The sequence below is a fragment of the Pseudoduganella sp. R-32 genome, from assembly GCF_049913245.1.
Taxonomy (GTDB): Bacteria; Pseudomonadota; Gammaproteobacteria; order Burkholderiales; family Burkholderiaceae_D; genus Rugamonas.
On sequence record NZ_CP183987.1, the window covers coordinates 5,378,494 to 5,434,766 of the forward strand.

The 56,273-nt window shown below is 62.6% G+C and carries 51 protein-coding genes (2 of these 51 only partly in view); 16 read left to right on the forward strand and 35 right to left on the reverse strand.

Features of this window, described 5'->3' with window-relative positions; translation table 11 throughout:
* A protein-coding gene (locus tag ACN9MU_RS24545) for a PepSY-associated TM helix domain-containing protein (RefSeq protein WP_426318833.1) crosses the window boundary here: on the reverse strand, nucleotides 1–393 show its 5' portion. Its footprint begins 243 nt before the window's first position; only the first 393 of its 636 coding nucleotides appear in the window; the start codon lies at nucleotides 391–393; its stop codon lies off the left edge, out of view.
* A 170-nt stretch (nucleotides 394–563) separates the two neighbouring features.
* On the opposite strand from ACN9MU_RS24545, the gene ACN9MU_RS24550 reads away from it, so the two are divergent.
* Nucleotides 564–2,822 (forward strand): catecholate siderophore receptor Fiu, encoded by a 2,259-nt coding sequence (locus tag ACN9MU_RS24550; RefSeq protein WP_426343583.1) that lies wholly within the window; start codon nucleotides 564–566, stop codon nucleotides 2,820–2,822.
* A 46-nt stretch (nucleotides 2,823–2,868) separates the two neighbouring features.
* Here ACN9MU_RS24550 and ACN9MU_RS24555 read toward each other — a convergent pair whose 3' ends face one another.
* The 7 genes from ACN9MU_RS24555 to ACN9MU_RS24585 form a co-directional block, all read right to left on the reverse strand.
* Nucleotides 2,869–3,105: a hypothetical protein gene (locus ACN9MU_RS24555; RefSeq protein WP_426163456.1), complete on the reverse strand. Its 237-nt coding sequence runs from the start codon at nucleotides 3,103–3,105 to the stop codon at nucleotides 2,869–2,871.
* Between the two features lie 25 nt (nucleotides 3,106–3,130).
* Entirely contained in the window at nucleotides 3,131–3,475 is a 345-nt protein-coding gene (locus ACN9MU_RS24560) for a KGG domain-containing protein (RefSeq protein ID WP_426163458.1), read from the reverse strand.
* A 129-nt stretch (nucleotides 3,476–3,604) separates the two neighbouring features.
* The gene (gene pdeM / locus ACN9MU_RS24565) at nucleotides 3,605–4,261 is read right to left on the reverse strand and encodes a ligase-associated DNA damage response endonuclease PdeM (protein WP_426343584.1); all 657 of its coding nucleotides are present in this window, start codon (nucleotides 4,259–4,261) and stop codon (nucleotides 3,605–3,607) included.
* Nucleotides 4,258–6,666 carry a ligase-associated DNA damage response DEXH box helicase gene (locus tag ACN9MU_RS24570; protein WP_426344904.1) on the reverse strand — a complete coding sequence of 803 codons (2,409 nt, stop codon included), beginning with the start codon at nucleotides 6,664–6,666 and terminating at the stop codon, nucleotides 4,258–4,260. The genes pdeM and ACN9MU_RS24570 overlap by 4 nt, the downstream gene beginning before the upstream one ends.
* Before the next feature lie 119 nt (nucleotides 6,667–6,785).
* Entirely contained in the window at nucleotides 6,786–8,420 is a 1,635-nt protein-coding gene (locus tag ACN9MU_RS24575) for an ATP-dependent DNA ligase (protein ID WP_426343585.1), read from the reverse strand.
* Nucleotides 8,413–9,417, reverse strand: coding sequence for a ligase-associated DNA damage response exonuclease (locus ACN9MU_RS24580; RefSeq protein WP_426343586.1), 1,005 nt, complete (start codon nucleotides 9,415–9,417; stop codon nucleotides 8,413–8,415). Before ACN9MU_RS24580 ends, ACN9MU_RS24575 begins: the two co-directional genes overlap by 8 nt.
* 2 nt (nucleotides 9,418–9,419) lie before the next feature.
* Nucleotides 9,420–10,844: a RecQ family ATP-dependent DNA helicase gene (locus ACN9MU_RS24585; RefSeq protein WP_426318838.1), complete on the reverse strand. Its 1,425-nt coding sequence runs from the start codon at nucleotides 10,842–10,844 to the stop codon at nucleotides 9,420–9,422.
* A 64-nt stretch (nucleotides 10,845–10,908) separates the two neighbouring features.
* Between ACN9MU_RS24585 and ACN9MU_RS24590 the strand changes: the two genes are divergently transcribed.
* Nucleotides 10,909–11,418 carry a GAF domain-containing protein gene (locus ACN9MU_RS24590; RefSeq protein WP_426163473.1) on the forward strand — a complete coding sequence of 170 codons (510 nt, stop codon included), beginning with the start codon at nucleotides 10,909–10,911 and terminating at the stop codon, nucleotides 11,416–11,418.
* Between the two features lie 6 nt (nucleotides 11,419–11,424).
* Here the strand turns inward: ACN9MU_RS24590 and ACN9MU_RS24595 are convergent, their stop codons facing one another.
* Both ACN9MU_RS24595 and ACN9MU_RS24600 read right to left on the reverse strand, forming a co-directional pair.
* Nucleotides 11,425–11,583, reverse strand: a complete 159-nt coding sequence (locus tag ACN9MU_RS24595) for a hypothetical protein (RefSeq protein ID WP_426343587.1) — start codon at nucleotides 11,581–11,583, stop codon at nucleotides 11,425–11,427.
* Nucleotides 11,576–12,340: a sulfite exporter TauE/SafE family protein gene (locus ACN9MU_RS24600; RefSeq protein ID WP_426163475.1), complete on the reverse strand. Its 765-nt coding sequence runs from the start codon at nucleotides 12,338–12,340 to the stop codon at nucleotides 11,576–11,578. The genes ACN9MU_RS24595 and ACN9MU_RS24600 overlap by 8 nt, the downstream gene beginning before the upstream one ends.
* 89 nt (nucleotides 12,341–12,429) lie before the next feature.
* On the opposite strand from ACN9MU_RS24600, the gene ACN9MU_RS24605 reads away from it, so the two are divergent.
* Nucleotides 12,430–13,329 carry a LysR family transcriptional regulator gene (locus ACN9MU_RS24605; RefSeq protein WP_426163478.1) on the forward strand — a complete coding sequence of 300 codons (900 nt, stop codon included), beginning with the start codon at nucleotides 12,430–12,432 and terminating at the stop codon, nucleotides 13,327–13,329.
* On the opposite strand, the gene ACN9MU_RS24610 is transcribed toward ACN9MU_RS24605, so the two are convergent.
* Both ACN9MU_RS24610 and ACN9MU_RS24615 read right to left on the reverse strand, forming a co-directional pair.
* Complete coding sequence (locus tag ACN9MU_RS24610; RefSeq protein WP_426163480.1) at nucleotides 13,318–14,154, reverse strand: HDOD domain-containing protein; 837 nt, start codon at nucleotides 14,152–14,154, stop codon at nucleotides 13,318–13,320. The genes ACN9MU_RS24605 and ACN9MU_RS24610 overlap by 12 nt on opposite strands.
* An 8-nt stretch (nucleotides 14,155–14,162) precedes the next feature.
* Nucleotides 14,163–16,184, reverse strand: a complete 2,022-nt coding sequence (locus ACN9MU_RS24615) for a methyl-accepting chemotaxis protein (protein WP_426343588.1) — start codon at nucleotides 16,182–16,184, stop codon at nucleotides 14,163–14,165.
* A gap of 222 nt (nucleotides 16,185–16,406) precedes the next feature.
* On the opposite strand from ACN9MU_RS24615, the gene ACN9MU_RS24620 reads away from it, so the two are divergent.
* Nucleotides 16,407–17,144 (forward strand): substrate-binding periplasmic protein, encoded by a 738-nt coding sequence (locus tag ACN9MU_RS24620; protein ID WP_426163485.1) that lies wholly within the window; start codon nucleotides 16,407–16,409, stop codon nucleotides 17,142–17,144.
* Here the strand turns inward: ACN9MU_RS24620 and ACN9MU_RS24625 are convergent.
* Complete coding sequence (locus tag ACN9MU_RS24625; RefSeq protein ID WP_426336249.1) at nucleotides 17,138–19,345, reverse strand: TonB-dependent receptor; 2,208 nt, start codon at nucleotides 19,343–19,345, stop codon at nucleotides 17,138–17,140. The two genes, ACN9MU_RS24620 and ACN9MU_RS24625, sit on opposite strands and share 7 nt — an antisense overlap.
* Before the next feature lie 135 nt (nucleotides 19,346–19,480).
* Here ACN9MU_RS24625 and ACN9MU_RS24630 point away from each other — a divergent pair, with 135 nt between their 5' ends.
* The 3 genes from ACN9MU_RS24630 to ACN9MU_RS24640 are packed head-to-tail and all read left to right on the forward strand — an operon-like array spanning nucleotide 19,481 to nucleotide 23,639.
* Nucleotides 19,481–22,579: a ligand-binding sensor domain-containing diguanylate cyclase gene (locus ACN9MU_RS24630; protein WP_426163490.1), complete on the forward strand. Its 3,099-nt coding sequence runs from the start codon at nucleotides 19,481–19,483 to the stop codon at nucleotides 22,577–22,579.
* A gap of 50 nt (nucleotides 22,580–22,629) precedes the next feature.
* A complete protein-coding gene (locus ACN9MU_RS24635) occupies nucleotides 22,630–23,046 on the forward strand; it encodes an ester cyclase (protein ID WP_426163492.1) in 417 nt (138 codons plus the stop codon).
* Nucleotides 23,047–23,054: 8 nt separating this feature from the next.
* Nucleotides 23,055–23,639, forward strand: a complete 585-nt coding sequence (locus ACN9MU_RS24640; protein ID WP_426163494.1) for a Crp/Fnr family transcriptional regulator — start codon at nucleotides 23,055–23,057, stop codon at nucleotides 23,637–23,639.
* 4 nt (nucleotides 23,640–23,643) lie between these two features.
* Here the strand turns inward: ACN9MU_RS24640 and ACN9MU_RS24645 are convergent, their stop codons facing one another.
* From ACN9MU_RS24645 to ACN9MU_RS24675, 7 genes are read right to left on the reverse strand one after another with little or no spacing between them, the layout of a single operon-like run.
* The gene (locus ACN9MU_RS24645; protein WP_426163496.1) at nucleotides 23,644–24,180 is read right to left on the reverse strand and encodes a hypothetical protein; all 537 of its coding nucleotides are present in this window, start codon (nucleotides 24,178–24,180) and stop codon (nucleotides 23,644–23,646) included.
* Nucleotides 24,181–24,214: 34 nt separating this feature from the next.
* The gene (locus ACN9MU_RS24650) at nucleotides 24,215–27,916 is read right to left on the reverse strand and encodes a pilus assembly protein (RefSeq protein WP_426343589.1); all 3,702 of its coding nucleotides are present in this window, start codon (nucleotides 27,914–27,916) and stop codon (nucleotides 24,215–24,217) included.
* A gap of 17 nt (nucleotides 27,917–27,933) precedes the next feature.
* Nucleotides 27,934–28,572, reverse strand: a complete 639-nt coding sequence (locus tag ACN9MU_RS24655; protein WP_426163500.1) for a pilus assembly PilX family protein — start codon at nucleotides 28,570–28,572, stop codon at nucleotides 27,934–27,936.
* Nucleotides 28,569–29,693, reverse strand: a complete 1,125-nt coding sequence (locus ACN9MU_RS24660) for a PilW family protein (RefSeq protein ID WP_426163502.1) — start codon at nucleotides 29,691–29,693, stop codon at nucleotides 28,569–28,571. The genes ACN9MU_RS24655 and ACN9MU_RS24660 overlap by 4 nt, the downstream gene beginning before the upstream one ends.
* Nucleotides 29,694–29,698: 5 nt before the next feature.
* Nucleotides 29,699–30,067 (reverse strand): type IV pilus modification PilV family protein, encoded by a 369-nt coding sequence (locus ACN9MU_RS24665; RefSeq protein WP_426163504.1) that lies wholly within the window; start codon nucleotides 30,065–30,067, stop codon nucleotides 29,699–29,701.
* An 11-nt stretch (nucleotides 30,068–30,078) separates the two neighbouring features.
* Nucleotides 30,079–30,669, reverse strand: coding sequence for a GspH/FimT family pseudopilin (locus ACN9MU_RS24670; protein ID WP_426163506.1), 591 nt, complete (start codon nucleotides 30,667–30,669; stop codon nucleotides 30,079–30,081).
* The gene (locus ACN9MU_RS24675; protein ID WP_426163508.1) at nucleotides 30,669–31,106 is read right to left on the reverse strand and encodes a type IV pilin protein; all 438 of its coding nucleotides are present in this window, start codon (nucleotides 31,104–31,106) and stop codon (nucleotides 30,669–30,671) included. Before ACN9MU_RS24675 ends, ACN9MU_RS24670 begins: the two co-directional genes overlap by 1 nt.
* 214 nt (nucleotides 31,107–31,320) lie before the next feature.
* Here ACN9MU_RS24675 and mutS point away from each other — a divergent pair, with 214 nt between their 5' ends.
* Complete coding sequence (mutS, locus tag ACN9MU_RS24680; protein WP_426163510.1) at nucleotides 31,321–33,996, forward strand: DNA mismatch repair protein MutS; 2,676 nt, start codon at nucleotides 31,321–31,323, stop codon at nucleotides 33,994–33,996.
* Nucleotides 33,993–34,943 (forward strand): hypothetical protein, encoded by a 951-nt coding sequence (locus ACN9MU_RS24685; protein WP_426163512.1) that lies wholly within the window; start codon nucleotides 33,993–33,995, stop codon nucleotides 34,941–34,943. Before mutS ends, ACN9MU_RS24685 begins: the two co-directional genes overlap by 4 nt.
* A gap of 34 nt (nucleotides 34,944–34,977) precedes the next feature.
* On the opposite strand, the gene ACN9MU_RS24690 is transcribed toward ACN9MU_RS24685, so the two are convergent.
* Complete coding sequence (locus tag ACN9MU_RS24690; RefSeq protein WP_426163514.1) at nucleotides 34,978–35,529, reverse strand: FKBP-type peptidyl-prolyl cis-trans isomerase; 552 nt, start codon at nucleotides 35,527–35,529, stop codon at nucleotides 34,978–34,980.
* A gap of 57 nt (nucleotides 35,530–35,586) precedes the next feature.
* Between ACN9MU_RS24690 and ACN9MU_RS24695 the strand changes: the two genes are divergently transcribed.
* From ACN9MU_RS24695 to ACN9MU_RS24705, 3 genes are all read left to right on the forward strand, one after another.
* Nucleotides 35,587–36,711: a JmjC domain-containing protein gene (locus tag ACN9MU_RS24695; protein ID WP_426163516.1), complete on the forward strand. Its 1,125-nt coding sequence runs from the start codon at nucleotides 35,587–35,589 to the stop codon at nucleotides 36,709–36,711.
* Between the two features lie 11 nt (nucleotides 36,712–36,722).
* Nucleotides 36,723–37,193, forward strand: coding sequence for a hypothetical protein (locus ACN9MU_RS24700; protein WP_426163518.1), 471 nt, complete (start codon nucleotides 36,723–36,725; stop codon nucleotides 37,191–37,193).
* 287 nt (nucleotides 37,194–37,480) lie between these two features.
* Entirely contained in the window at nucleotides 37,481–37,762 is a 282-nt protein-coding gene (locus ACN9MU_RS24705) for a hypothetical protein (protein ID WP_426163520.1), read from the forward strand.
* Between the two features lie 173 nt (nucleotides 37,763–37,935).
* Here ACN9MU_RS24705 and bamC read toward each other — a convergent pair whose 3' ends face one another.
* The 9 genes from bamC to ACN9MU_RS24750 form a co-directional block, all read right to left on the reverse strand.
* The gene (gene bamC, locus ACN9MU_RS24710; protein WP_426163522.1) at nucleotides 37,936–39,090 is read right to left on the reverse strand and encodes an outer membrane protein assembly factor BamC; all 1,155 of its coding nucleotides are present in this window, start codon (nucleotides 39,088–39,090) and stop codon (nucleotides 37,936–37,938) included.
* A gap of 13 nt (nucleotides 39,091–39,103) precedes the next feature.
* A complete protein-coding gene (gene dapA / locus ACN9MU_RS24715; protein WP_057261202.1) occupies nucleotides 39,104–39,982 on the reverse strand; it encodes a 4-hydroxy-tetrahydrodipicolinate synthase in 879 nt (292 codons plus the stop codon).
* Nucleotides 39,983–40,056: 74 nt separating this feature from the next.
* Complete coding sequence (locus tag ACN9MU_RS24720) at nucleotides 40,057–40,614, reverse strand: class I SAM-dependent methyltransferase (RefSeq protein WP_426336256.1); 558 nt, start codon at nucleotides 40,612–40,614, stop codon at nucleotides 40,057–40,059.
* Nucleotides 40,607–41,809 carry a tryptophan--tRNA ligase gene (locus ACN9MU_RS24725; protein ID WP_426163528.1) on the reverse strand — a complete coding sequence of 401 codons (1,203 nt, stop codon included), beginning with the start codon at nucleotides 41,807–41,809 and terminating at the stop codon, nucleotides 40,607–40,609. The genes ACN9MU_RS24720 and ACN9MU_RS24725 overlap by 8 nt, the downstream gene beginning before the upstream one ends.
* 4 nt (nucleotides 41,810–41,813) lie before the next feature.
* Nucleotides 41,814–42,479: a site-2 protease family protein gene (locus tag ACN9MU_RS24730; protein WP_426163530.1), complete on the reverse strand. Its 666-nt coding sequence runs from the start codon at nucleotides 42,477–42,479 to the stop codon at nucleotides 41,814–41,816.
* 75 nt (nucleotides 42,480–42,554) lie between these two features.
* Nucleotides 42,555–43,178 (reverse strand): L-threonylcarbamoyladenylate synthase, encoded by a 624-nt coding sequence (locus ACN9MU_RS24735; RefSeq protein ID WP_426163532.1) that lies wholly within the window; start codon nucleotides 43,176–43,178, stop codon nucleotides 42,555–42,557.
* A 3-nt stretch (nucleotides 43,179–43,181) separates the two neighbouring features.
* Nucleotides 43,182–44,051 (reverse strand): protease HtpX, encoded by an 870-nt coding sequence (gene htpX, locus ACN9MU_RS24740; protein WP_426163534.1) that lies wholly within the window; start codon nucleotides 44,049–44,051, stop codon nucleotides 43,182–43,184.
* A 72-nt stretch (nucleotides 44,052–44,123) separates the two neighbouring features.
* Nucleotides 44,124–44,957, reverse strand: a complete 834-nt coding sequence (locus ACN9MU_RS24745) for a 3',5'-nucleoside bisphosphate phosphatase (RefSeq protein ID WP_426163536.1) — start codon at nucleotides 44,955–44,957, stop codon at nucleotides 44,124–44,126.
* Nucleotides 44,958–44,999: 42 nt separating this feature from the next.
* Nucleotides 45,000–45,875 (reverse strand): alpha/beta fold hydrolase, encoded by an 876-nt coding sequence (locus ACN9MU_RS24750; RefSeq protein WP_426343590.1) that lies wholly within the window; start codon nucleotides 45,873–45,875, stop codon nucleotides 45,000–45,002.
* Between the two features lie 98 nt (nucleotides 45,876–45,973).
* On the opposite strand from ACN9MU_RS24750, the gene ACN9MU_RS24755 reads away from it, so the two are divergent.
* Together ACN9MU_RS24755 and hslO are read left to right on the forward strand one after the other, a co-directional pair.
* Complete coding sequence (locus ACN9MU_RS24755; protein WP_426163540.1) at nucleotides 45,974–46,498, forward strand: gamma carbonic anhydrase family protein; 525 nt, start codon at nucleotides 45,974–45,976, stop codon at nucleotides 46,496–46,498.
* Nucleotides 46,499–46,503: 5 nt separating this feature from the next.
* Entirely contained in the window at nucleotides 46,504–47,451 is a 948-nt protein-coding gene (gene hslO, locus ACN9MU_RS24760; protein WP_426163542.1) for an Hsp33 family molecular chaperone HslO, read from the forward strand.
* Nucleotides 47,452–47,537: 86 nt separating this feature from the next.
* On the opposite strand, the gene ACN9MU_RS24765 is transcribed toward hslO, so the two are convergent.
* Both ACN9MU_RS24765 and ACN9MU_RS24770 read right to left on the reverse strand, forming a co-directional pair.
* On the reverse strand, nucleotides 47,538–48,656 hold the full coding sequence (locus ACN9MU_RS24765) for a hemin-degrading factor (RefSeq protein WP_426163544.1): 1,119 nt from the start codon (nucleotides 48,654–48,656) through the stop codon (nucleotides 47,538–47,540).
* Nucleotides 48,657–48,669: 13 nt separating this feature from the next.
* Nucleotides 48,670–50,904 carry a TonB-dependent receptor domain-containing protein gene (locus ACN9MU_RS24770; protein WP_426318902.1) on the reverse strand — a complete coding sequence of 745 codons (2,235 nt, stop codon included), beginning with the start codon at nucleotides 50,902–50,904 and terminating at the stop codon, nucleotides 48,670–48,672.
* Nucleotides 50,905–51,058: 154 nt separating this feature from the next.
* Between ACN9MU_RS24770 and ACN9MU_RS24775 the strand changes: the two genes are divergently transcribed.
* Both ACN9MU_RS24775 and ACN9MU_RS24780 read left to right on the forward strand, forming a co-directional pair.
* On the forward strand, nucleotides 51,059–52,876 hold the full coding sequence (locus ACN9MU_RS24775) for a DUF885 domain-containing protein (RefSeq protein ID WP_426318903.1): 1,818 nt from the start codon (nucleotides 51,059–51,061) through the stop codon (nucleotides 52,874–52,876).
* Between the two features lie 161 nt (nucleotides 52,877–53,037).
* Complete coding sequence (locus ACN9MU_RS24780) at nucleotides 53,038–53,400, forward strand: DUF695 domain-containing protein (protein WP_426172287.1); 363 nt, start codon at nucleotides 53,038–53,040, stop codon at nucleotides 53,398–53,400.
* 623 nt (nucleotides 53,401–54,023) lie between these two features.
* On the opposite strand, the gene ftsB is transcribed toward ACN9MU_RS24780, so the two are convergent.
* The 3 genes from ftsB to kdsA form a co-directional block, all read right to left on the reverse strand.
* On the reverse strand, nucleotides 54,024–54,332 hold the full coding sequence (gene ftsB, locus ACN9MU_RS24785; RefSeq protein ID WP_426163550.1) for a cell division protein FtsB: 309 nt from the start codon (nucleotides 54,330–54,332) through the stop codon (nucleotides 54,024–54,026).
* A 48-nt stretch (nucleotides 54,333–54,380) separates the two neighbouring features.
* Nucleotides 54,381–55,664 carry a phosphopyruvate hydratase gene (gene eno, locus ACN9MU_RS24790; protein WP_426163552.1) on the reverse strand — a complete coding sequence of 428 codons (1,284 nt, stop codon included), beginning with the start codon at nucleotides 55,662–55,664 and terminating at the stop codon, nucleotides 54,381–54,383.
* A 221-nt stretch (nucleotides 55,665–55,885) separates the two neighbouring features.
* Nucleotides 55,886–56,273 carry the 3' portion of a 3-deoxy-8-phosphooctulonate synthase gene (gene kdsA, locus ACN9MU_RS24795; RefSeq protein WP_426163554.1) on the reverse strand. The gene runs 467 nt beyond the window's last position, so the window shows 388 of its 855 coding nt (coding positions 468–855); its start codon lies beyond the right edge, outside the window; the stop codon is at nucleotides 55,886–55,888.

Here is a 56,273-nt window from a genome sequence, read left to right on the forward strand (position 1 = left end):
GCCATCCTCCAGGCCGATGCGCACCCAGGCATCGCCGCCCGCCTTCGGCATCGGCAGGTACACCTCGTCGGCCGACCATTCGGCCTCGCGCCCGCCGGCCTTGATCGACCACGTTTCGCGCAGCCAGCGCTCGCCCGCTTCCGGCAACGGCGCTTTTTCGCCGTCGTGCTTTTCGGCGAAGGCATGCAGTTCGCCGACCAGGGAGTCTGGCGCCGTGGCCTGCTTGCGCACCACAGACGGCTTGGCCTCGATCTGGCTGGCGTGATTCAGGGTGATGCCGGTGATCGCAAACAGGAACATGCCGAGCAGGCACATGGCCGAACTGACCCAATGCCATTCGTGCAGGAGCTTGAGCCAAACTGCGCGCTTGGCCTGGATTTCTGGACTGCCCAAGTTGTTACTTTCCATAAGTGAATACCGGATGATAATGCACCGGGCTTGCCAATGCAATTGAGAATCGTTATCATTTACATTGCTTTACATACCCGCTATCGCCAGCCACCTCCAGTTTGACGGATGCAGCCAGCCGCCAAACATCAACTGCATCAAATCTGGAGAGAATTTTGACCATCCGTAGCCGCAAGCACACGCTGGCCGCCCAGCCGCTGCTGAACCAATCCCTGCTCGCCATGGCCGCCATCGGCCTGCCCCTGTCCGTCCAGGCCCAGGCACAAGAAAAGACCATGGCCGAAGTCAAGGTCGAAGCCGCCGCCGACGTCGCCTACAAGGCCGACCGCGCGTCTTCGCCGAAACTGACTGCCCCGCTGGTGGACACCCCGCAAACCATTACCGTCATCAAGAAGGAATTGCTGCAGGAGCAAGGCGCTGCGTCCGTAATGGAAGCCCTCCAGAACACGCCGGGCATCACCCTGCAACTGGGCGAAAACGGCAACACCAGTGCCGGCGATACCTTCCAGATGCGCGGCTTCTCGGCCCAGTCCTCGATCTTCGTCGACGGCATCCGCGACCTGGGCGCCGTCTCGCGCGACGCCTTCAACCTGGAACAGGTGGAAGTGGTGAAGGGCCCGGCCGGCGCCGACATCGGCCGCGGTGCGGCCGCCGGCTATATCAACCTGGTCTCCAAGACGCCGGTACGCGAGGATGCCGTTTCCGGCACCGTCGCCTTCACCCAGGGCGGCGTCAAGCGCCTGACCGCCGACGTGCAGCGCGCCTTCGGCAGCAGCGGCGCCTTCCGCCTGAACCTGATGGGTTCCGACGGCTCGCAAAAAGGCAGCCGCGCACTGGACCGTGAAAGCCACGGCATCGCGCCTTCCGTCGCCTGGGGCCTGGGCACGCCAACCCGCCTCTACCTGTACTCGCAGCACATCCGCCAGGACAACGTACCTGACGGCGCGATCCCGAGCGTGGGCATGGCCGGCTTCTACAATGGCACCTATCCATGGCTGGCGAAAGCGCAGCGCGTCGACCGCAACAACTGGTATGGCCTGGATGGCGACTATGAGGATGTGAAGGCCGACATGGTTACCGCCAAAATCGAACACGACCTGGCGCCGAAGACCAAGCTGACCAACACCACCCGCTATGGCAAATCCAAAATGGACCGCATCCTGAGCGGCGTGAACGCCGTCACGGCGCTGGATCCGACCAACCCGGCCAGCTGGACCGTCGCACGCACGCGCCAGAGCGTGCTGCAGGAAAACCGTATCCTGGCCAACACCACCAACATCGTGTCGGAGTTCGATGCCTTCGGCGTGCAGCACACCATCTCGACCGGTCTCGAGTTGCTGAACGAAGAACAGTTCACCCCGACCCGCGTCGGCCTCGGCACCGCCAGCGCTGCCAACCTGTACAACCCGAACCCGAAAGATCCGCTGAACGGCTTCGCTCCTTATCTGAACGGCGCGTTCAGCAAAGGCGAAACCACCACCGTCGGCGCCTACCTGTTCGACACCATCAAGCTGAACGAACAATGGCTGGTGAACGCAGGCCTGCGCTACGAGCGCTACGACACGGAGACCAATAGCGCCACCGTGACCGCGCCAAGCACCGTGCCGGTCGCCGCCCACCTGGAAAAGTCCGGCAACCTGAGCAGCTATAAGACCGGCCTGGTCTACAAGCCAACGGCCGATGGCAGCATCTACCTGGCCTATGCCAACTCGAAGACCCCGCCGGGCAGCGCCAACCTTTCGCTGGCGGCCCAGGGCACGAACGCCAACATCAACAGCGCTGCCCTGAAGCCGCAAACCACGACCAACGTGGAACTGGGTACCAAGTGGGACGTGATCCAGAAGCAGCTGGCCCTGACCGCCGCCCTCTACCGCACCACCAACAAGGATGAAATCCCGGTCAAGATCGATGAAGTGACCAACACCTGGGGCCAGTTGGGCAAGCGCCAGGTGCAAGGCGTGGAGCTGGGCGCCGTCGGCCAGGTTACCAAGGCCTGGAGCGTGATCGCCGGCGTCGCTTTCATGGACACCGAGATCAAGGAAAGCAATACCGGCGCCGGCAACAATGGCCTGGGCGCGGCAACTCGCTGGTCGCCGAAAAAGACCGCTACCCTGTGGACCAACTACAAGCTGAACGACAAGCTGAGCTTGGGCGGCGGCGCGCGCTACACCGGTACCCAGTACCGCCTGGTCGATCCGACCGGCGACGCGGCCAAGACCAATATGCCGTCGATGCCATCCTACACCGTAGTCGATGCCATGGCGGCCTACCAGCTGTCGAAGAACGTGTCGCTGCAGCTGAACGTGTACAACGTGTTCGACAAGTTCTACCTCTCCAGCCTGAACAACGGCGGCTCACGCTTTGTGATCGGTGCCCCGCGTATTGCCAAGGCGACCGCATCCTTCCAGTTCTAAGGATCGCGGCAAAAAGAAAGGCGGGCTCGCAGCCCGCCTTTTTTATTCAAACGCCGGAACTTGCATCCGGCCCTGGCGCACCGCCTTCGGTGCCCAATCCACTGCCGCCCTGCCGCGAACCGCTTTCCGTAGCACTTTGCCGGTTACCCGGCAAAGGTCGGTCGGCGCGGCGGATCTGCCCCTCCGGAACCTCGGCGTTGGCAATTTCCGGATGCTCTGTATCGACCAGCACAAAGTTTTGCTGGTTCTCCGTGTCCTTACTGGGTTTGTCAGGCCTTCCCATGCTGGCCTCCTTACTTCAATGAAACTTAGTACTTATCGCCACCCTGCTTGTTGCCCTGGTAGTCCTGCTGGTAGTCTTTGCTGAACTCCTGCTGGCCCTGGCTGGGTTGCTGCTCGGTACGGCTGGCGTTGCCACGCGAACCGCTCTGGCGGTTGCCATCGTTCTTGTGGCTCATGCTGCCGGCACGGCGTGCTTCCTCGGAAGTGAATTCGTGTGCCGTGCCCTTCTGGTGGGCTGCGCGGCCGCCTTCGGAAGCAATTTCCCTCTGGCGTTGTGGGTCCATGGAGGCAAAGCCACGTGCACTTTGCTTGCTGCCGGAAGGACTGTCCTGCCGGTTGCCGCGTTTGTCGCCTGGATTGTTCGAAGCCATGATTCGTCCCCCTGCTTGGTTCGGTGGAAAAGACCCCCGCCCCTTACCGTAGGCGCGGGAGAACTCATGTTAGTGCAAGCACTGTACAGGTAATATAGGACGTTCAGCGCGACAAATGTAGGATATCGCCTACCTTTTTTCTATTGGGAAAACCGCATCATCGGCCACAACATACACCCTGTCCGTGGTTTCCGGAATCAAAGAGTGCCCGCCAGTAAAGGCGCCAAAGGCCGGCAAGATGGCGCGCGTAGTGCCAAGCAGAAAGCAAGGCAAGCGCAACGACTCGCGCGCGGTGCGTAGGTGAAACACGGGATGCACGTGGCCAGCAACGGCATAGCCTTCGCAAGCCACATCGGGATGGTGGCACAGGGCGAACGGGCCGCAGGCATACGGCTCGTCGGCCATCGTTACGTCGAGCAGCGTGGATGGATCGCCCGCGTGCCAGTCATGGTTGCCGCGCACCAGCAGCAGCGCCAGATCGCGATGCCGGCTGCGCCAATCTAGCATGGCCTGCAATGTTGCCGGCGCCTGCGCGGCCCTCGCGTGCAGGAAGTCGCCGAGAAAAACGATGCGTTGCGTGTCATGCGTCGTTAGCAAGGTTTCGAGCACGGCAAGGTTTTCGCTTGTCGTCCCGCGCGGCACCGGTACGCCCAGCGCGCGGAAGCTGGCCGCTTTGCCGAAATGGACGTCCGCCACCATCAAGGTTTTCGCAGCCGGCCAGTACAGTGCCTTTTGCGGCAACAGCAGCACGCGCTCGCCTGCCAGTTCGGTTGCGACGGAATTCATGGACCGGCGGCCTTTTCCAGCTCACGCAGCATGCGGGCGACGCGATCGGACAGCCTTTCGGTCGTCAGCTTCTCGCGGAAGCGTTCCACCATCAACGCGAAGCCGAACGGCGTGGCGCGGCGCACTTCATGGAAGCTGGGCCGGCGCCGCTGCAAGTCCTGCAGCGTGGCACGCAAGCGCCCCAGTTCAAGCTCTTGCTCGAGCACTTCGCGCTGGGCCTGCGTCAGCAGCAGGTTGTTGGCGTCGTGCTTGCAAAAGACTTCAAAGAACAAGGACGAAGAGGCCTGCAATTGGCGATTGCTTTTCGGCTGGCCCGGAAAGCCCTGGAAGATCAATCCGGCGATGCGCGCAATCTCGCGGAACCGCCGCTGCGACAACTCGCTGGCATTCAGGCTGGCCAACACATCTTCCAGCAAGTTCTCCGTCGTGAAGGCGCCGCCCTCGTCCAGTGCCTCGCGCCACGGCAGCGCCTCCGGCGCCAGCAATTCAAAACCGTAATCGTTGACGGCGATCGAAAACGTCGCGGGCCGCGCGCGGGCAATGCGATACGCCAGCAACGACGCCAGGCCGATGTGCACCGAGCGCCCGGCGAAGGGATAGACGAACAGATGGTGTCCCTCCCTGCTTTCCATCGCCTCGATCACGGTAGTATCCGGTGTTGGGAGCGCCGACCAGCGCTGCTGGATATCGAGCAGCGGCTTGATGGCCTGCATTTCCGGTCCCGCGTAGCAGCCCTCCGTGGCACGCCGCAACTGCTCTAGCGCGGCGTGCGCCAGCTCGGACGACAATGGCATCTTGCCGCCCTGCCAGCGCGGAACAGCCCCCTTGGCGCCCGTAGCGCGCCGCACGAAGGCCGTCATTTCATGCATGCGCACGAATTCGAGAATGCGGCCGCCGAACAGGAAGTGGTCGCCTTTGGCCAGGCGTGCTATGAAGCCTTCCTCCACGCTGCCAAGCGCGGAGCCGTTCATGTACTTCACCTGCACCGTCGCTTCAGAAACGATGGTGCCGATGCCCATCCGATGGCGGCGCGCGATGGCTGCATCGGGCACGCGGTAAATGCCCTCCTCGTCCGCCAGCACACGGCGGTATTCGGGATAGGCGGACAGGCTTTGCCCGCCGCGCGCCACGAAGTCCAGGGCCCATTGCCATTCCTCCTGGCTTAGCGCGCGATAAGACCATGCCGTTCGCACTTCGGCCATAAGTTCCTCACTGCGGAAGCCGCCGCCCAGCGCCACCGTCACGAGGTGCTGGACCAGCACATCCAGCGGCTTTTCCGGCGGCGGCCGGGGTTCCACCCGGCGTTCGCGCACCGCCTCGATGGCGCCTGCCGCCTCCAGCAGTTCCAGGCTATGCGTCGGCACCAGCGTCGCGCGCGAAGTGCGGCCTGGCGCGTGCCCCGAGCGTCCTGCGCGCTGCAGCAGGCGCGCGATGCCTTTGGCACTGCCGATCTGCAGTACCCGCTCCACCGGCAGGAAGTCGACGCCAAGGTCGAGGCTCGACGTGCAGACCACGGCTTTGAGCTTGCCCTGCTTGAGGCCCTGCTCTACCCATTCGCGCACTTCCTTGTCGAGCGAACCATGATGCAGGGCCAGGACGCCCGCCCACTCGGGTCTCGCATCGAGCAGGTTCTGGTACCACAATTCGGCCTGGGAGCGTGTGTTGCAGAACACCAGCGTGCTGGCGTGTTGCGCGATCTCGTTGGCGACCGGTTTCAGCATCTGCAAGCCCAGGTGGCCGGCCCAGGGAAAGCGCGATGGATGGTCGGGCACCAGGGTATCGACCAGAACCTCCTTGCGCAGGTGGCCTTCGACGATTGCGCCATGCGGCGCCAGCACGTCGCGCGCCTGCTGCAGGTTGCCAAGGGTGGCCGACAGGCCCCACACCACCAAGCCAGGCTGCCAGCTGCGCAACCGCGCCAGCGCAAGCTGGGCTTGCACGCCGCGCTTGTTGCCCATCAACTCATGCCATTCGTCGACCACCAGCATGTCCAGTTGCGCAAACAGTTCGCTCGCCTCCGGGCGGCTAAGCAGGACGCTGAGGCTTTCCGGCGTCGTGACCAGCGCATGCGGCAGGAGGCGCGCTTGCCTGGCTCGGGTTCCACTGTCGGTGTCGCCGGTGCGCGATTCGATTTGCCAGGCGGGCAACAAGTCGGCGGCGGAGGTCTGCAGCGCGCGCAGGGTGTCTGCCGCAAGCGCCCGCATCGGCGTGACCCAGAGCAGGCGCAAGCCGGGCTTGCGACTGGCCCTCGCGCGCTGCAAAGCCGCCAGCCAGACGGCCAGCGTCTTGCCGGAGCCGGTCGTGGCATGCAGCAGGCCGGACTCGCCGCGCCGTGCCGCATCCCATACCTCGCGCTGGAAGGGAAAGACCGACCAGCCGCGCGTTGCAAACCATTCCTCCACCATCTCACGCGAAGGGCCTGCCGGTGAGCCGGAGGCAGGCAGCCGTGCAGGTTGCGGCGCCTCGCCGGGTGGCACTGGCGGCTGGCGGCGCGGCAAGGGACGCGGACGGGGGACGGCGGGACTCATGGCGGCGCCTGCACCAGCAAGCCGCGCAAAGTGTCGAGCGTATCGGCATCCTCGACGGCCTTGTCGTCGCGCCGCCGCAGGATGCGCGGGAAACGCACCGCAATGCCAGACTTGTGGCGCGGCGACAACGCAATGCCTTCGAACCCGATCTCGAACACCATGGTCGGCCGCACGCTGCGCACCGGCCCGAAGCGCTCGACGGTCGTGCGGCGCACCGCGTTATCCACCTGCGCGATTTCGGCATCGGTCAGGCCGGAGTAGGCCTTGGCAAATGGCACCAGCTTGCGCTCGCCCTCCCCGTCGCTGTCCCATACCGCAAACGTATAGTCGGTGTACAGCGAAGCGCGCCGGCCATGTCCGGCCTGTGCATAGACCAGTACCGCATCAACGCTGAAAGGGTCGATCTTCCACTTCCACCAGGTGCCCACGTCCTTGGTGCGGCCGACGCCATACTGAGCATCCTTCGCTTTCAGCATCATGCCTTCCACGCCCCGTGCCCGCGATTCCATGCGGACCTGCGCCAGTTGCCCCCAGTCCTCCGCCAGCACCAGCGGCGACAGGCGCAGCTGCGGCTGCGCTACCTGCGCCACCAACTGCTCCAGCAAGGCGCGCCGCTCGTGCTGCGGCAACTGGCGAACGTCGACGCCGTCGAGCTCCAGCAAATCATACGCCACCAGTACTGCCGGAAGTTCGGACAGCAGCTTCGCGCTGACCAGCTTGCGACCGATGCGCTTCTGCAGCGCTGCGAAAGGCGCCGGCGCATCGCCTTGCGGCCAGACAAGGATTTCGCCATCGATCACCGTGCCCTGCGGCAGGTGCAGGGACGCCAGTTCAGGGAAGCGTTCGGTGATCAGGTCCTCGCCGCGCGACCACAGGAAATTCAGTCCTGCGCGTGACACAAGCTGCGCCCGCATGCCGTCGTATTTCCACTCGACCTGCCAGGCCGCCAGGTCGCCCAGCGTAGCGGGATCGGCCTGCAAGGCATGAGCCAGGAAAAATGGGTAGGGCTGCCCGCCGCGCTCCGCATGCTCGGTCGCAGACGGCGCCGCAATCAACTGCAGGAAGCCTTGCGCCGTCGGCCGCACCCTGCCATCGGTCCAGCCCATGAGCCGCTGCGCCACCAGCTTGCTGTCCACCGCTGCGATGGCGCTGAGCGCACGGGTGACCAGCAGGCGCGACACGCCAACACGGAAACCGCCGCCGATCAGTTTCACCAGCAGGAACCGTTCGCGGGTCTCCAGTTCGTCCCAATACCGGAACAGGGCGGCCCGCACCTCGTCCGGCGCAGCGCCGCGCAAAGGCGCGATGCGCTGCTCGATCCACTCCGCCAGGCCGACCTCGCTCTCCTGGCTTGGCGCCGGCAGGATGTGGGCGATCGTCTCTGCCAGGTCGCCGACCGCGTTGTAGCACTCATCAAACAGCCATTCATCCAGTCCCGCATACTCCGTCGCATACTGGCGCAGCAACTTGACCGGGACCGCCTGCCGCGGCTTGCCGCCGGCCAGGAAATACACGGCCCACGCCGCATTCTCCGGTGCTGCCTTGCTGAAATAGGCTTGCAGCGCTTCCAGCTTGCGCTTGGTGGACGTGGTTTCATCCAGTTCCGCATACAGGCGGGCAAACTCACGCATCGCCCGCCTCCCCTGCCTCCTCGTCGCCGTATTCGGTATCGAAGCCCTTGGCGTCATAGCCGTTCTGGCACAGCCAGCGCACCATGACCGGAATCGAGCCATGCGTGACGATCACCCGTTGCGCCCCGGTGGCGCGAATGGCTTGCATCAAGCCCGGCCAGTCGGCATGGTCGGACAACACGAAACCGCGGTCTACCGCCCGTCGCCGGCGCGCGCCGCGCAATTGCATCCAGCCGCTGGCAAAGGCATCGCTGAAATCACCGAAGCGGCGTATCCACGGCGACCCGGCAGCCGATGGCGGCGCCAGTACGAGCGCCTGGCGCAGCGCTGCCTTGTCCACATCGCCCACCATCACCGTCGGCGGCAGCGCAACGCCGCCCTCCCGATATATCCGGTTCAAGGGCTCCACCGCTCCGTGGCAGACGATAGGACCAATCGAAGGATCGAGCCCGCTCAGGATGCGCTGCGCCTTGCCAAACGCGTAGCACAGCATGACGCTGCATCGCCCTTCTTGCGCATTGCGGCGCCACCAGGCATTCATGTCGTCGAAAATCGCCTGCTGCGCCTGCCAGCGGTAGATTGGCAGGCCGAAAGTGGACTCCGTGATGAAGCAGTGGCAGCGCACCGGTTCGAACGCCGCACAGGTGGCATCGGGCTCCACCTTGTAGTCGCCCGAGGCAACCCATACCTCGCCTTGGTATTCCATGCGCACTTGCGCCGAGCCGAGCACATGCCCGGCCGGGTGCAGCGAGATGCGCACGCCAAGGTGCTCCAGCGCCTCGCCATATTCGAGACCCTGGACGTTTACCTGGCCCAGGCGAGCGCGCAAGATGCCGATGCCCGGCGCGGCGCACAGGTAGTGCGCGTGACCGGGACGTGCATGGTCGCCATGGCCATGCGTGATCACGGCGCGTTCCACAGGGCGCCAGGGGTCGATATAGAAGCCGCCCGGCACGCAATACAGCCCCTCTTTGCGCACGACTACCATGTCGGCCATCGCTACCCTCCTGAGTCGATTGTCGGCGGCGACCTGCAGTTATCGCAAGTACCGCAGCGCTCTATGCCGGCTGACTCATCGCCGAAATAAACGAGCAGGAGCTTCCAGCGGCAGAAGCCGCTCTGCGCGTAAGACACCATCTGCGCCAGCGCCTCGCGGTCGTGCTCCTGCTTCTCGCGATAGCGTTCCGCCAGGCGCTCGAGGTCGACCGGGCGCGGCGCACCGCCTGCCGCCCGGTATTGCAGCTTGCGATCCTGTTTCAGCCAGCCGCCTTCCTTCAACAGCTTGAGCGCGACCTGGCTGCGCTTGTCGCGCGGCCACTCGCCACCTGAAGCAGCATCATACGCCGCGCGCAGCAAGGCCGCGTCGGGATAGCTGCGCGCAAGGAAGAACTGCTGCACGCGCTTGTCCTCGTGGAAGTACAGCAAGGTGCATTCGGCTGACTCGCGGTCGCGCCCTGCCCGCCCCGCCTCCTGGTAGTATGCTTCCAGGCTGGCCGGCACCTGCAGGTGGATCACGAAGCGGATGTCGGACTTGTCGATGCCCATGCCAAAGGCATTGGTCGCCACCATGACGCGGCGCGCGCCGGACATGAACATTTCCTGGTTCTGGTGGCGTTCGGCGGCATTCAGTTTGCCGTGATAGAGCGTTACGCTTTCGCCGGCTTCCTCCAGCGCGGCCAGCATGTCTTGCGCGGCCTTGATGGTAGCGGCATACACAATGCCGCTACCCGGCGTTTCGCGCACCAGGCGCAACGCCTCGGCCGCCCGCTCATCGGCATTGGTCACCTGGCGCACGGCCAGGTGCAGGTTGGGCCGGTAGATGCCGGTGTTCACAATGCGCATTTCCGGCGCGCCAAGCTGGCGCCGAATATCGTCTACCACTTCGTCGGTGGCAGTGGCGGTCAGCGCCAGCACCGGCGGCCGTCCCAGCGCATCGAGAGCCGCACCGATATCGAGGTAAGCCGGCCGGAAATCATGGCCCCAGCGCGAGATGCAGTGGGCTTCATCGACCACCACCAGGCCAATGTCGGCCTTGTGCAGCAGCGACATGAACTCCGGCGTCGCCAACCGCTCCGGCGTGCAGAACACAATGCGCTCCTCGTTGTTGCGCAAGCCTTGCAATGCTTCCTGCTGCTCGTCAGCCGGCACTTTGCTGTTGAGCTGCGCGGCCTCGATGCCGATATCATCGAGCTTCTCGGCCTGGTCCTTCATCAGGGAAATCAGCGGCGAGACGACCACTGTGCTGCCTTTCAGGATCGAGGCGGGGATCTGGTAGCACAGCGACTTGCCGCTGCCGGTCGGCATGATGGCAAGCGTGTCATGCCCCGCCAGCACGCTGTCGATCACTTGTCGCTGGCCAGCGCGCAAACGGTCAACGCCGAACACGTCGCGCAGCAGGGTGCGGATTTGATGATGAGTAGCCATGGCCGCAACTTAGCGCGATTGCTGGTAAGATGTCGGCGTCCTAAGTAACATACCGAGCGGCAAAATGTCTTTCTCCCTTAGCGAAACCACCTACAGCACTGACACTCCCGAAGCCAAACGCGCCATGTACGAAGACTTGCGCGCGCAACTGGGCGGACTGGTGCACGGCGAACATGACTGGATCGCCAACACTGCCAATGCCAGCTCGCTGGTGTTCAACACCATGCCGGGCTTGAACTGGGCGGGTTTCTATTTCATGCAGGGTCCGGATGAACTGGTGCTCGGCCCGTTCCAGGGCAAGCCAGCCTGCATCCGCATCAGGAAGGGCCGTGGCGTATGCGGCAGCACTGTCGAAAAGCGCGCCACCAGCGTAGTGGAAGACGTGCATGCCTTCCCGGGCCATATCGCCTGCGATGCTGCCTCGCGCTCCGAGCTGGTGGTGCCGATCTTCGGCAAGGACGGCGAAGTGATCGGCGTGTTCGACCTCGACAGCCCTCTGCCGGGCCGCTTTGACGCTGTCGACGCTGAAGGCATTGAATCGCTGGTCCGCATCCTCGAACAAAGCCGCGCCTGATCCATCTCAAGAACCGTGGCGGCGCGCTTTGCATCGAAGCTGCCGTTCACGGTTGACGAGCTCTCGATTTCGATGTTGAGCCTTGGGCAAGCATGTGGCCAGTTTTACGCCAATGCTGGCCAGTACACCCAGCGTTCCAATCGTTTCCAGCAATGCGTCAAGCATGGTTGCCTCCCAGGCAGGCCTTCACAAAGAACATCAAGGTGATGCAGAACGTGGTGAGCAGCGTGAATGCGCGGATTACCTCAGCTGGTGCGCGGCGCCCGGCGCGAGCGCCGCCATAGCCGCCGATGACCGCGCCGGCCAGCATGGCCAGCGTGAGCGGCCAATGCACTGCATGTGCAAACATGAATGCAGCCACCGCCACGCCATTGGCTGCGCTGACCAGCAGCGTGCGCGGCGCATTCAACTCCTTCAGGTCGCGCTTGTCGATCAGGCCCCACATGGCCATCATCATGATCCCGACCGCGCCGCCAAAATAACCGCCGTACACGCCGAGGGCGAACTGCAGCGCCAGCACCGCAGGCGCGCCCACCTGCCAGCGCGCTCGCAGTGCCGCACCAAGGCGCCGCCCGAACGCCAGCGCAATCGACGCCAACAGCAGGAGCCATGGCAGCACAAAGGTAAATGCCGCTGATGAAGTCCGCAACAGCAGCAGGGCTCCGGCCAAGCCGCCGCACAGCGTTGTCGCCAGCATCAGTCGCAGTGGGACGCCGCCGACCGGCTGCAAGCCGTCGCGGTAGGCCCAGGCGCTGGCCAGCCCGCCCGGGAACAAGGCTACCGTGCTGGAAGCATTCGCCTGAACCGGTGGCACGCCAGCGGCGATCAGTGCCGGCAGGCTGACAAATGAGCCTCCGCCCGCCAGCGCGTTCATCGCTCCAGCCAGCATCCCCGCGGAAAAAGTCAGAATCATCGAATCCATGCCGCCGATGTTAGACGGCCGGCCCGCTGCCCGCAATCTGGCAATTCCGGTGCTACACTTCGGAAATTCCGAATGCTGGAGACTTGGCAATGCGCTTCGACCTGACCGATATGCGGCTCTTCCTCACTGTCGTGGAATGCGGCAGCCTGACCCAGGGTGCACGCAGCATGCACCTGGCGCTGGCCTCGGTCAGCGAGCGCATCGCCGGCATGGAGGCGGCGCTGGGCGCGCCGCTGCTCGAGCGCAACCGCCGCGGCGTGCGGGCCACGGCGGCGGGCGAAGCATTCGAGCGCCATGCACGTTCCATCCTGGGCCAGGTCGAACAGATGCGCGGCGACCTGCGCACCTACGCCACTGGCCTGAAGGGCCGTATCAGGGTGCTGTCGAACTCCGCCGCCATGGCTGCTTTCCTGCCGCCGCACCTGTGCCGCTTCCTGGCCACGCACCGCGACCTCTCGATCGACTTGCTGGAGCGGCCCAGCGCCGAGATCGTCCAGTCCATGGTGGACCGGCGCGCCGACCTTGGCATCGTGGCAGACATCACCGACTTCGGCCCGCTGCAGACCCACCTGATCGCCAGCGACCAGTTGGTCGTCGTCACCCACCGCCGTCACCGGGTGGCGCGGCAAGGCGATGCGACCTTTGCCGACATCCTTGGCGAAGCGATCGTCGGCATCGCGGACACCGCGCTGGAAACCCACCTGGCGGAGCGCGCTTCGCGCCTGGGGCGCCAGCTCGACTACCGCATCCAGCTGCGCAATATCGAGCACGTGGCGCTGCACGTCGAAGCGGGTATCGGCATCTCGATCATGTCCAGCGCGCTGGCCCGGCAAATCCGGCGCGACCTTGCCGTGGTGCGCCTCTCCGAACCATGGGCCACGCGCCGGCTCTTTCTCTGCGCGCGGGATTTTTCAGCCTTGACGCCGCACGCCGGCCTGCTGGCCAAACAGTTGCTGGAGGATGCGCCGCCGGGCGCTTCAGGCCAGTAGCGCCACGCCCATCGAGCGCGCTTCGGCAGCGGCAACGTCAAGGAGCTCGGCAAGGTCGGGGAAGCTTTCCAGGCATTGCACGATGTCGGAGCGCCGCACCAGGTAATCGTCCTGCGGCGCAGGCAGCGGCGACAGCACGGGGCACAGGTGACGCGCCAGCAGCAGGGTATCGCGCAGGCCGGCGGGCGGCAGGCTGATGGCGCCATCGCGCAGCGAAATGATGGCGGCGCCGACTGCCTCCGGCACCTGCAGCTTGCGCAGCACTTCGCGCGCCACGATTTCCTGCACCGGTCCCAGGCGGTGCCCCATGTCATCCAGCAAGCCGGGAACCTGGTCTGCTTGGGACAGCAGGAAGAAATTACCGGCCTCATGCACAATGCCGGCGAACAGTGCCGTGTCGGGATCGGTGCTGGTGATATGGCGCGCCACCTGGTATGCGATGGCCGCCACGTGCGCGGAATACTTCCACAATTGCTCGGCGCGTTCGCGCAACTGCGGGTCGCGGATGCGGGCGCCGAACTGGCGCACCACCATGGCAGCGGCCAGCGAGTACAGGTTGCGGTAGCCAAGTCGCATCACGGCAGCGCGCGCACTGGTGATGGGCGGCGCGCCATGGCGCCGGAACACCGCGGCATTGGCCAGGGCGACAGCGCGCGTCGCCAGCACCGGTTCGCCCAGCACTTTGCGCGCTATCTCATCGTCGTGGCAATCAGGATCAGCCAAGGCAAGCTGCAATGCCAGTGCGGCATTGACGCTGGTGGGGAATACCAGTTCCCCACGCTGCACTTCCGAAATAATGGTGGCTAAGTCCCTGAGCTTTTCCATGCAAGAAATTATACCGAGGCCGCCCGCAACGCGCGCACATTGCTCGGCATGCGGCGCGAAGCAGCCGCCTTGCGCACCACCGGTGCGGCCGCATCTTCATTCCCCAGCGTGAAGATGCTGATCGATTTCACCAGCATCTGCGCCTGCTCCTGCAGGCTGGCCGACGCGGCTGCGGTCTGTTCCACCAGCGCCGCGTTTTGCTGCGTGGTGTCGTCCATCTGCGTCACGGCCATATTGATTTGCTCGATACCATTGCCCTGTTCGGCCGATGCGGTAGCGATCTCCTGCATGATGGCGGTAATGCTCTGCACGCTCTTCAGCACCTCCTGCATTGCCAGGCCGGCTTCGCCGACCAGGCGGTTGCCGGTCTCGACCCGGTCCACGCTGTGGTTGATCAAATCCTTGATTTCCTTGGCCGCCGAGGCCGAACGCTGCGCCAGGTTGCGCACCTCGGAAGCCACTACCGCAAAGCCGCGCCCCTGCTCGCCGGCGCGCGCCGCTTCCACCGCGGCGTTCAGGGCAAGGATATTGGTCTGGAAAGCGATGCCATCAATCACGCCAATGATGTCCACGATCTTGCGCGAGCTGTCATTGATTTCGCCCATGGTCTGCACCACTTGCGACACCACTTCGCCGCCCTTGCCGGCCACGCCGGCCGCGCTGTGCACCAACTGGTTGGCCTGGCGCGCGTTATCGGCATTTTGCTTGACGGTGGAAGTCAGTTCTTCCATTGAAGATGCGGTTTCTTCCAAGTTGGAGGCCTGCGATTCCAGCCGCGACGACACATCGGCATTGCCGGTGGCGATATCGCGGCTGGCCGCATTGATCTGGTCGACACTGGCGCGCACATCGGACACGATGCCGCGCAAGCTCTCGCTCATGGACTTGAGGGAACGCAGCAACTGCCCTACTTCATTGGGCGGACCAACATCGATGTCGTTATCGAGCTTGCCTTTCGCCACTTCGTCCGCCACCGCAATGGCATTTTGCAGCGGCACCGTCACCGAGCGGGCGATCAGCATGCAGATCCAGGCAGCCAGGGAAAACAACAGCACCATCGATACAACCATGATCCAGCGCTGCTCGGTGAAGCCCTTGATTTTCTGTGACAGCATGACGTCGATCTCTTTCGCAGCAACTTCGTTGACGGCAAACTGCATATCAATTGCCGCCGTGGTCTTGGCCACCCACTCTTCGCCGGAATAGGTCAGCGGATCGGCTTTCACGATCTGCTCCGTGCCCAGGTCGACGATCTTGCGTGCTGCATCGCCCGCCTCGCGCAACTGCGCCCCAAGCTTGGCCTCAATGGCAGGATTTGCGGCGGCGGCCTTGCCGAAGGCCGTCAGGGTCTGGTCCAGGCGATCGGTCACGCGCGACATGATGGCTGCCTGCTGCATGCGGTCCTCGGGCGTGGCTTCCTTTTTCGCCAGCAGGCCGGCGCCCTTGGCGCGCGTCTTGCCGGTTTCTTCGGTCAGCCATGGCAACTGGTAGAACATCGACTGGATGAGCTGGTAAGTATCCTTGTCGGGATCGAGGCTCAGGCCGTACGCGTCGCCAATCAGCTCGTTCACCTTGAGCAGCTTGGGCACCAGGCCGGTATGGCCCGCATAGCTTTGCGGCACGGTGATCTTGCCCTCAGCTACATTGTTGCGCAGCGTCTCCCACTCCTGCTTGGCGGCAGCGAAGGCGTCGATGATGGCTTTGTCGCCCAGCTTTGCCGCCGCCTTCTCCAGCCGGCCATACGCCGCGTCCGCCTCAGCCTGTTTGGCGCGGCGCTTTTCCGCCACGCTGGTCACGCCGCCCAGCACCAATGCCGACAGGCCGCGATGCTGCTGCGTGTACTGCACAACCTTCAGTCCATCCACCACGATCGGCAAGCCTTCATGCTCACCTTCATATGCAGCGAGAACCTTGCCAGCCTCGCTCATGTAGAGGAATGCAGGAATGATAGCCAGCAGTGCAGCAATCAGGCCGAGGATCATGAACTTGTGGCTCAGCTTGAGCTGGCCGAGAAGAGAGGTAGGATTCATGGCAGTTTCCCAAAGAAAAGTTCAGTAAAAGGTGCGTTACAGCACCGCGATACCTCTTGCTTTGATCATATGCCGATTTATGGCCCCACGTTACAATTCGTGAGAATTAACGACAAAAATCTCTTTCTCCATCACCATTTGTGTTGCAGGCGCGCGAAACAATTGCCATTGAAGAATTTAACTTTCATGATGCAAGTGCAAGCGCTTTGTTATAGTGCCCTTATGAAATTTATTACGCCGCTGTTGACGCTGATTGTTACGCTGCTCTTGCCAGTCGCGCAGGCAGAAACCGTCACCGTCTACACCAGCGCTAACTTTGCCCCGCTCGTCATCGATGGCACCCGAGGTATCTATTACGAAGCAATCGACTACCTGAACAAACAGGCCACGGACGGCACCAGCTACCGGCTGGCCTACCTGCCGCGCAAGCGCTTGCAGATGCGGCTGGAAGACGGCACGCTGGACGGCATCGTTATTGGCATGATGCCCCAATGGTTCGATGACGTCGCACAGAAGAAATACCTGTGGACCACGGCTTTCGCCATCGACCATTTCGTGCTGGTGTCGCGCATCGACCATCCGGTGCAGATGGATGCCGGGCAAGGGCTGGCCGGCAAATCGATTGGCTTGACGCTGGGCTACGTCTACCCGGGCATTGAGGAATGGATCCAGCGCCACGGCTTGCTGCGCCAGGATGCCATCAGCGAGGAAATCAACCTGGAGAAGCTGCGCCGCGGCCGCATTGATTGCGTGGCCGTTTCGGAATCGGCGGCGCGCTATTTCGTACGGCTGCATGGCTTGCACGGCAGCCTGACTTTCGTGGATTTGCCGGGCCGCGCGACGGAGCGCCGCTTCCTTGTGCCGCTGGGACGCAATGACCTGTTCGACAAGGTTGCTCCCATCGTCAAGCGCATGCGCGAAGATCCGCAATGGCTGCGCATGACGTCGAAGTATCAGTAAGTGAATTTCACCTGCACGCCGTAGCTGCGCGGTTCGTTGACGACACCGGTGAAGTTGTTGAAGTCGATGGCTGCCACCGCCACGAGCCTGTTCGCCGCGTTGCGTACGAAAGCCGCTACCTCGAAGCGTTCGCCCCTGTCCCGGTAGCCAAGCCGCAGCCCGCCGTCCAGCAGCGGGCGCGCCTTGTACTCCACCGCCTCGTACAGGAAGAAATTGTATTTGCCGCGATAGGCCCAGTCGGCATACGCGAACAATTCACCGTTGCGCCAGGGCCGGCTGTAGCGCAGCGTGGCATTGGCGATCCAGCGCGGTGAACGCGGCAGCGGATTGCCGTCGATGAAGACGTTGTTGGGCGCCGTACCGCGCGGATCGAGCACCGTGCAGCCATTGCCGCAGGGGAGCACGAACAGGCCGGCATCGCGGATCCTGGTGGCGTTGTAGCTGGCGCCCACACTGGCTGTCCATTCGCTGTTGGGACGCATCAGCCATTCGACTTCGGCGCCCTGCCCGCGCACCCTGGCCGCGTTGACCAGGCGGTTCTGGTTGACGACGCCGCTGCCGGCCGTAAGCTGCATGTCGTCGATCGTGTAGCGGAACACGGCCAGGCCGAGGCGCGCGCGGCGCTGCATGAGATCCTGCTTCCAGCCCGCTTCCCAACTGCGGGCTTGCTCGGCGCGCGCGACGGACAGGCTGTTGCCGAACAGGATGCGGCCCTGGATCGACGGTGCGCGGTAGCCGGTCGCAAGGCGCGCGTACACATGGCTGTCCGGCGACAGGGCCTGGGTGGCGCCGAGATCCCAGCTGAAGTCGTTGCCGCGCGGAGCGGCTTCCAGCCTGGCGATCGGCGACGCGCCGGGCGCCGCTTGCGGGCGCGCGGCGACGAAGTCCTTGCGGTCCTTGGTGTAGCGCAGGCCGGCGCGCAGCAGCAGGCCCGGGCGCGCGCGCCACGACACGGCGCCGAAGGCGGCCAGCGAACGGCTGTCCTGCTCCTGCCAGGCGTAGGCGTTCTGGCGATTGCCGTTGAAGGTGTCGAAGCTGAAGCTGTCGACCCTGATCTTCTCGCTGAAGCCGTACACGCCGGCCAGCCAGCTCCATACCTGCGCCGGATCGGACTCGAGCCGGACCTCCTGCGTCAACTGCCTGTGCTTCGGCAACGCGTCGGCGGTCTCGGACGGGAAAGGAATGCGGCCCGGTCCCATGGGAGGATGCGCCAGCGAGCCAAAGCCGGCGTCGACGTCGGCACGGCTGTAGAAGCGCGCCCGCTCCCAGCCCGAGATGGCATGCAGGGAAAGGCCGTCGAACTGCCAGCGCAGGCGCAGGCTGGCACCGTTGGTTTTCAGGGACTGATGGTTCATGCCGTCGGTCGGCAGGCTGGCGTAATCAAAGCCCGGCGCCAGTGCGTTGCTGCCCTTTTGCAGGATATTGGCGCGGAACAGCGTGGCACGTCCTCCCATGCGGCGCCCGTGCCCGTTCAACAGCGCGCTGAAGGCGGAGTTCGGCTGGTACAGCAGCTGTACCCGCGCGGCATTGTCATGATAGCCCTCGAATTCCGTGGTGGCTGCGTTGGGGCGGTCGTTGAAGACACGGTTGCCGCGGTGCTGGCTAAGCAGCGACACGCGCAGCGCCAGCGTTTCGCCCAGCGGCGTATTGAATGCGCCATCCAGGTTGCGCATCTCGTCACTGCCGTAAGCGGCATTGGCGTAGCCTTCGGTCCTGAAGGCAGGCCGCACCGAATCGAACTTCACCACGCCAGCCGGCGCATTGCGCCCGAACAGGCTGCCCTGCGGCCCGCGCAGCAGTTCCACTTGCTGCAGGTCGAACAGGGGGAAGGACTTGAGCAGCGGATTCTCCTGCACGACGTCGTCGTACACGATGCCGACCGGTTGCGCGGCGTTCAGGTCGAAGTCGGTATTGCCCAGGCCGCGCAGGTAGAAACGCGGGAACGATCGGCCAAAGTCGGATTCGATGTGCAGGCTGGGCATGCGCGATGCCAGGTAGCGCAAGTCGCGGCCGCTGGCGGCCAGCACGTCGAGCGCTTCTCCGCCAAGGACCGACACGTTGAACGGGACTTCCTGCAGCGGCTCGGCGCGGCGTTGCGCCGTGACGTAGACGCTGGGCAGCGCGCCATCCTGCGCCTGCTGCGCCAAGGCCGGCGGCAACGCCGCCAGGCCAGCCACACCGATCGCCCACCATGCGCGCATGCTGCCTCCCGTGTGGCTTCATGCTAGCAGAGATAGCTGATCATGGCATAATGATAGTTTCAATTTGACCATCTCCTGGCAATGCGTGCGCTGCTGCGGTCCTCTCTGTTCGCCTGCCTGCTGGCTGCAGGCACTATGGCATCGGCGCAACAACGGCCGGGTGTAGTCTCGTTCCAGCGCGTCGCCATGCCGGACCAGGTGCCGGCCCACCTCAGCACCGTGATGGCGCAGGACGCCCAGGGCATGCTGTGGATCGGCACCCAGGACGGTCTGGTGCGCTACGACGGCTACGGCTACAAGGTATTCCGCCCGCACCCCGGCGATCCCGCATCAATCGGCGGCAGCTACATCCGCGCCTTGCACGCTGCGCGCGATGGAAGGCTGTGGATCGGCACCATCAGCGGCGGCCTGTCGGTGTTCGATCCGCGCACCGAACGCTTTACCCAGTACCGGCACGACCCGCAACGCAAGGACAGCCTGGCCAACGATCGCGTGGAAGGCATCGCGGAACTGGCCGGCGGCGTGCTCTGGCTGGCCACCGACAACGGCTTGTCGGTCCTTGATCCCGCCAGCGGCCGCTTCACTCAATACCGCCACGTGGAGGGCGACAGCAACAGCCTGGCCAACAACCAGCTGCGCTCCGTCCTGCTGGACCGCGAAGGCCGCCTGTGGGTGGCCAGCGACGCCGGCTTGCAGCGCTGGCTGGGCGACGACCGCTTCTCGGCGCCGGTCGGCCCGGCCAATGCGATCCGCCTGTTCCAGGACGGCCGTGGCCGCATCTGGATCGGCAGCTCGCGCCAGGGCGCCGCCGTGTACGATCCTGCCAGCGGCCAGTTGCATGCACTGGCAGGGCTGAGCCACTTCTGGATCTATAGCATTGCCGAACCGCTGCCGGGCGAAATCTGGCTCGGCACTTTCGGCAAAGGCATCGACGTGATCGACGGCGCCAGCCTGGCCGTGGTCGACCGCTTGCAATACGACAGCACCAGCACGTCCAGCATCGGCAACGATCGCATTGGCGCGCTGCTGGTCGACCGTTCCGGCCTGGCCTGGGCCGGCACCTGGGGCGGCGGCATTGCGCACCACGATCCCGCCAGCCGCGCCTTCCTCAAGCTGCGGCACAGCCCATCCAACCCGCTGGGCCCGAGCCACCCGGCCATCGTGCGCGCGCTGGAAGCGGCCGACGGCAGGCTGTGGCTCGGCACCAATGGTAATGGCGTCGACGTGCTCGATGCCAACGGCCGGCTGGCGGCAGGCTTCCGCCCCGACGCCAGCCGCGGCGACGCGCTGTCAGACGGCGCCATTTCCTGCCTGGCCCAGGGGCCCGATGGCAGCATGTGGGTGGCGACACTGGATGGCACGCTGCACCGCCAGCGCCCCGGCCAGCAAGGCTTCCAGCGCTTCGGCAGCGCGCATGGCTTGCCGGGCGGCCCGATCCGCACCATGGTTTTTGGCGCCGACGGCGCGCTGTGGGCCGGCGCCCAGCAAGGCCTGGCACGCATCGGCAAGGACGGTGCCGTGAGCGCCTGGCGCCACCAGCCCGACGATCCAGGCAGCCTGTCCGGGCGCGAAGTCGAAGCGCTCGCCTTCACGCCGGACGGAACGCTGTGGATCGGTACCAATGACGGCCTGAATGCATTCGACACCAGGAGCGGCAAGGCGCGCCGCATTGTGCGCGATCCGGCGCGCGCCGACAGCCTGCCCGACAACTGGGTGCCGGACCTGATGGTCGACAAGGACGGCCAGCTCTGGCTGGCCACCCAGTCCGGCGCTGCCATCCTGCGCTCCTTCGACGGCCAGGCCGCGCACTTCGACGTGCTGTCAACGCGCCTGAAACTGCCGCCCCACCCGCCCGAGTCGCTGCTGCAGGACGCGCAAGGCCAGGTGTGGCTGGGCAGCCGCGTGCGCATCGACCCGCTGACCTGGCGCTGGCGCAGCTTCGACCGCGCCGACGGCAATGAATTCCGCACCTTGTATTACGCCAGCCGCGCGCGCATGCGCAACGGCGACCTGCTGTTTGGTTCGCCGGAAGGCTTGCTGCGCGTGCGCCCGCATATGCTGCGGCGCTGGGAATACCAGCCTGCCGTGAGCGCGACCGCACTGACCATCGACGGCGTCGAGCAGCCCGGCGCCGGCGTGCTCGCCGAGCGCACGCTGTCGCCCAGCCAGCGCGACCTGCGCCTGGAGTTTGCCGCGCCCGACTTCAGCGCGCCGGAACAGCAGCAATACCGCTACCGCCTGGACGGCTACGACGCCGGCTGGGTCAATGTCGATGCGCGCCAGCGCGTGGCCGCCTATTCCCACCTGCCGCCGGGCGACTACCAGCTACGGGTCCAGGCCAGCAACCGCGCCGGCCACTGGAGCCCGCAGGAATGGGCGCTCAAGCTGCACGTGCAGCCGGCCTTCTACCAGACGTGGTGGTTCCGTACTTCCATGTGGGTGCTGGGCGCACTGGGCGTGGCCTTCCTGTTCCGCCTGCGGCTGCACACCTTGCGCCGCCGCGGCGAACGCCTGGAGCGCCTGGTGGCCGAGCGTACCGCCGCCCTGGAAGCGGCTTCGCGCCGGCTGGAGCAAGCCAGCCTGACCGACCCGCTGACCGGACTGCACAACCGGCGCTACCTGGAACAGACCATCCAGGCCGACTTCGACCTGGCGGCGCGCCGCCATCGCAGCCTGCCGCCCGAGCCGCATGCCGACCTGGTGCTGTTCATGCTCGACCTCGACCACTTCAAGCGCGTCAACGACCAGCACGGCCATGCCGCCGGCGACGCCGTGCTGCAGCAGACGGCCAGGCTGCTGCGCGACTGCATGCGCAGCTCCGACCACATCGTGCGCTGGGGCGGCGAGGAGTTCCTGCTGGTGGCGCGCTTCATCGACCGCAACGACGCCACCGCGCTGGCGGAAAAGATCCGCTTGGCCATCGCCGCCCACGAATTCCTGATTCCCGGCGGCCAGGTGCTGCGCAAGACCGTCTCGATCGGCTTTGCCACCTTCCCCGGCATGCCGGGCCGCCCCAGCGCGCTGACGCCGGAATCGCTGCAGCGCCTGGCCGATGCCGCCCTGTACGCCGCCAAGCATACCTGGCGCGACGCCTGGGTCGGGGTGCAGGCGCGCAGCGGGGAAGCCGGCCTGTCGCGCTTCCTGGCCGACCCGAGCAGCGCGGTGGAAGCCGGCGACGTGACGCTGCTGGTGCCGCAGCAGCGCGGCCGCGTGGTGGGCATTAACCCGGGTTAATTACGCGCGGACCACGCCTCGCTAAGCTGTCCTCTTTCAAGGAGGAAGACATGTCATTGCAAGCGAACGCGCGGCTGATCGAACGCTATTTCGAAGAAGTCTGGAACCAGGGCAAAGTCGAGGTGCTCGACGAACTGCTGACCAGCGACTACCGCAACCACAGTCCGGGCCTGCCCGATCCGCAACCCGGGCCGGCGGGCCTCAAGCCCATTGTGCTGATGATGCGCAGCGGGATTCCCGACCTGCATTACGCCATCGTAGACCTGGTGGTCGCAGCAGACCGCGTAGCGGCCTACGTCCACATGACCGGCACGCACACCGGCAGCTTGTTCGGCATCGAACCGACTGGCAAATCGATCGACGTGCGGCAGATGCAGATCGAATGGATCAGGGATGGACGCATCTGCCAGCACTGGCGCATCACCGAAGACTTGAAGATGATGCGCCAGCTCGGCGTCATTCTATAATCGCCTGCATGGAACATTTGACGCTGGTGCGCGCATTGCGCCGACTGGAACAGGCTGCCGGCCTGCAGTTGCCCGAGGTGGAGCAACTGGCCGCCTCCGTGCAGCTGCTGCAACTGCGCGAGCGCGAGTTCGCGTTCCACGAAGGCGATGCCTGCCCGCGCCTGTTCGCTGTGCGCACCGGCCTGCTCAAGCAGTTCTACACCACGGCCGACGGCAAGGAGTGGATCAAGAGTTTCACGGTGGAAGACGAGCTGTTTGCCTGTCCGATTGGATTCCAGCCGGGCGGGCGAACCAGCTTTGGCGCGGCGGCGCTGGAGGCCAGCGTGCTGGAGGTCATCGACTGGCGCCTGCTGGACGACCTGGGTGGGCGCCACCTGGCATGGCAGAAAGCGATCCGTTTCGGCTTCCAGGCTTTGACTCAGCTGAAAATGGTGCGCGAGCGCGACCTGTTGATGTACTCTCCGGAACAGATGTACCAGCACTTGCTGGAAAGGCGCGCCGGGCTGGTGCAGCGCGTGCCGCAGAAGGAATTGGCCGCTTATCTCGGCGTGACGCCCGTGGGCCTGAACCGGATTGCGCGCCGGCTCGAATGAAGGTTTAGAAACCCACTTCGCCGACCACCCGCAAGTCCATTTGCACTTCGCTGTGCACGGCGATGCGCCCGATATGGGCTGGATGGAAAAGCACTTGCTGCAACGCCGCCAGCATCGCTGCTTTCTCTTCCTCATTGGCGTCGCTGTGAACCAGATGTACACGTATCACATCGCCCATGTCGTTGATCCAGAAGCGCACCGTGATGTTGCCGCTGGCAGCCCCCGGCAACACCAGCCAGCGACGCCTGGCCAGGCCACTGGCCACGGAAGGCTGCTCGGTCAATTCATCCTGGAGGAAATAGCGCGGCGTAAACGCCGGTTCCGCCGACGGTTCGGCCTGCGCCAGGGGCGCGGCTGGCGCGGCCGGAGCCGGCGCTGGTCGTTGCACCGCCCCACTGCCACGAGCCGGCGCCAATGCCGGCGCCGGCAGCAAGGTAAGCACCAGCATGGGGGAGGCAGGCTGCGGCGCGGATTCACCAGGCGTGCCCTGCCTGCCCACGCTGGCCAGGACAGCCAGGTGGGCCAGGACAGTCAGCAGCAAGGCCAAAGCATTCGCCCTGCCTGCCGCCCGGGTATTACTTGACCAGTTCACGCCACTGCAGTCGCCTGGTGACAGGGTCGCCATTGTTTGAGTCACCGTCGCCGCCCCCGCTGTGCGACGGGGTATTCAATGGAATCGACTTCGGACGCTTGCCGTCGGCAGTAATGGCGAAGACCACCGCCTTGTCGTTCGACAGCCTGCTGAGGGTCGTGCCGACCACAGGCGACACCAGCCTGGTGCCGACGGGCACATCGCGTTTGGCACCCGCGGTGCTGAACTGGTACAACCAGCTGTAACCACCAGGCTGGCAAGCCGACGCTGTTGGCACCACGCTCGGCACAAGGAAAATGCCGTCAAACACATGCGGGTCGATGGCAACGCGCTCGCCCTTGCTTGGCAATTCAAGGTACCAGCCCTTGTCCTTGTCCCAGTCAACCGCTTTATCCGTGGTGCCCTTGCGGGTATCCGCGCCTTGATCCATGGTCTGAACGGCCAGCGATTCCAGCTTGATTGGGCCGTCCGTCACCACATCCTTGACGGCGGCAACGATTTGCGTAGGCATGCTCCCCTCGGGAACCACCAGGTCGGAGGCGCCCAGGAAGCGCCCTGTGCCGAAATACACGATGATGGTGCCGTCGCCGCGACGGGTCAGGTCCGGTGCAGCCGTGATCGGCCGGGTGTTACCCAGTTCCATCACCTTGGTGGCGGTGCGCTGCTTCAGGTTGAAACGCCACAGATTGCCCTGCAGGTCACCACCGTAAGCCCTGTCTTCCGTGTTGTCCGTGTAGAAGTCCTTTACAGCGGCAATATTGATGCGCGCCAGCCCGCTTGGGTTCAGCCTATCACCGGCGCCGGTGGAGATATCCACGACATTCTTCGGATCGGCCAGGTCAAGGATGAACACGTGGCCCTGTCCATCGCCGTCATACTTGCCGTTTTCCGCGATGTTGTTGTAGCCGGAGGTCAGCACCGCCACCCATTTGCCTTCGAGCTTGGTCACTTGCGCAGGGCCAAAGCTGTACCCCAGGTTAGGGTTGTCGTCAGCCGTGTAGGTCCACAATACTTTCGGCGGCTGCTTGGGGTTGGTGATGTCAAGCGCATAGTAACCGCGGCCGCCCTTGCCCATCGCGCCGATCAGGATAGTCATCCACTCCTTGCCGATCTTGACGTCGGACACGATGATCGCGCCGTCCAGGTAGTAGCGGTGGCGATCGGCGTAATCCTTGTTGGCCAGCTGCCACAGGTCCGGCAGCACCATCGGCGGAATGTAAGCCCAGCGCTCTTCACCGGTTTTTGCATCAAAGGCGTGCAGCATGCCATCGTTGGCGGCAGCGTAGACGATGGCGTCCCGGTCCGTTTTCGTGTACGCGGCGTAGCCCTCGTCCAGGAAGCCGAACGGCGGATTCTTGACGTAGATTGGCTGCGAATGGATGAAGTCGCCAAGCACCTTGTCGCGCTCGCGGTACAGGCGCATGCCATCCTTGTCCAATGGATCCTGGCCGCGCAGGAAGTTCACCAGGGTCGTTTCATCAGCCGCTTCGACTTGCTTGCTGGTCCAATTCTTAAATTGGCTCAGCGACCGCTGCACCGACTTCGAGAAGAACGCCAACTGGCTCTTATCCAAGTTTGCGGCCTTGAATGGCACCAGCCTGTTGCTGGCGTCCGAGGTCCAGATGGTACGGCTGTCGCTGCCGTCCGACGCGAACCTGCTACGCAGCAGCGTCCCAGCCTGCCACTTCGGGTCGCCGGTAATTTCGCCGGTCTGGACGTTGATCGCATAGGCGCTCAGCTCGCCATCCCAGAGCTGGGTTCGATAATTCGCCAGATAGATGAAATTATCGCCTTCGACCGGGTTCAGGTTACTGGTCGCCGCGGCTGCGCCGCTGCCGTCCGACTGGCCGATACTGCCCAAGGCCTGGTGCAGGCTTTCCTGCAAGGTGGTCGGGTCCTTGGCACTGAAATAGCTTCCACGGCCGCTGACGGCGGCATGCCATAAGTCGTCGATCGCGGTCGGGTCGTTAGGCAATGGTGCTGGCCATTCCTTGGTGCCCCCTTGCAGGATCTTATAGTAGTCGCCCGTCTTTGCAGTCTTGTAGTCCTTGCTGTAAGCCAGCGTACCATCCACGCCCAGGCCAAGGGTAAAGGTGGTCATGTGCTGGTGGTTGGCGACATCGTTGATGTTCTTGTTGCCGCCGGCGCTGGGGACGATGTTCTCCATGTCCGGACGCAGGTCGTTGTTGTAGTAGTAAAACGCAATGTCAGCCAACGACACCTGGTCACCTGGGTTGTTCCTGGTACCGTCACCGGCTTTGTATGGCGCGTATGACGGCCGCGGCGCTTTTTTGATGTCGCCGTCCTGGTCCTTCAACAGCGTGCTCTTTGGGTCGTCAGTGTAGAGCGCCTGATTCCCGTTCCAGTAGCCGTCCGTTGCCAGGATGACGAAGTTGCGTTGGCAAGCAGCCTCGATCGGGTCATTTTTCCCATCCGGGAACGCGTCGTTCTTGCCAAACTTGTACAGACGGCCGACCTCGTTCAGGGCGTTACGCAATGGCGTGCTGGTATTGGGGTAGAGCTTGTACAGTTCGTCAAAGAAGGTCTGCTTGTGCACACCCTCAAAAGGCGCGATCGGCACTGCAATGGTCTTGTTATCGATCGTCATCATCCCAAGGCGCGTATGGAAATAGCTTGGGTCGGTCTTGTCTTCCGCCATCGACTTGGGATTTCCCCGTACGTCCTTGAATGCCAGGCCAATGGCCGTCTTGGTCATCTGGGTCCGGGTCCGGTACCAGGCATACCACGTCGCGAAATTGGTCATCTCGTTATCGTAGCTGCAGCTGACGCCGGGGCAATCGGTGCGCGTGGGCGCTTTCGGGTAGCTGCTACGGGTCGGAACAATGTCGACCCGTTCCCATTTGCCGAACACAACGGTCTTGTAAGTGTTGTCACGCAGGTCCGCACAATTTGTGGCGGAATTATCCGTGCACCATTTGACGGTCACATTGTAGTAATAGGGCGCGCCCTTCACTTCCTTCGCAACCGAGTAATCTCCGGTCGGATAGGCGTAGCTGGTCCCCTCGACTGCACGCTTGCAGTCCTTTTCCTTGGACGACGAATCAGGGCACCAGACACGATCGGGATAGCTGGCTTTCACGCTGCCGTACGTCTGCAAATTGACGGTCTCGTTAGGCCCCTGCGACTTGCAATCGATGGTTCGCCCTGTATAGGGATTGGTGACCCCGCAAGGGTACTCTCTATACAGCGGTTCCGAATACGTCTTATCGATATCCTGGATGCCATAGCCGTCGCTCGGGATGTTCGACCATGGCGCCAAGTATTCAGTCCGGTGCTCAGTGGTCGCATCGGCCAGGCGTTTGCCGTCGGCCGTGGTCGGCCAGTCATAACGCACCGCCGGGTTGTAGTAGACCTTGTTGAAAGCGCTGGCCGCAAAAGGCGGATCACCGTCATGGCAGATCACTGCCAGGCTGCCATTGGAGTAACGGCAAAACGTCAGGTAGCTGCCGTTCGACTGCACGCGCACATAGTCGGGCATGTAGCTCCACAGCATGCTGCCCGAGTTGTCCAGGTCGAGCATGATGTTAGGCAAGAGCTGCACGGTGGTGGAGTTTGCCAACGGCTTGTCTGCCAGGTCGGTGCTGGCAGCACGCGACAAGGCGGCGCCCAGCACGCTGCCGGTGAACAGTGCCGCCAGCATCAATTGTTTAAAGAGTGGCCTCATTGATAGGTCTCGCATACTCATTGTGAAATAATTGCCTGCACGAAGCTGACGTTGGAACGCGGCCCGGCAACCCGCACCGTGATCCGGTACAGTCCAAACGGTGACGAACGACCGTTGCTGCTGTTGCCTGGCGATGTCTGGTAAGTCAGCATCGGAAGCAGAATGCCAACGCTGTCGTCAGTCGGCCCCCCTGCCGTATCGCGAGGCGTGCTGGCGCAAATGGCCGGATCCAGCACACCAGCCGTTTGACACATGCGGTGGATCACGTAGGACACCTGGTTGCCGGCCGAGTCGACCGGCAGTTTCTTGACGAGCGTGGCTTTGCTCCAGTCGAGGTCATCGTCTGCGTCCACCGTGTTATTACCTGTCAGGTCCAGGTCGTCCTGGCTGCTGGCCGAATAACCCTCGCTGTCATGGTCCTCGTTAAGTAACTTGGGGTTGCCATGCAGCCAAGCAATGGCCGCCTCCACGCCGGCGTCGGCGCTGATGGACGCACTCTGCTTGAACGCCAGGTTGCCGGCAACCAGGGACGAGCCATCGACCGAGCGCATCATGGCCAGCCCGGCCAGGGTCATGGCCACCAGCACGATGAGCGCCATGATCAGGGCCACCCCCTCCTGCTGGCGGCGCCACGCGGAAATGACTACGGATTTCATATTTTCCCCCAGATCACGTTACGCAGCGGGATGACCGTTTCAAACACGCGATAACGGTAGCAACCCCAGTCGCTTGGATATTTATCAGTTTTGAATGCGGCCCAGCTGGACGACAAGGCGGTGGTCGCTGTGCAACCTTTGTCGGCGCTCTTGGGCCGCTCATACTGGACACCACGCGTGACCATGGCAACGCGGATCGCCTTGATGCGCTGCCAGTCGGTCCAGGAAGGTTCCTTCCATGGCGAGGAGGCGGCGCTGACCCAGGTGTCAATCGTCTGGCTGCCCGCCGGGGCGACGCCATACTCAGCCTGCATGTCCACCACTTCGGACATGACCAGCTCATTCGTGACGGCCGGCGCTTGCGAGTTATCGCTGCGTTCCAGCTGCTTGGTGGCAGTATTGACCGAGTAGGTCTTGCGGAAAATCGGGTGGCCATTGGCCGGCTTGAAACAAGTGACGCTCGCGCCTGCGGGATATTTCGGCCAGGCATTCGCTCCGCTTTCGAAATACGATGCCGGCGGATTGTAGCTTCCGCCAGCGCCAGAATTATGCTGCAGCTTCGAGGCTTGGGCCTGGACCTCGGTGATCTTCATGATGGTGCAGTTGCCTGCCTGCGATACCAGCGCAAGGTCGCCATCCTGGCAGACAGCGGCATTGCCCACGTCCAGTTCTGCCGACGGCTGCGGCATCGCCCTGCGTATCGTAGTGCTGCCGGATGGCTGATAAGAGGACTGGCTTGGATCGGCAAAATACTGGACCGAAATGCTGTCCGGCCCATCGCCGCCATCCTTGATCAATGCCGGCGCAAAATTCACATCGGTCAGCGCGCCTTCCTTGCCGCCGCAGTCCGCGCTTTTGTCGCAATAGGCAAAGATGTTGCTGCAGCCGACGTAGGATTTGGGGCTGGCGGTCATGCCCCAGCCAGCCATCTTGGTATCGCGCTCCAGCATGTACAGCGCAATCGCGCCATTGGCCTGGGCGTCGCCGCCGCTGGTGGTGGTGCGCTTGCGCGCTTCGTTATTGGTGAAGGCCTGGGCCACGATCAAGGTGCCCAACATGCCGACGACGAGACCCACCATGATCTCGACCATCGTAAAGCCTCTCTGGGAGCTCTGCATCATTTTCCTCATCCGTTGATCTGCGCCACCGCCTGGTAGCTGTGGGCCTTGGATTCGCCAGGACTTTTCCAGCTGATGGTGACGGTCACCTGCCTGCCGTTGAGCGCCACCGTACGCTTGCCCGCTGGCAGGGTTGTCACCGGCACGTCAGTTCCCACGTAGGCGGTCCAGTCGTCGGGATGCACCCACATCTCGCCCAATATCTGGTTGGCAGCAAAGCTGGCCTCCAGGCGGTACTTGGAGTCGGTAACCTGGCGCGTCGCCGAGGCTTGCATCCAGAGGAAGGCAAGAATGCCGAACGAGAAAACCAGGATGGCCGCCAACGCTTCAAGCAATACGATGCCATCCTGGCGGCCAGGTGTTAAATTGCGAATCATGGGATTACTCCTTAAGTACAGCCCTGGGGGGTGCCATTCAGTTTGCTGTCCGGATCGCACATGCGAACCTGGCCGCCGGAGCCAACCGTCACCACATAGCGGCGCGCGTAACTGGCCTTGGCGTTGGTAACGTCAATGCGGCTGATTTCGGTGCCTGCGGCAGCGCTAACCCGTCCGAAACTGTCGAACGTGACCACGGCGGTCTTGTCGAGGCCGGCGCCGGCAGCCAGCACACCGGCAAAGGTGTCAGGCTTGAGCGGTCGCGGAAGGGCATCGGTGGTGACGCCAACCCGTGCGTTGCCGCCGCCTTCTTCCGGCGCGCGTTTCTGGATCTCCGCCGGACAGAGGTTGGCGTTCACGCAGCCAACCGTCCAGGCCACCTTGCCATCCGCGTCGGTCAGGCTGAAGCGCACCTGCGTGCTGCGCCGCAGGGCTTCGGTGCGCGCCAGTTGCAAACCGTTCAGCACGGATTCCGCGGCAGTCCGGTTTTGCGCATCCTGGATCATGCGGGAAAAACTCGGCATTGCGAGCGCCAGCAGGATGCCGAGCACGCTGATGGCCACCAACAACTCGATCAGGGTCACGCCATTTTGCTTACGCATCAGCAGCGCCCGCCCTTGGCGGTTACCCAGCACGAGTCGGAACCAGTCCATCCGGTCGGCGCCGTCGTCTTCTTGGCATTAGCCTCGTTCAGCTCATAGGTAAAACCGGCCATCGGCCCCTTGCCTGTGGCCTTCAATTGATAGCTCATGCCGTCGGCAGCGATGGTGCAGGTAAAGGTGAAATCAGGGCTCGTCGGCGGTGCCGCTGCTGCCCCATCGGCGCAGGCGCCGGCGTAGGTACGGGTGTCCTGGAAGAACTGTTCCAGTCTGATGCGCATGTCCGACAAGCCATTGGTGGCCTGCGGAATGTGGCCGCGAATGATATAGTCTTTATAAGATGGCAACGCCACGGCCGCGAGGATGGCGATGATGGCCATCGTGATGAGGGCTTCGATCAGGGTAAAACCGCTGTTGCGATTATTGAATACACGTTTCACAAGGATTCCTTAAGCAGCAGAACATATCTTGCCGAAAAATAATTTGACGGAAGTTTAACTGCATTTGGGCAAGAAGTCCCGCACAATACGTTGCCAGAATGCATCATTAGAGCGGTTTATCTATGAAACCGGGCGGCTGTCGCACACCCGCCCCGTGGGGTAAAATGCAACGTTTTACCGCGCCCGGCGCGACGCCCGAACGAAATTCCGAAAAATGACCACCCTGCCCTCAGAAATCAATCCTGACGCCGTCAAGAACAGCCCGGCCGAAAAAGTCACGCCAATGATGCAGCAGTACCTGCGCATCAAGGCCGATTACCCGAACATGCTGGTGTTCTACCGCATGGGCGATTTTTACGAGCTGTTCTTCGACGATGCCGAGAAGGCGTCGCGCGTGCTGGGCATTACGCTGACGGCGCGCGGCACCCAGAACGGCGTGCCGATCAAGATGGCGGGCGTGCCTTTCCATTCGCTGGATGGCTACCTGGCCAAGCTGGTCAAGGTCGGCGAGTCCTGTGCGATCGCGGAGCAGATCGGCGACCCGGCACTGGCCAAGGGCCCGGTCGAGCGCAAGGTGGTGCGCGTGGTCACGCCGGGCACCCTGACCGATTCGGACCTGCTGCCGGAAAAGTCGGAGCGCCCACTGCTGGCCATGACCATGATCAGCAACCGCAAGGTGGTCACTTGCGGCCTGGCCTGGCTGTCGCTGGCCTCCGGTGCGCTGCGCCTGATGGAATTCTCCGGCGACCAGCGCAGCGTCAACACGCGCCTGGGACAGGAGCTGGAGCGCATCGCGCCGGCTGAAATCCTGCGCGGCGACGACGCCGACATGTTCGACGACATCGCGATCTGCCACGTCAACAACGTGCCGGCCTGGCACTTCGACGTGGTGCACGGCCACAAGGCCCTGCTCGACCAGCTGGCTGTCGCCACCCTGACCGGCTTTGGCGCCGAAGGCCTGGGCGCGGCATTCGGTGCAGCCGGCGCCCTGCTGCGCTATGCGCAATCGACCCAGGGCCGCGGCCTGCAGCACGTCAAGAGCCTTTCCTGCGAAACGGAAAACGAATACATCGGCCTGGACGCCGCAACGCGCCGCAACCTGGAGCTGACGGAAACCATTCGCGGCCAGGAATCGCCTACCCTGTTCTCGCTGCTGGACCACTGCCGCACCGCCATGGGTTCGCGCCTGCTGCGCCACTGGCTGCACCATGCGAAGCGCGACCAGGCCGTGGCGCGCGCGCGCCACGACGCCATCGCAGCCCTGATGCAGCACGACACCACAGGCTCGCTGGCCTACCACCTGGCGCAGGTGCCGGATATCGAACGCATCACCACCCGCGTGGCCCTGCTGTCGGCACGCCCGCGCGACCTGTCGGCCCTGCGCGACGGCCTGCAGCAACTGCCGAAACTGCAGCACGCCATGCTGCGCGCCCTGGGCCACGACAATGCGCAAGGCCTGCTGGCCAAGCTGCACTTCGGCTTGAATGAACCGAAGGAATGCGTGGACCTGCTGGTGCGCGCCATCATGCCGGAACCGGCCACCATGGTGCGCGACGGCGGCGTGATCGCGCGCGGCTACGATGCGGAGCTGGACGAACTGCGCGGCCTGTCCGAAAACGCCGGCCAGTTCCTGGTCGACCTGGAAACCCGCGAACGCGAACGCACCGGCATCGCCAACCTGCGCGTCGAATACAACCGCGTGCACGGCTTCTACATCGAAGTCACCAACGGCCAGGCAGACAAGGTGCCGGAAGACTACCGCCGCCGCCAGACCCTGAAGAACTGCGAGCGTTACATCACGCCGGAACTGAAGGCCTTTGAAGACAAAGCCCTGTCGGCACAGGACCGCGCCCTGGCGCGCGAGAAGATGCTGTACGACGAGCTGCTGGCCGCCCTGGCCCCGTTCATCGGCCCGCTGCAGTCCATCGCCCAGGCCCTGGCCCAGGTCGACACCTTGTGTGCACTGGCCGAACACGCGCTGCGCAACAACTGGTGCGCACCGAACCTGGTGGCCGAGCCGTGCATCCATATCGTGGAAGGCCGCCACCCGGTGGTGGAAAACCAGATCGAGCGCTTCATAGCCAACGACTGCAAATTCATGGCCGACCGCCGCCTGCTGCTGATCACCGGCCCGAACATGGGCGGTAAATCGACCTTCATGCGCCAGGTCGCCCTGATTACCCTTCTGGCCTACGTGGGCAGCTATGTGCCGGCCGCCAGCGCCACCATCGGCCCGATCGACCGCGTGTTCACCCGTATCGGCGCGACCGACGACCTGGCCGGCGGCCGTTCCACCTTCATGGTGGAGATGACGGAAGCAGCGACCATCCTGAACGGCGCCACCGAGCATTCGCTGGTGCTGATGGACGAAATCGGCCGCGGCACCTCGACCTTCGACGGCCTGGCGCTGGCGTGGGCGATTGCGCGCCACCTGATCGAAAGCAGCCGCAGCTTCACCCTGTTCGCGACCCACTACTTCGAACTGACCCAGTTGCCGGAAGCGCATCCGACCGCCGCCAACGTCCACCTGTCTGCCGTGGAGCACAAGGATTCCATCGTCTTCCTGCACGCGGTGCAGAACGGCCCGGCCTCGCAAAGCTACGGCTTGCAGGTGGCGCAGCTGGCCGGCGTGCCGCAGCCGGTGATCAAGGCCGCCCGCAAGCACCTGGCGCGCCTGGAAGCGCAAGCGCTGGACGCCACGCCGCAACTCGACCTGTTCGCCGCGCCGGTGGCCGATGCTAACGACGACGCGGCGCCCGCGGCTGCTCCTGCGGCCGATCCACGTGCCGAGGAACTGCTGGCAGCGCTGGACGACATCGATCCGGACGCCATGACTCCGCGCGAAGCGCTGGACCGCCTGTACCAGCTCAAGCGCCTGGCGCAGGCATGAAACGGCGGCTCGTCCTAAGTTCGCTGGCCGGTGGGGCCGCGCTGGCCGCCGCCATGCTTGCCATGCCTGCGGCGATGGCACGCAACGACAAGGCCGCGCCACGCAAAGGCGAATTCTCGTTCGCCCTGCTCGGCCACAACTTCCCCAAGGGCGAAGGCGACGCCGAGTTCCGCCGCATGCTGGCGGAAGCAAGCCGCAACGAGCCCGCATTCCTGATTGCCACTGGCCTCAAGTCCGCCAGTGAGCCCTGTTCCGACAGCCTGTACCAGGAGCGCCGCGACCTGATGAGCAGCGCCGAGCGCCCCTTGGTGTTGCTGCCGGCAGGCAGCGACTGGACCGAGTGCCGCAATTCGAATGGCAAGTCGAACGCCATCGAACGCCTCAACCGCATTCGCGAACTGTTCTTCCGCGAGCCCGAAGCACTCGGCAAGGGCAAGCTGCCGCTGAACCGCCAGTCCAGCATCGCCAAGTTCCGCGACTACGCCGAAAACACGTATTGGGAGTACGAGAACGTCCTGTTCGTCACCCTCAACGTGCCGGCCAGGAACAACCACTACCTGGTCGAAGCGGGCCGCAACAGCGAATATGAAGACCGCATGGTGGCCAACCGCGGCTGGCTGCACCGCGCCTTCCTGCACGCCAAGCGCAAGAATATCGCCGGCATCGTGCTGGTGATGGATGGCGACATCGGCGCCCATGTGGAACAAGGTTTTTTTGAACGGCTGGCGCAAAAGCGCGACGGCTTTACCGAAATCCGCCGCATCGTGCGCTCGCAGGCCGACAAATATCCGGGGCAGTTGCTGCTGGTGGATAACCGCAAGCAGGACAAGGCCGCCCCGGCAATCGAATGGAACAAGAACGTCGGCCATCTCGCGTTGGGTGCCGAATGGGTCACGCTGCGCGTGATACCGGGCAGTGCGGCGCTGTTCGTCCTGGGCAGCGAGTGACGTAAAAAAGCCCCGCTGTGCGGGGCTTGGGACCTTAGTGGATCGGGTGGCTGCGGAAGTGATCGCCTTCCTCGCCATCGTCGCCTTCATCGTCGCCGTCGTGGTGGTGATGGCCATGCGGGCCATGCACGTGCTCGTGGGCGATTTCTTCTTCGGTGGCGGCGCGCACGTCGATCACTTTCAGCTCGAAGCGCAGGGCCATGCCGGCCAGCGGATGGTTGCCGTCCAGGACCACTTTATCTTCGGCGATTTCAGTCACGGTGAAAATCATTGCGTCATCGTCTTCGCCGCCTTCAGGCAGGCCTTCGAACTGCATGCCGATTTCCAGCGGCTCCGGCAGGCGCGCACGCTCTTCCACTTTCAGCAGGTTCGGATCGTAATCGCCAAAGGCGTCTTCCGGTTCAATCTGGATCGTGGTGGCGTAGCCGTTTTCCTTGCCGTCCAGTTCTTCTTCGATTTTCGGCAGGGTGTTCTCGTAGCCACCGTGCAGGTAGACCATAGGCTGGCGACCGTCTTCGATCAGATTGTTCTGTGCGTCGGACAGTTTGTACTCCACCGTCACAACGGTATTCTTGGCGATCTTCATTGAGCTTCCTTTCATATCTAAGCTGGAAGGATTATACCGCTTGCTATAATCGGCCCCATGAAAAAACTGACACTCCTGGGCGACATCACGCCCGAACAATTCCTGCGCGATTACTGGCACAAGAAGCCGCTGCTGATCCGCCAGGCCATTCCCGGCTTCAAACCCCTGCTGCCTTTCGACAAGCTGGCTGAACTGGCCACCAAGGACTACGTGGAAAGCCGCCTGGTCACCAAGAAAGACGGTAGCTGGGACATGCAGCACGGCCCCCTGAAAGAACTGCCTTCGCGCAAAGAACGCGCATGGACCATGCTGGTACAGGGCGTCAACCTGCAGGACGACCAGGCGGATGCGCTGCTGCGCCAGTTCCGCTTCCTGCCCGATGCGCGCCTGGACGACCTGATGGTGAGCTTCGCCACCGATGGCGGCGGCGTCGGCCCCCACTTCGATTCCTACGACGTGTTCCTGCTGCAGGCCGAAGGCCAGCGCCGCTGGAAGATCAGCGCGCAGAAGGACCTGACCCTGGTCGAAGGCCTGCCGCTGAAGATCCTGAAGAAATTCAAGGCCACCGAGGAATTCGTTCTGGAACCGGGCGACATGCTCTACCTGCCGCCGCACTACGCCCACGATGGCGAAGCAATCGGCGACTGCCAGACCTATTCGATCGGGTTCCGCTCCCCGTCCTACCAGGAACTGGGCGAAGCCTTCCTGCAATTCATGGCCGACTCCATCGACCTGCCGGGCCGTTATGCGGACCCGGACCTGGAGCCGACCAGCAAACCTGCTGAAATCCCGAAAGCCATGCTGGGCAAACTGGCCGACGAATTGAACAAGGTCAGCTTCACCGAAGACGATTTCGCCATTTTCCTCGGCGAGTACCTGTCCGAACCAAAGCATAACGTCTTCTTCCAGCCCCTTGAAAAGCCGCTAACTGCCGGCAAATTCCAGCAATCAGCTGAGAAAAAAGGCGTTTCCCTCTCGCGCAAGACGCAAATGCTTTATCGCGGCAAGAATGTCTTCATCAACGGCGAGTCCTTTGCCATGAACAAGTCCGACAAGGCGACGCTGGAAACCCTGGCCAATACCCGCGGCCTGGACGGCGCAGCAGTGGCCGCAGCTTCCGAAGACGTGCTGGAAGCGCTCTTCGCCTGGTACACCGACGGCTGGCTGGAACTGAACAAATAATCGGAGATAGCATGGAGAAGCAGCTTTTTGACAATCGTACCCAATTCCAGTCCCTGCTACTGGACTGCATCTCCCGAGGCCGCCTGACGCTGCAGATGTTCGACCCGGACTATGCCTGGTGGCAGCTGGGCCATTCGAAGACTGACGCCCTGCTGCGCCACTTCCTGCAGCACAAAGGCCGCATCCAGCTGGTCGCCCACAGCAATGGCCATCTGGAGCGCAATGAACCGCGCTTCCTGAAGCTGCTGGAAGATTACAGCCACCAGATTGAATGCCGCCTGACCAGCCGCAGCATCAGCACCCTGACCGATTCCTTCTGCGTGGCGGACGGCGTGCACATCGTGCGCCGCTTCCATTGCGACCACTTCCGTGGCGAAGCGGATTTTGATGCTCCATCGTCAACCCAAACCAGTTTGGAGCGTTATGAAGCTATCTGGGCCGAAACCCAGCCGGGCCTGAGACCAGGAACGACTGGATTGTAAGCCGGAAAAATGTAAAATGCTGCGGTTCGAGGTATGACGGTAATCGCTGCAGTTGCCAGCAGATCGGCGCGGGAAAAAAATATTGCGCTTTCGCAAAATAGTTGTGTAAACCGCCCGATTTGCTATTGCGACGCAGCAGAAAACGCTATAATATCCGGTGTGTTTCCGTGTCTGGTCGACCTTTTTCTGAAGGTTGGAAGGGCCGACGAAACGCCGTACGAGCGATAATTACCGGTAATTATTCATCGCAACATTGTTTAATTTTTGTTGTTATTTAAGGAAAACAAATGAAAAAATCCCTGCTGATCGCCTCCCTGCTGGCTGTTGCCCTGGCTGCTTGCTCCAAGAAAGAAGAAGCTCCTGCTGCTCCAGTAGCAACCCCAGAAGCAGCTGCTCCAGCAGCCGCTCCTGCAGCTCCAGCAGCTGACGCAGCTGCTCCTGCTGCTGCTCCAGCCGCTGACGCTGCTGCTGCTGCCGCTTCCGCTGCTACCGACGCTGCTGCTGCTGCTTCCGCAGCTGCTTCGGCTGCTTCGGCTGCTGCTTCCGCTGCTTCCGCTGCTGCTAAGTAATTCCTGCGCAGGGAAAAAAACCAGCCTTCGGGCTGGTTTTTTTTCGCCTATAGTTTTATGAAAGTCGGGGTCAGGTCTGGCAATCGGACATTAATGTCCGATTGCCAGACCTGACCCCGACTTTTAATAAAAAAGCCGGCTTGCGCCGGCTTTTGATTTATTGGCTTCCACCCTTATTTCAGCTGCTCTTGCAGCAGGGTCAGGATTTTCTGCCCGACCGGCGAAGCTTCTGGCTTGTTCTGGTTATTCCACACCGAAACCTGGGTGGTGTTGACCGAATCCGAACGCACCGAGATGCGATAGCGCTGCGCTTCCTTCTCTTTATCCGATGCGCCGAAGCTGAACAGCTTGCTGAACCAGCCGCGGGTATCGGTGGCATCGTTCACGAAGCGCACGAAGTACACACCCTGCACGCGGTCGCGGTCTTCCACGGTGAAGCCGGCACGGTCCAGCGCCAGGCCCACGCGGCGCCAGGTACGCTCGAAGCCTTCGTCGGTCTTGATGAAGGCATCGGCGCCCTCGCCCACCAGCACGGCGTGCTGCGCCTGGACTGCCGCATTGTCGACCGAAGTACGCGCGGTCGCCTCGTCGGTCGTGCCACCCAGCTTGGTCATCAGCTTGGCCAGGAAGATCGCTTCCAGGTTCGGGTCGCTATTGCGGTTGGTCCACATGGTCGACTCGTTCTGCGCGCCGGTCACGACTTCCTTGGTGCCACGATGGCTGATGTAGATCTCGGTTCCGCCGGCTGGATTGCGCTCCAGGCGGGTGCGGTACTTGTCGCGCTCGCCGCTCGAGTACAGGCCGTCGAAGACCTTGCCGATCGTGCTGCGGATGAAGTCCTGCGGGATCTTGGCGCGGTTTTCATTCCATTCGGTTTCCATCACGCCGGCAGTGGCATCATCCACCGCCAAGGTGAAGCCCGACTCTTCCCAGAACGTTTTCAGCTGCGGCCACAGGGCTTCGGGGGTCTGCTGCACCACCAGCCAGCGCTGGTTGCCGGAACGCTCGACGCGCACGGCGCTGTTGCCGGTGCTCGCCACTTCGTTGCTGCTTGCCGCTGCGCCTGGGGTGGTTCCGCGCGCAGCCTGGTAGCCGGAAGCAGTCGCCACGCCGCGGTCATTGCTTGGCAGCGAATAGCGGTTGTCCTTCGACAGCTGGGTCAGGTCCGGCGGCACGTCCAGCGTGCTGGCCTTCTTGGCCGATTTGTAATCTACCTTGGTTTCGCCGACAACGGACTGCACCATGCCGCAACCGGTCAGGCTCAGCATCAGGGCGCCAACGACGAGCCCGCGCTGCGGGGTCTGGGAAACGATCTTGCGAATAGTCATGTGAAAAAGAAGATTAGTTCAGCACACCGGATTCACGCAGGGCAGCGCGGACGGTCTCGTGATACTGCTCTGCCAGCGACACCAGCGGCAGGCGGATACCCTTCGGCATCTTGCCCATTTCCGCCAGCGCCCACTTGACCGGCACCGGGTTCGGTTCGATGAACAGGTGCTGATGCAGCGGGAGCAGTTGGTTGTTGATGGCAGTTGCCTTGGCGGCATCGCCAGCCATCGCGGCTTCGCACAGCTCGTGCATCTGGCGCGGCGCCACATTGGCCGTCACCGAGATATTACCCTTGCCGCCGGCCATCATCAGGGCGATGGCGGTCGGATCGTCGCCGGAATACACAGCGAAATCGGCCGGCGCGCGGCGCAGCAGGTCGTAGCCGCGGGCGATATTGCCGGTCGCGTCCTTGACGCCGATGATGTTCTTGATCTTGGCCAGGCGCAGGATGGTGTCATTGCTCATGTCGGCAACGGTGCGGCCCGGTACGTTGTACAGGATCACCGGCAGGTCCACCGCTTCAGCGATGGCCTTGAAGTGCTGGTACATGCCTTCCTGGGTTGGGCGGTTGTAGTAAGGAACCACTTGCAGCGAGGCGTCGGCGCCGGCGTTCTTGGCGAAACGGGTCAGCTCGATGGCTTCCGCGGTGGAATTGCCGCCGGAACCGGCGATCACCGGGATACGGCCGCCAACGCGCTCCACGGCAGCCTTGATCAGCTCGCAATGCTCGGCCACGCTGACAGTGGCGGATTCGCCGGTGGTGCCGACGATGACAATGGCGTCCGTGCCTTCGGCGATATGCCAGTCGATCAGCGCGTTCAGGCCTGGATAGTCGAGGCTGCCGTCCGCGTGCATCGGGGTTACGATTGCTACAATGCTACCCTTAATCATAGGAAACCAATTGCAATAAGAATTAAAACGACGATTGTAGAGCATACCCTGCACCCGTGGTGCATTTTGGTCGCTCAAAATGACGGCAACAGCGCCGCCTCCCTTGGAAACTCCCCTTTCACGGCACAAATCCTCTGCACCATGGCCGGTTTCGGAGTATTAACGACGCCATCTTCGAATGCGATGACACGCAAACCATGCATTCTAGCCAATTCCAACAATTCTCCCGGCTGTAACAAAAAGGCCGGGTTTGATGGTTTGCCGAAGGCCGCATTGCCATCGGCGAAAGTCTCGTAAATCAGCATGCCGTTCGGCGCCAGGCTGCCCAGCATATCGGCCAAAAGCGGACGGTGCAGGTAGTTGGTAACGACGATGCCGGCAAAGCGCGCCGGCCCGAAGGGCCAGCAGGCGCCCTCTTCTTCCAGGTCGATCTGGCTGGTGACGATGCCGGCGCCGGCCGCGGCAGCCAGCGCCGCCCCGTCGCGATCCACCGCCACCACGGCGTGGCCAAGCGCAGCCAGGTGGCGCGAGTGGCGCCCGTTGCCGCAAGCCAGGTCCAATACCTCGCCATTGGGCACCAGCGGCGCAAATCGTTCCACCCAAGCTGAAGGTGGGGTTAAAACATCAGCCATAACTCAATCCCATTGCTTCGCGCACATCGCGCATCGTTTCCTGCGCCAACTTGCGCGCTGCTTCATTGCCGTCCGCCACGATGGCGCGCACCAGGGACGGGTCGTCCAGGTAAGGCTGCGCACGCTCGTGCATCGGCTCCTGCTCCTTGACGATGGCATCGATGACCGGCTGCTTGCATTCGATACAGCCGATACCGGCCGATTTGCAACCCTTCTGCACCCATTCCTGGGTCGGGCCGTCCGAATACACCACGTGGAATTGCCACACCGGGCAACGCTCCGGCTCGCCCGCATCGGTGCGGCGCACGCGCGCAGGGTCGGTTGGCATGGTGCGGATCTTCTTCGTCACCGATTCCTTGTCCTCACGCAGAGCGATCGCGTTACCGTAGCTCTTGGACATCTTGCGGCCGTCCAGGCCCGGCAGGCGGCTGGCCTCAGTCAGCTTCGCTTGCGGCTCAACCAGGATCAGCTTGCGCGCGCCTTCGAGATAGCCGAACAGGCGCTCGCGGTCGATCATCGACAGGTTTTGCGCATCATCCAGCATGGCTTTCGCCTGTTCCAGTGCGGCGTCGTCACCCTCTTGCTGATAGGCGGTGCGCAATTCGTTGTACAGCTTGGCACGCTTGCTGCCCAGCTTCTTGACCGCGTCCTGCGCCTTTTCCTCGAAGCCCTTCTCTTTGCCGTACAGGTGGTTAAAGCGGCGCGCGATCTCGCGCATCATTTCGACGTGCGGCACCTGGTCGTCGCCAACCGGCACTTCGCTGGCGCGGTAGATCAGCACGTCGGCAGCCTGCAGCAGCGGGTAACCGAGGAAGCCATAGGTTTGCAAGTCCTTGTTGGCCAGGTTGTCGATCTGGTCCTTGTAAGTTGGCACGCGCTCCAGCCAGCCGAGCGGCGTGGCCATCGACAGCAGCAGGTGCAGCTCGGCGTGCTCCGGGATTTTCGACTGGATGAACAGCGTGGCCTGGGTGGGGTCGATACCGGCGGCGAGCCAGTCCACCAGCATGTCCCAGGTGGATTTTTCGATGATGGACGGGTCGTCGTAATGCGTGGTCAGCGCGTGCCAGTCGGCCACGAAGAACAGGCAAGGCTGCTCGGACTGCATCCTGATCCAGTTCTTCAGCGCGCCATGGTAGTGGCCAAGGTGCATGCTGCCCGTCGGGCGCATGCCGGAAACGACGCGGTCGGGGTACATGGTGTCAGCTCAGGAATGGTCGGAACGGCAGTTCGATCAAGGTCATCACAATTCCCACCAGTGCTCCTACCATAGCGCGGAATGGGCCGGTGTTCAGCAGGAGGATAATGCCGATGAAAATGATCGGTCCCAAGCGCTCGATGCTGGCGAATTTATACGCCAGGTCGCGTGGAAGCAGCGAAGTCACGATTCGGCCGCCATCAAGCGGTGGTATCGGGATCAGGTTAAAGGCGCACATAACTGAGTTCGCAATAACACCAGCCTTGCACACTTCAATCGGAAAACGCTCGGTTACGCCCAAATTGATCATCAACACGAGCAACAGCATCCAACCGAGACCCATTGCAAAATTAGCTGCAGGCCCTGCAGCGGCTACAAAGCCCATTTGCTTCTTCGGATTGCGCAGGCGATTGAAGTCGACCGGGACCGGCTTGGCGTATCCGAATGCCATATTCAGCGGCGACAGCAAAAGAAGAACCGGCAAAATGATAGTGCCGAACAAGTCAATATGACGCATCGGATTTGGTGTCAGACGGCCCAGCTTTTCGGCAGTGTTATCGCCAAAGTAGCGGGCCACATAACCGTGCGCAGCTTCGTGTAGAGAAATCGCAAATAGGACAGGGATCGCGTAGACCGCAATGTTGCGGATAACCTGGTCAAAATCGTTCATAACTGGGATTCTATCAGAGGGCTTCGACCGCTCCGCCAGCCACCTGCACTGGGGGCGAATTGAGGAATGAAGGGTTCAAAGTCCGAGGGCGGCGCAGTCGCCGCAGCCGCGCCGGATCAGTTCTGGCTCATCGCCAGTCAGGTCCACCACGGTGGTCGGCTCGAAGCTGCAGGCGCCACCGTCAATCACCAGTTCGACCTGCTTGCCAAGCCGCTCCAGCACCATATCCGGGTCGGTGAGCGGTTCGTCGTCATCCGGCAGGATCAGTGTGGTGCCCAGCAGCGGTTGCCCCAATTCTTCCATCAGCATTTCGGTGATGGTGTTTTTCGGCACCCGCAAGCCGATGGTCTTGCGCGAGGGGTGCGACAGGCGGCGCGGCACTTCGCGCGTCGCTTCCAGGATGAAGGTGTACGGGCCGGGCGTCACTGCCTTCATCAGGCGGAATTGTTTGTTGTCGACCCGGGCGTAGGTGCTGATCTCGCTCAGGTCGCGGCATAACAGGGTCAGGTGGTGCTTCTCGTCGATGCCGCGGATGCGGCGCAGCTTTTCCACCGCCGCCTTATCGTCCAGGTGACACACCAGCGCATAGCAGGAATCGGTCGGCAGGGCGACAATGCCCCCGCCGTGGATGATTTGCGCCGCTTGCTTGATCAGGCGCAGTTGCGGATTGTCTGGGTGTACCTGGAAGAATTGGGTCATGTTTTAGCGCAGCTGTTGCAGGGCTGCGATGCGTTCTTCAATCGGAGGATGGCTGGAGAACAGCGCCGCCCAGCCACTCGGCGAGGTGATGCCCGATGCCGCCATCCCTTGCGGCAGTTCGCCCGGATGTACGCCGCCCAGGCGCGCCAATGCATGCTGCATCGGCACCGTGGAACCCAGCAAACGCGCTGAACCGGCATCAGCACGGAATTCACGCTGGCGCGAGAACCAGGCAACAATCATCGAGGCGACCAGGCCAAACAGCAGCTCGCACACGAAGACGGTGACCATATAGCCAATCCCCGGGCCGCGGCGCTCTTCATCCTTGTTCAGCATGCCGTCCACCACCGAGCCGACGATACGTGCGAGGAACACCACGAAGGTATTCACCACGCCCTGGATCAGGGTGAGCGTCACCATGTCGCCATTCGCGATGTGCGCCACCTCGTGGCCCAGCACAGCCTCGACTTCTTCCTTGTTCATCGACTGCAGCAAGCCGGTGGAAACCGCCACCAGCGCGTCATTCTTGAAAGCGCCCGTGGCAAAGGCATTGGCGTCGCCTTCATACACGGCCACTTCCGGGCGGCCGATCCCAGCCTTGTCCGCCAGGGCATGTACGGTAGTGACCAGCCACTGCTCAGTGGAATCCTGCGGCTGCTCGATGACACGCGCGCCGGTCGACCATTTGGCCATGGGCTTGGACATCAGCAGCGAAATGATCGAGCCGGTGAAGCCAACCACCACGGAAAACGCGAGCAAGCCGCCCATGCTGGTGCCGGAGCCAGGGCGTCCGATGCCCAGCAGCGACAAGACAATCGACAGTACTACGACAACCGCAAGGTTGGTGGCAATAAAAAGGATGATGCGTTTCATAGAGTGGGCCTCCGGACAACTTTACCGAACGTTAATCTATGGTCAGCAGTAGGGATTTACAAGCCCCCGAGTTCAGAACCAGTCGTGCCACACCGGCGTCACATTGCCAGGCAGCGGCGGCAGCAAGCGAAAATCTACCCGTGCCTCGCCTGGCGCATGGAAATCGGTCCCGCGCGAAGCCAAAAAGCCATAGCTATTGGCCAGGTTGGCATATTTCGGATATTGGTCCGGCGTATGCGAGCCGGTGACGACCTCGATCGCCGTCCCGCCAAGCTGCTTGAACTCATCGAACAGGATACCTTCCTGCATCGGCGTAAATTTATAGCGCCCCGGATGCGCAATCACCGCGATCCCGCCCGCGCCCAGGATCCAGCCCACTGCATCCTGCAGCGTTGCCCAGCGATGTTCAACATACCCCGGCTTGCCCGGCGACAGGTACTTGCGGAACACTTCCGACACCGACGAACAAACGCCCTGCTCCACCAGGAAGCGGGCGAAGTGCGTGCGCGACATCAAGGCCGGGTTATCGACGTAAGTCAGCGCGCCTTCATAGGCGCCAGGAATGCCCGCCAGCTCAAGCTGACGCCCGATCTCGCGGCCGCGATTGTCGCGTCCCGAGCGGGTCTCTTCCAGCCCCTTCACCAGCGCGGGGTTGTTTTCATCGATTTGCAGGCCGACGATATGCACCGTCTCACTGGCCCAGGTAATGGAAATTTCCACTCCCGTCACGAAGCGCATCCCGTAAAGCTGCGCGGCTGCGCGAGCAGCAGCGACACCGCCCACTTCATCATGGTCTGTCAGGGCCCAGACATTCACGCCCGCCTTATGGGCATGCTCGGCCACTGCCGCAGGGGGCAGCACACCGTCGGACACGTTCGAATGGCAATGGAGGTCTACGTTCAGCATACTGGTTGCAATGTTGCGAAGGTTTCATTGTACGCTGAAAGCTCAGGCCAGGAATTCCTCCAGCATTTCCGCCAGCATTTCCGGCTGGTCGTGATGCAGCATATGGCCGGCATCGGGCATCATTTTCGGCGTCACCCGCGCCAGGTGGCCCAGACGGCGGTCGATTTCGGCGCGCGCCTCGTCCATGGGGCCCATCCACAGCCACATATTGGTGTCTTCCGCCTCCACCCACAGTACCGGCGCCGTGATTTTCTTCCAGCAGGCCAGCACTTCTTCAACGCGGTACAGCGAAGGGCCGGGGCGCTTGTGCACCGGGTCGCCCAGGATTTCCCAGCGGCCGTCGGCATTCTGGGCCGACCAGTGGCTGGCCAGGAAAGCGGCACGTTCGTCCGACAGGCGCGGGTTGGTTTTTTGCAGGCGAGCCGCCACGGCCGCCTGCGAGTCGTAGGTGCGCATTTCAGGCTCCACCAGCAGTTCATCGAGCCATTTGCGCATGCGCGACGGCGCCTGCTCCGGCACGGTCGCTTTCAGGCCGAAGCCTTCCAGGTTGACCAGGCGGCGGATGCGTTCCGGGCGCACACCCGCGTACAAACTGACAACATTGCCGCCCATGCTGTGGCCCAGCAGGTTGACTTCCCCCTCCGGCTGGTAATGACGCAGGATGGCATCCAGGTCAGCCACATAGTCGGGGAACCAGTAGGTATCCGTGCCATTGCGTTCGGTCAGGCCAAAACCGCGCCAGTCCGGCGCGATCACATGCCAGTCGCCCTTCAGGCAGTCGACCACGAACTGGAAGCTGGCGCCCACATCCATCCAGCCATGCACCATGAAGACCTTGGGCGCACCTTCTCGCCCCCAGTGCAGCACGTGGGTACGCTTGCCGCGCACGTCGATAAAGTCGGAACGGGATGGAATCATGGTGCCTGCCTCGAAATGGGTGAAACAGAATAATAGCACGACCGTTCTAAAATCTGCTTGGCGTACAATAGCGCCACTTCCCTCCTACCGGACCATCCATGACAATTTACCAGCTTGGCGAACATGCGCCAGAGATTGATGCTTCCGCTTTCGTGGCGGAGAATGCGACCTTGATCGGCAAGGTGACCTTGCACGCGAACAGCTCCGTCTGGTTCGGCGCAACCATCCGCGGCGATAACGAGCGCATCACAATCGGTGAAAACAGTAATGTGCAGGAAGGTACGGTGATGCACACCGACATGGGCTACCCGCTCACGGTGGGCAAGGATGTGACCATCGGCCACCAGGCCATGCTGCATGGCTGCACCATCGGCGACGGATCGCTGATCGGCATCCAGGCGGTAATACTGAACGGCGCAAGGATCGGCAAGGGTTGCCTGGTCGGCGCCGGCGCCCTGGTCACCGAGGGCAAGGAATTTCCCGACAACTCGCTGATCGTGGGCGCTCCCGCCAAGGTGGTGCGCCAGCTGACAGAGGAAGACGTGGCGCGCCTGATCGGCAGCGCCGACAGCTATGTCAAACGTGGCCAGCTGTTCAAGTCGCAACTGAAAAAGATTGGATAAAAACAATGACGAACACCCCCGATACCCTGCAGAAGTTTGTTTTTGAAGACGCCGCCGTGCGCGGTGAGCTGGTCGATATCTCCGCCACCTGGCGCGAAATCGTCGCCCGCCACCACTACCCGGTCGCGGTCAAGCGCCTGCTGGGGCAAATGGTGTCGGCGGCCGCCCTGCTGTCGGCCAACCTCAAGTTCAACGGCTCGCTGATCATGCAACTGCACGGCGATGGCCCGGTACGCCTGCTGGTGGTGGAATGCGATTCCGACCTGCGCATGCGCGCCACCGCCAAGATGAATGCCGAATTCGCGATTGCGGAAGATGCCGGCCTGCAGGCGCTGGTTAATGCCCAGGGCCACGGCCGCTTCGTGATCACACTGGACCCAGCCGAGAAAGTGCCAGGCCAGCAGCCATACCAGGGCATCGTGCCGCTGGACGGCGACGACGTGGCAACCGTGATCGAACATTACATGCTGCGTTCCGAGCAGCTCGACACCAAGCTGTGGCTGGCGGCCGACGACCAGGTTTCGCGCGGCCTGCTGCTGCAAAAGCTGCCGCTGCATGGCGGCAAAGCCGAAGCCACCGCGCACGCCGCCGAAGTATCTCAGGAAACCTGGAACCGCGTGGTGATGCTGGGCGACACGCTGAAGGAAGCGGAGATGCTGGAGCACGGCATCGATGTACTGCAGAAGCGCCTGTTCTGGGAAGAGACCCTGCGCGTGTTCGAGCCGTTGCATCCGCAATTCCACTGCTCCTGCACCCGTGAAAAGGTCGGCAATATGCTGAAGATGCTGGGCCAGCAGGAAGTGGAAGACGCCCTGTCCGAGCAAGGCAAGCTGGGTATCAACTGCGACTTCTGCGGCAAGCACTACGAGTACGACGCCGTCGACTGCGCCCAGCTCTTCGTCACCGACGCCCCCGCCGAAGCCCTGATCCACGGCTCGGAAGCCAAGCACTAAACCGGTGAAGCGGTGTCTGACCCGCAGGGTCAGACACCAGGCCCGTGGCCGCCGCGTTCCAGTGTCTGCCCCCGCGGGTCGGACACTTAGAGCGCCCGCGTCAAATCCACCCACGCTTGCGGCTGCGGCTTGGCGCGCTCGCGAACCCCGAAGAACGTCACCACCAGCTCCCCGTCCTTGTCGAAGAACTCGACCGACGTCACGCCCGCCCGCTGCACCACGTACCCGCTCTTGAGCGCAGTCTCGCGAATGTGCAGGTTGAACTCCGGATCGAGCACGTTATACCAGTCACCGCTCGCAGCTGTCTTGCTGATCTTGCCGCTGTAAATCTGTGTCGCCGCGCCATTCCCCAGGAAAGCCATGATCGGCAGCTGCTGCTTCGCTGATTCGTCCAGCAGCTTGCGTAAAGCCTGCGGGCCAATCTTCTGAGCCAAGCCTTCCGGCGCCAGTCGCAATGCCTGCTCACGGCTCATTTTGAACTCGCTGACGATGCGGTTGAACTGGTGAACATCGGTCATTTCCTTCCATGCGAGCTGGAATTCCTTCACGTCTACCGCGCTATCAGCCAATTCCGCCGCCTTCGGCGCAGCAGCAACAATCTTCAGCTCCCCCGTCTGCTGCGGATGCCTGAAGTCCGCCACAATCTTGTCGAACACCGCCACGCCGGCCTCGCTCTTTACGTAGACCTTGTGCGCCGCATTGCCCTGCGCATCAAAGAACTGCAGGCTGCGGCTGGTCGTACCATCGCGCCCCGGCTGCACCACCGCGAATGCATGCTTCCAGTTCGCGAAATGGAAGCGCATGTCGATCTCACCGCCCAGGTAGCCGCCGGCCACTGCGCGGAAGCGCTCCTTGTCGCTGAACGATTCCGGCTTGGCCTTGGTCGCGACGCCGGTGCGTTCCAGCACGCCGTTCTCATTGCGGGTCAGAGCCAGAACGGTGCCAAGGTCCAGCGCGCGGATCATGATGTCGTTCACCGCGTGGTCCGCATCCGACAGTCGCGTCACGGTCTTGCCGATGCCAGTCGCCAGCAGCTCCGCTTCGGAAGTCCCCAGCGTGCGCGCCGCGTCGCGGATCTGCAGCTTGGGCTGCTCGGCACGCAGCGTGGTCCAGCGATCGGCCAGTGACGCCGCGCTTACAGTCCCGGCAGCAATTGCGATGAGGCCGGTCAACACCAGCAGAGCGTATATCTTCTTCGTCTTCATGTTCTTCTCCTTATCAGTACATCAGTTTGAAATTGACGGCTACGTGACGGCCAGGGCGCGCCTGTCGTTCGATCTCGGCCTGCGTGGCTGCCGTGGTGCCGGCAGCCAGCGTGCGTACGGCTGCGTAGTCCCAGTACTTCTTGTCGCCCAGGTTGTAGATGCCGGCGTTTAGTTCCGCATGTTTGCCAAGCTTCCAGTAGCCGGCCAGGTCGACCACCGTTGCAGCAGGGACAGCGAAATAAGCTGCCGGCTGCGACTGCGCTGCGGCCACCTCGGTCTCCGCCTGCTTGCCACGCGTGTGGAAGGCCGTCAGCGACGCGCCGCCGCGCTTCTGCGGGTCATCCCATGCCAGACTGGCCGTGGTTTTGTAGGGCTGGATCGAGTTCATGCCGGCCTTCTTGCCGGTGCGCTGGTTCTCCAGCGAGCCGCGCGATGCGCCGGACGCCAGCGAGGCGCTGAAGCCTTGCAGCGCGGGCGTCAGCTTGCCGAGCTCCGCGACCGCAGAGAGCTCGCCACCCCAACTGCGCGCATTGCCGATATTCTCCGGCCGGAACAGGCCAAAAGTGATGGTCGGGAAATTGATCGGATCGGCCGGCTGGGCCACGTACTCGATGAAGTCCTTGTAGCGGTTGTAAAAAGTCGATGCGCTCACGGTCAGCCAGCCTGCCGCCCGGCCGCGCATGCCAAGTTCGAAGGCATTGCTGCTTTCCTTGCCCAGGTTCGGGTTGCCCAGTGTCGCGTAGCCATTGCCGGCACCGGTGTAGCTGAACGAGTCATAGGTGCCGGTGCGTTCCGCGGCGGTCGGCATGCGATAGCCACGCGTGAATTTGCCGTACACGTCGAAGTCAGGCGTCACCGCTACCGTCAGGCCGAGGCTCGGCGACAGGTAGCTGTCGCTGTCCTCCTTGATCTCCTTCGCCGCACCCGGTACTGCGATCACATAGCTCTGAAGGTTCTTCGGCTCGAGCTTGCGGTATTCCGCGCGCAAGCCCGGCGTCAGTGTGGCACGCAGGCCACCCAGGGGGAACACGTATTCGCCGCGCACGAAGGCCGACAGCTTCAAGGTGTCCATGTCCGCCATGCGGTTCTTGTTGGTGACCTGATGCGCGCCGGTCGCAAGCACCACGCGGTCCTCGCGCCAGGGGCGGCGCGATTCCTGGTCCTCCACTGTCGCACCAAACGCAAGGCTGTCGCTGCCGAACTGTCGCGTGGCGTTGGCCGCCAGCCCTTTGCTCTTATTGAGGAATGCGGTGTCAATGCTGCGCGCGTAGCGTTGAGAGCCAACGACGTAGGCCGCATTGGTGTGATCCTCCACCCGGGCATCCTGCACGTAGGCACGGCTCTCCACCAGCCACGGGCCTACTGCCAGTTCATGCTCCACGCTGATGCGATTGCGGCGCGTGCGGGACGATTGCATGGCGCCTTGCGGATAAGAGGCGCCCAGCTTGTTGTCGAACGCTCGATCATGTTCGGCGCGGAAGCCGTCAAAGGTGAAACCCAGCTTCTGGCCCGGTGCCAGGCGCCACGCCAGCTTCGCCAGCAGCGCGTCCGAATTCCAGTCGTCCGGATTGGGCGCCACACTGCCTTCGCTTTCTGTCTGTTCGCCGCTGCGGTGCACGGCCACAGCCAGTGCCTGCAAGTCGCCAAATTGCCCCGCACCGGTCAGCGCATGAAGGCGCGCATTGTTGGCGCCATGGTAGCCAGCCTTGTATTCCGCGTACGCCGGCTTGTCGGCGCTGACGTAATCCGACGGCGACTTGGTCACGAACGATACCTTGCCGCCCAGGCCCTCGCTGCCGCTATCGGCCGACGTGCTGCCTGCGCCAATCCGCACTTCGCGAAAAGTCTCTGGGTCAAAGTAATCACGTCCCACGCCGAAGCTGTTCAGCGTCGAACTGTCCGGCCGCGGCGCGGCATCAGGCAGGGCGATGCCATCGAGGTCGAGGCCAATGCGGTTGCCTTCCACGCCACGGATATTGAAGCCGGTATTGCCGGCGCCGTCCCAGATATTCGCCCCACCGCTCAAGGCAGCCGGCACGGTGACCAGCGTTTCGTAGCGGGCAATCTGCGACATGTCGGTCACGCCGCGTTTATCCAGTTCGCGCGCGTCGATGGTCTTGGTTTCTTCAGGCTTGGCGGTGACGAGGATTTCGCCGAGGCGGGTCGTCTCTTGTGCCTGGGCGTGCGCGCCCAAGGCAGCAGCGAGCAACAGCGCAAGGCGCTGTGGCCGCAATACGGATGCATTCATGATGTTCCAGTCGTGAGTCAGTCAAATGCTGGCTCAAGGCTGGCACGGGGAACCTGTATTTTAATGAGAATAATTCTCATTCGCAAGAGCCGTTCCGCCAGGGGCGGAATTTTGGAGTATCCTGAGCGCCTTCTGTTTTTGCCCAGGGAATCCAATGCTGCCTATCCGTCTTTCGACCGCAGTTCTTGCCGCCAGCCTGCTGGCCTCTCCTCTCGCTTTCACCCCGGCCCTGGCAGCACCGGCCGCCAAACAGCAAGCCGGCCAAGCCAGCCACCAACTGGCGCAACTGGCCAATGACTTCCACGTCGCCCGCGCCCACTTCGACCCGCTGCTGTTTGCAACCGCCAACGGCGACCCGCGCTACAACGACCAGATCGGCATGGCGATCTCGCCTTCCGTTCGCGCCAAGCAGTTCGCCACTTATCGCCAGATGCAAAAGCGCCTCGCGAAAATCCCACGCGCGCAACTGGCCAGCCAGGAGCAGATGACACTGGACCTGCTGGCTTACGAACTCGATGCCGCGCTGGCCCTGGCGCCGTTCCCTGAACACCTGCTGCCGCTGAACCACTTCGACAACATCCCCAGCACCCTGGCGAATTACGCCGGCGGCACCGGTTCGCAGCCGCTGGGCACCGTCAAGCAGTACCAGGACTACCTGAGCCGCGTACGCCAACTGGCACCGTGGATCGACCAGGCCATCGCCAATATGCGTGAAGGCATCAAGCAGGGCATCGTGCAGCCTAAGCCGATCACGCAAGCGATGCTGCCGCAAATGGCCGCCCTGCGCAGCGCAACCGCGGAAGCCAGCGTGTACTACTCGCCGATCAAGCGCATGCCCGCTGAGTTCAGCGCCGCCGACAAGGAACGCCTCACGCGCGACTACCGCGCCGCCGTGGAAAAGCTGAACCCAGCGCTGGAACGCCTGGTAAAATTCTTGGAATCGGAATACCTGCCTGCCAGCCGTGACAGTACCGGCTGGAGCGCCCTGCCGAACGGCGCTGCATGGTACAAGGCCCGTATCAACGACAGCACCACCCTGCCGCTCACCCCGCAAGAAGTCCACGACCTCGGCCTGAAAGAAGTCGCCCGCATCAGCGCACAAATGCAAACCCTGATGGGCAAGCTCGGTTACGACGGCCCTGCGCAAGCCTTCCCGCAATGGGTGCGCGACCAGAAACAGTTCAAGCCCTTCACCACCGAAGCGGAAGTACTGGCCGAGTACCGCAAGATCTACGACACGGTGCAAACCAAGCTGCCTGCTTATTTCACCCTGGTGCCGAAATCAAAGCTGGTTGTCGACCTGGAGCCCGAACTGACGCGCGCTACGGCCTCCGACCATTACACCCCGCCTGCGGCCGACGGCTCGCACCCTGGCGTATTCTGGGCCGTGGTCAACGACCCGAAAGACTACAGCCGCACCGGCATGGCCAGCCTGCTGCTCCACGAAGGCGTGCCGGGCCACCACTTCCACGCCGCCCTGTTGAAGGAAATGCCGCTGCCCGACTTCCGCATGTTCAGCACCGAGAACCAGAACAACGCCGCCTACACCGAAGGCTGGGCCCTGTACTCGGAAACCCTGGGCAAGGACTTCGGCCTGTACGAAGACCCGGTCTGGTACTACGGCCACCTGAACGCCGAAATGCTGCGCGCAGTGCGCCTGGTGGTCGACACTGGCATGCACTCCCTGGGCTGGAGCCGCGAAAAAGCCATCGCCTACATGGTGGAGAAACAGGGCGTCTCCGAAACCCGCGCCAAAAACCAGATCGAGCGTTATATGGTCTGGCCAGCGCAAGCCCTGAGCTACAAGATTGGTTCGCTGAAAATCCTGGAACTGCGCGACAAGGCGCAACATGAATTGGGCGCCAAATTCAGCTACCCGGCTTTCCACGCAGTCGTCTTGGGCGAAGGCACCTTGCCGTTGCCCCTGCTGGAGAAACGCGTCAACGCGTGGATCGAGCAAACCAAACGTTGAGATCAGGTATTTGGCTCTCAATTGCTGACCAATACCTGAAATCTCTAAATCCATCCAATTAAGTATTGTTTCAAGCGATGCCCAAAATCTTGGAATCACGCGGACGCCTTGTGGAAACGTGGAAGGACGGCCTTCCAATTATTTGGGCATACGGTCCAGACATGCCAGCGGAGGAGACGCGTCGCGCTATCCCCTGGCTGACCGTCGTACGTTGGGAATATAACGGATGCGAAAACAATGGCATGCCTCCGGCGGAGGAGAACAAACGAATGATGATGCTTGAGTCGGCACTTGGACGTATCGAGCGTCCGCATTTTTGTGTTGAAAGCTATCGCCGGGTCGGTGCTGGGGTGAGGGAATTTGTGTACTACATCGCAGACCGTGACAAATTCCTTGCCGAACTCAATGGCCACGTTGCCGGCGAAGCGCGTTTCCCGATAGAGATCAAATTCTACAAAGACGAAACATGGTCCGAACTACGAGATCTCATCAAAGACTTCAATACTGCCAGCGCCGCGAGCTGAGTACACTGAGAGTTGAGATATCGAGATCGTTAAACCTAACTGGAAGTATTTTATGTTCGAACGGATGAAAAAAAGGTTCAAAAGCAGTCGAAAGCCGAGCCAAGAACGAATGAAGGGCTGAGCAGTTCTCTACCTTTCAGTAATGACGAAGGTCGCGTTCTCGCTGGTGAGTATGCGATGTGGTTTCCGACCCCGGAAGAGAGTCTGTTTTCCAATTCGTCAGCGCTTGGGCAGATAGAAAGGCTGTATCTGGCATGTAGTGGGATTGAAGAGGTCCTGTATGCGGCGATCCTCTGTCGCATTGGAGCGATAGATGGCAAAGTCACACAACTGGCGCTTCCGGAAGACGGTGCTATCTTTCCGGTCTTAAGTACGTTGCACTTGGAAGAGTGGAAGCAGAGCAACGGGGGCGTATCTATTGAACGACAGTCTTCGCCCTATTATTCTGGATTAGATTGGTGGACGATGATGAAGCGAGCTGCGTCTGAGATAGAAGCTCGACATGAGCCACTACTTGGAGTAGGCAAGATTTTGTACCAAAGCCATCAGCTTGAAGGCGAGTCAGCCGGACCAAGCTGCTAACTCACAGCGATCCCTGAGAATGGATGTGGCGGAACCGGCGGTTAAGGCTTCGAATCGGCGGGGGCCGGCCTGGCCTGGTCCTTGCCCAGGATCTGAACGTAGATTTCGTTCTGCTTGATCATGCTTAGCTCGAAGCGGGCACGTTCTTCGACGGCGCCGGTGCCGTCCTTCAGGTCGTTCACTTCAGAGGCCAGCTTGGCATTACGCTGACGCAGGCCTTCGTTTTTTTCCTGCGCCACCGCGACCTCTTTCTCCAGCTCCGCCACGCGTAGCCAGCCGCCCTTCCCCAGCCAAAGCGGGTATTGGATCAGCAAGAGCAACAGGGCAAGGGCTACAGAAATCAGGCGCATTGGGTCAAAACTGAACCGGCCGGGGAGTCCCGGCCGGTGGGATTGCAATTACTTCAGATTATAGAACGCATCGCGGCCTGGGTAGGAAGCGATATCGCCCAGGTCTTCTTCAATGCGCAGCAGCTGGTTGTACTTGGCCATGCGGTCCGAACGGGACATGGAGCCAGTCTTGATCTGCAGCGCGTTGGTGCCGACAGCGATATCGGCGATGGTCGAATCTTCGGTTTCGCCGGAACGGTGCGAGATCACGGCGGTGTAGCCGGCGCGCTTGGCCATTTCAATGGCGGCGAAGGTTTCAGTCAGGGTGCCGATCTGGTTGATCTTGATCAGGATCGAGTTGGCGATGTCCTTCTGGATGCCTTCTTTCAGGATCTTGGTGTTGGTGACGAACAGGTCGTCGCCTACCAGCTGCACTTTCTTGCCCAGGGCCTGGGTCAGGTGTGCCCAGCCGGCCCAGTCGCCTTCGTGCATCGCGTCTTCGATCGAGATGATCGGGTACTTGTCGCACCAGGTGGCCAGCAGGTTGGTGAACTCTTCAGCCGACAGCACCATGCCTTCGCCTTCCAGGTGGTACTTGCCGTCCTTGTAGAACTCGGACGCAGCGCAATCCAGGCCGATGGCGATCTGGGTCCCTGCTTCGTAGCCGGCTTCTTCGATCGCTTGCATGATCAGCTTGATCGCTTCTTCGTGCGAAGCCAGCGAAGGAGCGAAGCCGCCTTCGTCGCCTACGGCGGTGTTCATGCCGTTCTTATGGAGGATCTTCTTCAGGGTGTGGAACACTTCGGCGCCGTAACGCACGGCTTCCTTGAAGGATGGAGCGCCCACCGGGATGATCATGAATTCCTGGATGTCCAGGTTGTTGTCGGCGTGCGCGCCGCCGTTGATCACGTTCATCATCGGCACTGGCATCTGCATTGCGCCCGAGCCGCCGAAGTAGCGGTACAGCGGCAGGCCGGCTTCTTCGGCTGCGGCCTTGGCGACAGCCATCGACACTGCCAGCATGGCGTTTGCGCCCAGGCGGGACTTGTTCTCGGTGCCGTCCAGTTCGATCAGGGTGCGGTCCAGGAAAGCCTGCTCATTGGCGTCCAGGCCCATGATGGCTTCCGAGATCTCGGTATTGATGTTTTCGCAGGCTTTCAGCACGCCCTTGCCGAAGTAGCGCTTGGCATCGCCGTCGCGCAATTCGATTGCTTCGCGCGAACCGGTGGATGCGCCGGACGGCACTGCGGCACGGCCCATGACGCCGGATTCCAGCAGGACGTCGCATTCCACGGTCGGATTGCCGCGCGAATCAATTACTTCGCGGCCGATGATGTCAACGATTGCACTCATGTGTTTTCTCCAAAGTTAAAGCGAATATCGGGGGCAAAATTGTTGCAAGAATAACAGACGGGACTAGAACCGGTAAACCGGTGTCAGACCCACGGGGTCTGACACCTGCATGTCGTAGCCGCTGACTGCGGATTTGATGGTGTCTGACCCTGCGGGTCAGACACCGGTCTACCGGTTTCGAAAAAAAAGCCGCAACAAGTTGCGGCCTTTCCGGGCAAATCTTAGTTGAAGTTGGATTCGAGGAAGCCAGCCTTCTTGGTGACGCGATCCAGTTCGATCAGAACGGACAGCAGTTCTTTCATGCGGCCGAGCGGCACGGCATTTGGGCCGTCCGACAGCGCTTGTGCAGGAACCGGGTGGGTTTCCATGAACAGGCCGGCCACGCCCACTGCCACGGCAGCGCGCGACAGCACAGGCACCATGTCGCGCATGCCGCCCGACGAGCCGCCCTGGCCGCCCGGCAGCTGCACCGAGTGGGTGGCGTCGAACACCACCGGTGCGCCGGTTTCGCGCATGATGGCCAGCGAACGCATGTCCGACACCAGGTTGTTGTAGCCGAAGGAAGCGCCACGCTCGCATGCCATGAAGTTGTCTTCATTCAGGCCCTTG

Coding starts and splice junctions, on each gene's coding strand:
- ACN9MU_RS24685 (WP_426163512.1), top strand. CDS start 33,993: ATGAAACGGCGGCTCGTCCTAAGTTCGCTGGCCGGTGGGGCCGCGCTG.
- hslO (WP_426163542.1), top strand. CDS start 46,504: ATGACGAACACCCCCGATACCCTGCAGAAGTTTGTTTTTGAAGACGCC.
- pdeM (WP_426343584.1), bottom strand. CDS start 4,261: ATGAATTCCGTCGCAACCGAACTGGCAGGCGAGCGCGTGCTGCTGTTG.
- ACN9MU_RS24590 (WP_426163473.1), top strand. CDS start 10,909: ATGTCTTTCTCCCTTAGCGAAACCACCTACAGCACTGACACTCCCGAA.
- ACN9MU_RS24770 (WP_426318902.1), bottom strand. CDS start 50,904: ATGAATGCATCCGTATTGCGGCCACAGCGCCTTGCGCTGTTGCTCGCT.
- ACN9MU_RS24720 (WP_426336256.1), bottom strand. CDS start 40,614: ATGGCTGATGTTTTAACCCCACCTTCAGCTTGGGTGGAACGATTTGCG.
- ACN9MU_RS24600 (WP_426163475.1), bottom strand. CDS start 12,340: ATGGATTCGATGATTCTGACTTTTTCCGCGGGGATGCTGGCTGGAGCG.
- dapA (WP_057261202.1), bottom strand. CDS start 39,982: ATGATTAAGGGTAGCATTGTAGCAATCGTAACCCCGATGCACGCGGAC.
- ACN9MU_RS24605 (WP_426163478.1), top strand. CDS start 12,430: ATGCGCTTCGACCTGACCGATATGCGGCTCTTCCTCACTGTCGTGGAA.
- ACN9MU_RS24580 (WP_426343586.1), bottom strand. CDS start 9,417: ATGGCCGACATGGTAGTCGTGCGCAAAGAGGGGCTGTATTGCGTGCCG.
- ACN9MU_RS24610 (WP_426163480.1), bottom strand. CDS start 14,154: ATGGAAAAGCTCAGGGACTTAGCCACCATTATTTCGGAAGTGCAGCGT.
- ACN9MU_RS24695 (WP_426163516.1), top strand. CDS start 35,587: ATGAAAAAACTGACACTCCTGGGCGACATCACGCCCGAACAATTCCTG.
- eno (WP_426163552.1), bottom strand. CDS start 55,664: ATGAGTGCAATCGTTGACATCATCGGCCGCGAAGTAATTGATTCGCGC.
- ACN9MU_RS24750 (WP_426343590.1), bottom strand. CDS start 45,875: ATGATTCCATCCCGTTCCGACTTTATCGACGTGCGCGGCAAGCGTACC.
- ACN9MU_RS24620 (WP_426163485.1), top strand. CDS start 16,407: ATGAAATTTATTACGCCGCTGTTGACGCTGATTGTTACGCTGCTCTTG.
- ACN9MU_RS24660 (WP_426163502.1), bottom strand. CDS start 29,693: ATGATGCAGAGCTCCCAGAGAGGCTTTACGATGGTCGAGATCATGGTG.
- ACN9MU_RS24765 (WP_426163544.1), bottom strand. CDS start 48,656: ATGAAGACGAAGAAGATATACGCTCTGCTGGTGTTGACCGGCCTCATC.
- ACN9MU_RS24655 (WP_426163500.1), bottom strand. CDS start 28,572: ATGAAATCCGTAGTCATTTCCGCGTGGCGCCGCCAGCAGGAGGGGGTG.
- ACN9MU_RS24575 (WP_426343585.1), bottom strand. CDS start 8,420: ATGCGTGAGTTTGCCCGCCTGTATGCGGAACTGGATGAAACCACGTCC.
- ACN9MU_RS24615 (WP_426343588.1), bottom strand. CDS start 16,184: ATGAATCCTACCTCTCTTCTCGGCCAGCTCAAGCTGAGCCACAAGTTC.
- ACN9MU_RS24705 (WP_426163520.1), top strand. CDS start 37,481: ATGAAAAAATCCCTGCTGATCGCCTCCCTGCTGGCTGTTGCCCTGGCT.
- ACN9MU_RS24745 (WP_426163536.1), bottom strand. CDS start 44,957: ATGCTGAACGTAGACCTCCATTGCCATTCGAACGTGTCCGACGGTGTG.
- ACN9MU_RS24650 (WP_426343589.1), bottom strand. CDS start 27,916: ATGAGGCCACTCTTTAAACAATTGATGCTGGCGGCACTGTTCACCGGC.
- mutS (WP_426163510.1), top strand. CDS start 31,321: ATGACCACCCTGCCCTCAGAAATCAATCCTGACGCCGTCAAGAACAGC.
- ACN9MU_RS24585 (WP_426318838.1), bottom strand. CDS start 10,844: ATGGCTACTCATCATCAAATCCGCACCCTGCTGCGCGACGTGTTCGGC.
- ACN9MU_RS24700 (WP_426163518.1), top strand. CDS start 36,723: ATGGAGAAGCAGCTTTTTGACAATCGTACCCAATTCCAGTCCCTGCTA.
- ACN9MU_RS24725 (WP_426163528.1), bottom strand. CDS start 41,809: ATGTACCCCGACCGCGTCGTTTCCGGCATGCGCCCGACGGGCAGCATG.
- ACN9MU_RS24780 (WP_426172287.1), top strand. CDS start 53,038: ATGCCAGCGGAGGAGACGCGTCGCGCTATCCCCTGGCTGACCGTCGTA.
- ACN9MU_RS24570 (WP_426344904.1), bottom strand. CDS start 6,666: ATGGTGGAGGAATGGTTTGCAACGCGCGGCTGGTCGGTCTTTCCCTTC.
- ACN9MU_RS24665 (WP_426163504.1), bottom strand. CDS start 30,067: ATGATTCGCAATTTAACACCTGGCCGCCAGGATGGCATCGTATTGCTT.
- ACN9MU_RS24755 (WP_426163540.1), top strand. CDS start 45,974: ATGACAATTTACCAGCTTGGCGAACATGCGCCAGAGATTGATGCTTCC.
- ACN9MU_RS24560 (WP_426163458.1), bottom strand. CDS start 3,475: ATGGCTTCGAACAATCCAGGCGACAAACGCGGCAACCGGCAGGACAGT.
- htpX (WP_426163534.1), bottom strand. CDS start 44,051: ATGAAACGCATCATCCTTTTTATTGCCACCAACCTTGCGGTTGTCGTA.
- ACN9MU_RS24630 (WP_426163490.1), top strand. CDS start 19,481: ATGGCATCGGCGCAACAACGGCCGGGTGTAGTCTCGTTCCAGCGCGTC.
- ftsB (WP_426163550.1), bottom strand. CDS start 54,332: ATGCGCCTGATTTCTGTAGCCCTTGCCCTGTTGCTCTTGCTGATCCAA.
- ACN9MU_RS24735 (WP_426163532.1), bottom strand. CDS start 43,178: ATGACCCAATTCTTCCAGGTACACCCAGACAATCCGCAACTGCGCCTG.
- ACN9MU_RS24640 (WP_426163494.1), top strand. CDS start 23,055: ATGGAACATTTGACGCTGGTGCGCGCATTGCGCCGACTGGAACAGGCT.
- ACN9MU_RS24555 (WP_426163456.1), bottom strand. CDS start 3,105: ATGGGAAGGCCTGACAAACCCAGTAAGGACACGGAGAACCAGCAAAAC.
- ACN9MU_RS24635 (WP_426163492.1), top strand. CDS start 22,630: ATGTCATTGCAAGCGAACGCGCGGCTGATCGAACGCTATTTCGAAGAA.
- ACN9MU_RS24730 (WP_426163530.1), bottom strand. CDS start 42,479: ATGAACGATTTTGACCAGGTTATCCGCAACATTGCGGTCTACGCGATC.
- ACN9MU_RS24775 (WP_426318903.1), top strand. CDS start 51,059: ATGCTGCCTATCCGTCTTTCGACCGCAGTTCTTGCCGCCAGCCTGCTG.
- ACN9MU_RS24690 (WP_426163514.1), bottom strand. CDS start 35,529: ATGAAGATCGCCAAGAATACCGTTGTGACGGTGGAGTACAAACTGTCC.
- ACN9MU_RS24595 (WP_426343587.1), bottom strand. CDS start 11,583: ATGCTTGACGCATTGCTGGAAACGATTGGAACGCTGGGTGTACTGGCC.
- ACN9MU_RS24625 (WP_426336249.1), bottom strand. CDS start 19,345: ATGCGCGCATGGTGGGCGATCGGTGTGGCTGGCCTGGCGGCGTTGCCG.
- ACN9MU_RS24670 (WP_426163506.1), bottom strand. CDS start 30,669: ATGCGTAAGCAAAATGGCGTGACCCTGATCGAGTTGTTGGTGGCCATC.
- bamC (WP_426163522.1), bottom strand. CDS start 39,090: ATGACTATTCGCAAGATCGTTTCCCAGACCCCGCAGCGCGGGCTCGTC.